At 61.2% G+C, this 40,890-nt stretch carries 23 protein-coding genes and 3 pseudogenes; 10 read left to right on the top strand and 16 right to left on the bottom strand.

All coding sequences use genetic code 11. From position 1 onward, the window contains the following. Positions 1 to 77: 77 nt before the first annotated feature. Positions 78 to 490: pseudogene (locus tag KAK03_RS24095) on the bottom strand (transposase); the annotation flags it as partial. Between the two features lie 66 nt (positions 491 to 556). Between KAK03_RS24095 and KAK03_RS24090 the strand changes: the two are divergent. The 8 genes and pseudogenes from KAK03_RS24090 to KAK03_RS24055 all read left to right on the top strand — a co-directional run. Continuing rightward, positions 557 to 1,414 (top strand): annotated as a pseudogene (locus KAK03_RS24090) (IS3 family transposase); the annotation flags it as partial. 466 nt (positions 1,415 to 1,880) lie between these two features. After that, positions 1,881 to 4,076 (top strand): TonB-dependent receptor plug domain-containing protein, encoded by a 2,196-nt coding sequence (locus tag KAK03_RS24085; RefSeq protein WP_210857231.1) that lies wholly within the window; start codon positions 1,881 to 1,883, stop codon positions 4,074 to 4,076. A 57-nt stretch (positions 4,077 to 4,133) separates the two neighbouring features. Continuing rightward, positions 4,134 to 9,176 (top strand): non-ribosomal peptide synthetase, encoded by a 5,043-nt coding sequence (locus tag KAK03_RS24080; RefSeq protein WP_210857230.1) that lies wholly within the window; start codon positions 4,134 to 4,136, stop codon positions 9,174 to 9,176. 53 nt (positions 9,177 to 9,229) lie between these two features. Next, complete coding sequence (locus tag KAK03_RS24075; protein WP_210857229.1) at positions 9,230 to 11,767, top strand: lantibiotic dehydratase; 2,538 nt, start codon at positions 9,230 to 9,232, stop codon at positions 11,765 to 11,767. Then, positions 11,764 to 12,567 (top strand): 4'-phosphopantetheinyl transferase family protein, encoded by an 804-nt coding sequence (locus tag KAK03_RS25550; protein ID WP_210857228.1) that lies wholly within the window; start codon positions 11,764 to 11,766, stop codon positions 12,565 to 12,567. Before KAK03_RS24075 ends, KAK03_RS25550 begins: the two co-directional genes overlap by 4 nt. Then, positions 12,564 to 13,871, top strand: coding sequence for an MFS transporter (locus KAK03_RS24065; protein WP_210857227.1), 1,308 nt, complete (start codon positions 12,564 to 12,566; stop codon positions 13,869 to 13,871). Before KAK03_RS25550 ends, KAK03_RS24065 begins: the two co-directional genes overlap by 4 nt. A gap of 10 nt (positions 13,872 to 13,881) precedes the next feature. Beyond that, on the top strand, positions 13,882 to 17,109 hold the full coding sequence (locus tag KAK03_RS24060; RefSeq protein WP_210857226.1) for a non-ribosomal peptide synthetase: 3,228 nt from the start codon (positions 13,882 to 13,884) through the stop codon (positions 17,107 to 17,109). A gap of 19 nt (positions 17,110 to 17,128) precedes the next feature. Further along, positions 17,129 to 17,311 carry an MbtH family protein gene (locus tag KAK03_RS24055; RefSeq protein WP_210857225.1) on the top strand — a complete coding sequence of 61 codons (183 nt, stop codon included), beginning with the start codon at positions 17,129 to 17,131 and terminating at the stop codon, positions 17,309 to 17,311. Between the two features lie 174 nt (positions 17,312 to 17,485). On the opposite strand, the gene KAK03_RS24050 is transcribed toward KAK03_RS24055, so the two are convergent. Next, a complete protein-coding gene (locus KAK03_RS24050; RefSeq protein ID WP_210857224.1) occupies positions 17,486 to 17,689 on the bottom strand; it encodes an integrase core domain-containing protein in 204 nt (67 codons plus the stop codon). 96 nt (positions 17,690 to 17,785) lie between these two features. Between KAK03_RS24050 and KAK03_RS24045 the strand changes: the two genes are divergently transcribed. Next, the gene (locus tag KAK03_RS24045) at positions 17,786 to 17,974 is read left to right on the top strand and encodes a hypothetical protein (RefSeq protein WP_210857223.1); all 189 of its coding nucleotides are present in this window, start codon (positions 17,786 to 17,788) and stop codon (positions 17,972 to 17,974) included. 105 nt (positions 17,975 to 18,079) lie between these two features. On the opposite strand, the pseudogene KAK03_RS24040 reads toward KAK03_RS24045, so the two are convergent. From KAK03_RS24040 to KAK03_RS23975, 14 genes and pseudogenes are all read right to left on the bottom strand, one after another. Further along, a pseudogene (locus KAK03_RS24040) lies at positions 18,080 to 18,891 on the bottom strand (transposase). Between the two features lie 100 nt (positions 18,892 to 18,991). Further along, the gene (locus KAK03_RS24035) at positions 18,992 to 19,999 is read right to left on the bottom strand and encodes an N-acetylmuramoyl-L-alanine amidase-like domain-containing protein (protein WP_210857222.1); all 1,008 of its coding nucleotides are present in this window, start codon (positions 19,997 to 19,999) and stop codon (positions 18,992 to 18,994) included. Between the two features lie 16 nt (positions 20,000 to 20,015). Continuing rightward, positions 20,016 to 20,960 (bottom strand): phytanoyl-CoA dioxygenase family protein, encoded by a 945-nt coding sequence (locus KAK03_RS24030; protein WP_210857221.1) that lies wholly within the window; start codon positions 20,958 to 20,960, stop codon positions 20,016 to 20,018. Positions 20,961 to 21,004: 44 nt separating this feature from the next. Then, positions 21,005 to 22,450 carry a condensation domain-containing protein gene (locus tag KAK03_RS24025; RefSeq protein ID WP_210857220.1) on the bottom strand — a complete coding sequence of 482 codons (1,446 nt, stop codon included), beginning with the start codon at positions 22,448 to 22,450 and terminating at the stop codon, positions 21,005 to 21,007. Continuing rightward, positions 22,405 to 23,049, bottom strand: coding sequence for a methyltransferase family protein (locus tag KAK03_RS24020; RefSeq protein WP_210857219.1), 645 nt, complete (start codon positions 23,047 to 23,049; stop codon positions 22,405 to 22,407). Before KAK03_RS24020 ends, KAK03_RS24025 begins: the two co-directional genes overlap by 46 nt. Before the next feature lie 11 nt (positions 23,050 to 23,060). Further along, complete coding sequence (locus KAK03_RS24015) at positions 23,061 to 24,161, bottom strand: hypothetical protein (RefSeq protein WP_210857218.1); 1,101 nt, start codon at positions 24,159 to 24,161, stop codon at positions 23,061 to 23,063. Between the two features lie 149 nt (positions 24,162 to 24,310). Beyond that, positions 24,311 to 26,929 (bottom strand): pyridoxal-phosphate dependent enzyme, encoded by a 2,619-nt coding sequence (locus KAK03_RS24010; RefSeq protein ID WP_210857217.1) that lies wholly within the window; start codon positions 26,927 to 26,929, stop codon positions 24,311 to 24,313. Further along, on the bottom strand, positions 26,923 to 28,650 hold the full coding sequence (locus KAK03_RS24005; protein WP_210857216.1) for a carbamoyltransferase family protein: 1,728 nt from the start codon (positions 28,648 to 28,650) through the stop codon (positions 26,923 to 26,925). Before KAK03_RS24005 ends, KAK03_RS24010 begins: the two co-directional genes overlap by 7 nt. Next, positions 28,647 to 30,146, bottom strand: coding sequence for a radical SAM/SPASM domain-containing protein (locus KAK03_RS24000; RefSeq protein WP_210857215.1), 1,500 nt, complete (start codon positions 30,144 to 30,146; stop codon positions 28,647 to 28,649). The genes KAK03_RS24005 and KAK03_RS24000 overlap by 4 nt, the downstream gene beginning before the upstream one ends. 42 nt (positions 30,147 to 30,188) lie before the next feature. Beyond that, positions 30,189 to 30,947 carry a class I SAM-dependent methyltransferase gene (locus tag KAK03_RS23995; RefSeq protein ID WP_210857214.1) on the bottom strand — a complete coding sequence of 253 codons (759 nt, stop codon included), beginning with the start codon at positions 30,945 to 30,947 and terminating at the stop codon, positions 30,189 to 30,191. A 57-nt stretch (positions 30,948 to 31,004) separates the two neighbouring features. Continuing rightward, the gene (locus tag KAK03_RS23990) at positions 31,005 to 32,255 is read right to left on the bottom strand and encodes a cytochrome P450 (RefSeq protein WP_247661396.1); all 1,251 of its coding nucleotides are present in this window, start codon (positions 32,253 to 32,255) and stop codon (positions 31,005 to 31,007) included. Positions 32,256 to 32,336: 81 nt separating this feature from the next. Continuing rightward, positions 32,337 to 33,089 (bottom strand): aspartate/glutamate racemase family protein, encoded by a 753-nt coding sequence (locus KAK03_RS23985; RefSeq protein WP_210857213.1) that lies wholly within the window; start codon positions 33,087 to 33,089, stop codon positions 32,337 to 32,339. A gap of 10 nt (positions 33,090 to 33,099) precedes the next feature. Next, entirely contained in the window at positions 33,100 to 34,923 is a 1,824-nt protein-coding gene (locus KAK03_RS23980; RefSeq protein ID WP_210857212.1) for an amino acid adenylation domain-containing protein, read from the bottom strand. 2 nt (positions 34,924 to 34,925) lie between these two features. Further along, positions 34,926 to 38,984, bottom strand: coding sequence for a non-ribosomal peptide synthetase (locus KAK03_RS23975; RefSeq protein WP_210857211.1), 4,059 nt, complete (start codon positions 38,982 to 38,984; stop codon positions 34,926 to 34,928). 501 nt (positions 38,985 to 39,485) lie between these two features. Here KAK03_RS23975 and KAK03_RS23970 point away from each other — a divergent pair. After that, entirely contained in the window at positions 39,486 to 40,520 is a 1,035-nt protein-coding gene (locus tag KAK03_RS23970) for a TauD/TfdA family dioxygenase (RefSeq protein WP_256441172.1), read from the top strand. Positions 40,521 to 40,890: the final 370 nt, after the last annotated feature.

Genomic DNA, 40,890 nt, shown 5'->3' with positions numbered 1-40,890 from the left:
CCGGGCTGAGGACCCTGGTCGCTTGGGTGGGGAAAATTCGTCCGCCCGAAATGGGGAAAAGTACGGCGCCATTGACATTGATCATCCCTGGCCCTTGGGCTTTGCGGATCGGCCTTCCACGCGTAATAGCCGCTGGGGTGCACCTGCATCACCTTGCACATGCGCCGAACACTGTGCTGGGCCTCGTTCGCCTTGATGAACGCGTACCTCACCCGGACTGCTTGGCAAAGTACGCGGCGGCCTTTTTTAGGATGTCGCGCTCCTCGGTCACGCGCCGCAGCTCAGCCTTCAGGCGCCGCAATTCCTCCGTCTGCGACGCCTGGGCCTGGCGGTCCTGCGCAGGCTGACCAAAGAGCTTGATCCACTTGTACAAGCTGTGCTGGCTCACCCCCAGGCGGGTCGCAACCTCGGCCACCTTGTGGCCTCGCTCGGTGATCTGCTTGACCGCCTCGATCTTGAATTCTTCCGGGTAGTGCTGGTTCTTCGTCATGGCACCTCCTATTGGGCTCAGTTTGAGGCTCGAAGGTGTCTACTGAACCCGGGGCGATTCAAGTCGATCTGCCGTGTGCTGCAGATCGCCCCATCCGCCTACCGGCACCACGCCGCGTGTCAGCGCAGGCCTGAGCTGCGGTCCCATCGAGCCCAGCGCGACGCTGTCCTCGTGCCCGAAGTCGAGCGGGTCTGGCGGGCCAACTTTCAGGTCTATGGTGCCGAGAAGGTCTGGCATCAGCTCAACCGCGAGGGCATCGAGGTGGCGCGCTGTACGGTCGAGCGTCTGATGCGGCTGCAGGGCTTGCAGGGCGTTCGCCGAGGCAAGGCGCTGCGCACCACCATCCCTGACCCGAAGTCGCCGTGCCCGCTGGACCGGGTCAATCGGCAGTTCAGAGCCGAGAGGCCGAATCAGCTGTGGGTGTCGGACTTCACCTACGTCTCGACCTGGCAGGGCTGGGTCTACGTGGCCTTTGTGGTGGACGTCTTCAGCCGGCGCATCGTCGGCTGGCGCCAGAGCAGTTCGATGCACACGGAGTTCGTCCTGGATGCACTGGAGCAGGCGCTGTATGACCGCAAGCCCGACGACGACGGCAGCCTGACGCACCACTCCGACAGGGGCTCGCAATACCTGTCGATTCGCTACAGCGAGCGCCTGGCTGAAGCCGGCATTGAGCCCTCCGTGGGCTCCAAGGGCGACAGCTACGACAACGCGCTGGCCGAGACGATCAACGGGCTCTACAAGGCTGAGGTCATCCACCGGCGCGGGCCGTGGAAGACCAAGCAGGCGGTGGAACTGGCCACCCTGGAATGGGTGGCCTGGTTCAACCATCACCGCCTGATGGGTCCGCTGGGTCACGTGCCGCCGGCTGAGTTTGAAGCCAATTACCATCGGCAAAGCGCTGGTCAGGCCGCGATCGTCTGACTTAAACCGACTGGCCTCCGCGGAACCGGGGCCTATTCATACGAACCCTTGCCCGGTAACCCACTGGAAATTCAGTAGAGCCTCTTCATTTCACCTGCGACCGCATGCACCACGTGCCTTCCTGCTGAACTTGATGAAACGAAAGCCGGGGTTCGCACCGAAAAGTTTTCGTGTAGCATCCGAGCCTGCTCCGCAGTGAAATTGTCGACAAAGGCAATCGGGAGCAAAGTAGAACAATCGTTCGGGTGCTTGCGGGGGGCTTAGCCGGCCCCAATGATGGGGCATCCAGGGAGGCGTCATTAGTAGCATTCCAGTGCCTAGTGCTAAGCTAGCGCCCAGCGTCACGGGCGGACAGGTTCTTTGGGGCCCATTAGTTGCATTCCCCAATCTACGGCTAGTAACGGAGGCGTCAGTTCGCTTGTGGCAGCACGTTGGCGCCAGGATCGTGGTTCGCCCGCAGACCGACATGCATCGATTGGCTGTCGCGCACCTGCCCACAACTGCGACGTTGGTGTATTCGGCTCTTGCTTGCCAGTCTGTTTTCGCTGAAGACCCCAGCCGAACCGCAGCCGCGGCGGATAGCGCCGTCCAACAAGTCCAGGTCACCGCGGCTGCTGACGACGGGCTAGCCGATCAGCGGAGTGCTACTACGGCGCGCGTTACGGTGACTCAGGCGGAACTGACAAAATTTGGCGACACGAATCTTGCAGACTCGATGCGGCGCGTTCCCGGCCTTGAGGTCGTTAGTAGGCAGGGCAAGACCGACATCCGCATGCGCGGACTGGGCAATGGCTACACGCAGATTCTGATCAACGGAGATTCTGCTCCGCCTGGGTTCGCGATCGAATCCTTGTCCCCTTCCCTGGTGGAAAGGATCGAGGTCAGCCGGGTCGCAACCGCTGACCAAAGTACCCAGGCAATCGCGGGCACGATTAACATCATCCTGCGCCAGCCCCCCCGGAAAGCCACGCGCTCGATTCGAGTCACTGCTGGAGGTCCGAAGGGCGAGGAAAGCTACGCTATCAACGGCGAGCTCTCTGGCGTCGTCAACGACTTGTCATATTCGCTCTCGCCCTCGGCCAGCGAAACCAACTCGCGCACGCCCACCACCCTCAATCAAAGCGCAACGGATGCAAGCGGCTTCGAGTTCCTGCGGCGGCATACCGACCAGGAGAATTCGCTGCGAATCGACAAGCTTGAGTTTGCATCGGCCCTCAAGTGGAAGCCGGTTGACCGAACTGTCCTCACGCTGGATCCATGGCTGTCGCTGCGTCGAATCGAAGACCGCACCAGCGACGAACGGATTTCCACAACCGGGGTCGTTCCGACTTTCGCCAGCGACACGCAGTTCTCGCGGATCAATGCCCAGCTCGCTCGCTTTCGCCTCGCGTGGCGGCAGCAGCTGTTCGACGAAGCGGACCTCGACCTCAAGCTCGGGATGAGCCGCTTCCGCATCCTCGGCACGTCGCACTTCGAAGGCTTTGACGAAAACGGCCTCCGCACCCTCAATGAAGACATCTTCGCGACCACCTTTACGCGGACGCTCACTGTCAACGGCAAGTTCCGAGCCCCGGTGGTCGAGGGCCACGCGATGGAATTCGGCTGGGATGGTTCGGTGACCAATCTGTCCGAAGACAGGCGGCAGTTTCAGTCGGCGCCGCCGGGCTATCCGGCCGTCGACCTGGTCGAGATCAATGACGTCAGGATCGACAAGCTCGCGCTATTCGCACAAGACGAATGGGCCATAACCAAGGAGTTGTCGGTCTACGCTGGTGTTCGTTGGGAAACGCTGCTGACGCACGCCTCGGGCAACACCATCAGCACCGTCGACAGCCGGTCAGCGGTACTGAGTCCGATCGTCCAGATGGTCTGGCGCCCGCTCGAATACAAAGACGACCAGCTGCGCTTGGGGTTAAGCCGGACCTACAAGGCTCCTACGCCCGACCAGCTCAATCCGCGTCGGCACGTCGCCAACGACAACACGCCGACCACACCGAACACCAGCGGCAACCCGGCGCTAAGCCCGGAGCTGGCATGGGGCCTGGATATTTCACTTGAACACTATTTGCCTGCGCTGGACGGCATGGTCAGCGCCACGGCGTACGCCCGTAGCATCGACGACGTGACCGTCCAGGAACTGAGCTTCGTCGATGGAGCTTGGGTCGTGCGCCCCTTCAACAATGGCAAGGCCATCACGACCGGCCTGGAGCTGAGCGGCAAGCTCAGCCTCCGGAAGCTGGGCGCGGAGTGGCCCCAAGTCGACCTTCGCGGCAACGTGGGGTGGAACTGGTCACACCTGTCGAACTGGCCCGAGCCCGGCAACCGCATGGTTGGGCAGACGCCGTTCACCTCCAGTGTCGGGATCGACTATCAACTGCCGACCCATCATCTCACCGTGGGCACCAGCCTGACGTATTCGTCAATACGTACGGCCCGCGCCTCGAGCTCCCTGCTGGAGCGTCGTCATCGCTCGACGGTCTGGGATGCGTACGCCCTATGGAAGTTGAATCAGGACACACAGCTGCGCATCGCGCTGAGCAATTTGTCGAGACAACCGACGCTCACTGACCAGATGAACTTGGATGCCAGCGGCACCTTCCAGCAGAGGACCCGAGAAGAGCGCGCGGCAACGGTTCGCGCCACCCTGGAATGGAAGCTCTGAGCAGTTAGCGAAGCTCTTCCTGATCCCACCTCCCCACATCGCCGATTTTCTCTGACGATGGACCCAGCTCATACTGACGCGCCGGCGCGATGCGCGGTCCGCGATTCGAATTCGATACAAGAGCGGTTCGAGCACCACGCGCGAACGTCGCCGGATGCTGTCGCGCTTGTCTGCGGAGCTGCACACACGACCTACGGTCAACTGAACCGTAAGGCCAATCAGTTGGCCCACTACCTGCGCGGCCTCGGCATGACGCGAGGTTCGCTGGTGGGTGTCTGGCTGCCGCGCAGCAGCGCTGCGATCGAAGCCCTGCTTGGCATTCTGAAGGCGGGATGCGGCTACGTGCCCATCGAGGCAGACTGCCCTTCGGAACGTCTGGCACACCAGCTGCGCGAAACGGAGGCACGCGTCCTCGTGACGGACGGACATCGAATCGCGCGCCTGCCCCACGGTATTCAAGCGCGGTCCGTGTGCCTTGACGACATCGTGCCGGACCTCGCGACGCAGAGCCCTCGCGATCCGGTGGGCCAGTCCGCGCCCGGCGACGTGGCGTACTGCATGTTCAGCTCGGGGTCCACCGGCGCTCCCAAGGGCATTCTCACTCCGCACGCAGGTGTGCTGCGGCTGGTTTGCGAGCCGGACTACGTGCATCTGGACGCGAAGGAAGTCCTGCTTCACGCCGCGCCATTGGCGTTCGATGCATCCACCTTCGAACTGTGGGGTGCCTTGCTGAATGGGGGCACCGTAGCAATCCTCGAACCCGGCCCGGTGAACCCGGAGACGATCGCCGCCGCGATCGAGCTCCACCGCGTGACCACAGCCTGGCTGACGGCGCCATTGTTCCATCGCATCGGTGCAGGCCATTTCGAGGGCATGTCGAGCTTGCGTCAGCTTCTTGCCGGCGGCGACGTGCTGATGCCCAGTGCCGTCGCACGCGCGCTGAAGGCCCTGCCGGGCTGCCGGCTCGTCAACGGGTACGGGCCCACAGAGACGACCACCTTTGCCATCTGCGGCACTGTGTCGTCGCAGGAGGCCGCGAGCGCTGTCCCGCTCGGAAACCCGATCAACGAGACCTGGATCCACATCCTCGACGAGCAGTTGGAGCCGGTGCAACCCGGCGAGGTGGGCGAGATCCATATCGCCGGCTCAGGCTTGGCGCGGGGGTATCTAAATTGTCCGGATCTCACCGCCGAAAAGTTCATCCCCAATCCGTACGGCCCCCCGGGCAGTCGAATGTACAGGTCGGGCGACCTCGGCGCGCGGCTCGCTGACGGTCGCATCACGTTTGCGGGCCGAATCGACCACCAAGTCAAGATCAACGGACACCGTGTCGAACTCGGTGAAATCGAAGCAGTGGTCGCCCGCGAGCCCGGTGTCCATGAAGCCGTGGTCGTTGCATGGGAACGCGTTCCGGGCGAAAGGCGGCTAGTGTGCTACCTGACCGCGGCGCCGGGCCGGCGCCTGACCGTCGAAGGACTGCGCGACGGGCTGGCTCACAAGCTGCCGCACTACATGATCCCATCCGCCTGGACCGTCCTCGATGCGATGCCGCATGGCCCAAGCGGGAAAATCGACCGACGCTCGCTGCCGCCGCCTGGATCGGGACGCGACGGGATCGCCACCGCGTACGTCGCACCCAAGCCGGGCCTAGAGACTCGCTTGGCCGAACTCTGGGCGGAGGTGCTCCGTCTGGACCGCGTCGGCAGGCTCGACCAGTTCGCGACCTTGGGCGGCAACTCGATTCAGGCGATCGACCTCAGCTTCCGGGCGGGCCGCAAGCTCTTCGGCGGACATCGGGTGCCAGCGCCTCTGGGCAATATGACCCTCTCCGAATTCGCCCAGGCTTGCATCGCCGTGCTTGATCCACACGGGCAGGACGCGTTCGCCGCGGACTCCGCCGGTAGCACACCTTGCGCCTCGCAGGCTCAGCATCAGGTCTGGTTTCTCGAGCAGCTTGGTGAGGGCTGGCGCGCCTATCGCTTCCACGCGCGCTTCAATTTTCGGGGAGCGCTGGACGTGCCGGCGCTGCAAACCGCGCTCGTCCAATTGGTCGACCGCCATGAGATCTTGCGCACCGCGTTCATCCAGCACGACGGTGAACTCTTTCGCCAAGTGTCACAGCGCCTCGAGGTCCCGCTGCCGGTGGTCGACTTGTCCGCGCTTCCGCTGGGTAAACGCGAGCCTGCGCTGCAAGCCCATATCGCCGCCGAACTCGCGCACCGGTTCGACATTTCACAAGCACCGCTGGCACGCTGGCTGCTGCTGCGAATGGCGCAGGACGAGCACGTCCTGTTGCAATCCGAACACCACTTCTTGCACGACGGGCAATCCTTCCGGATCCTGGTGCGTGACCTGTCGACGCTGTACAGCGCCGCCACGACGGGTTCCGCAGCGGGACTGCCGCAGATCGAAGCGCAGTACGGCGACTACTGCTGCGAAGAGCGTGCATGGCTGCAGTCTGCCGAGTTTCGCGCGCAACTTTCGGCCTGGCGCGGGGCGCTAGCGTCGTCTGACCCCCAGGTTCGCCTGTTCTCGAACCGCCCGCGGCCTCCCCGGCGCCAGGGCATCGGTGCCCAGGCGCGCAGGCCTCTCGCGGCTGAACTCGTGCGCGCGGTCGATACAGTCGCGGCCAGTCTGGGGGTAACGCGTTTCGCGCTGATGTTCTCCGCCTTCGGGCTGCTTTGTGGGCGCCACAGCAACGAGCAACGCTTTGTCATCGGGACGGCATTGGCCAACCGCACTGCGGCAAAGCACCAGTGGACCACCGGCATGTTCGTAAACATGCTGCCGTTGCCGTTCGATTGCGCGCCGAGGATGCCCTTCGAGGCATTCGCACACGCTACGTCGGCCGCCATCGACTTCGCGTTGACGCACAGCCGGGTGCCACTCGGCGAGATCGTCAAGGCGTTGAACCTGTCGGCCACTTTGCAAGGGGAACCGCCGTTCAACGTGGGCTTCTCGTTCCACGATTCCCTCGAAGCCCAACCCCGCTTTGGCGAGTTGGTCGTTGACGTCGACGAAGCGATCGCCATCGGATCGGCCAAGTTCGACCTGGATGTGGTGGTGATTGCCGGCAATCCTGGCAAGGGCGAGGGTCTGGAGCTGCTGTTCGAATACAGCACCGACTGCCTCGACGAAGCGAGCGTTGAGCGGTTGCTCGACCACTACGTGACGCTGCTGCACGCCATCTCGGCCGATAGCCGCCGCTGTCTGCAGGACCTCTCAGTCCTTCCGTCCAGCGAACGCCGGCTGCTGTTGAGAGACTTCGTCGACACATCCGAGGGTTGGGACCTGGACCGGTGTGTCCACGAGCTGTTCGAGCTGCAGGCGGATGCCCATCCCGGCGCGACAGCGGTCGTGGCCGGAGCGCACCGGGTCAGCTACGGCGAGCTGGAGCGGCGTGCTAATCGCTTGGCGCACTGCCTCCGTTCGTGCGGCGTGGGGCCGGAAGTCGCCGTCGTCGCCTGCGTCGAGCGCGGCGTCGAATTGATCGTCGCACTGCTGGGCATTCTCAAGGCAGGTGGCGTCTACGTGCCGCTGGATCCGGGCTATCCGGCCGAGCGGCGCGACGGTGTGCTTGCCGATACAGGTGCGCCGGTCCTATTGACGACGGCGCGGCACGCGCCGGCGCTGCGTTCTTCGGCCGCACGCGTCATCGTGCTGGACGGGGGTGATGACAATCTTTCTGGCCAGTCGTCCGAGCGCCCGCTGAACGTTTCCCGGCCTGGCCATCTGGCCTATTGCATCTTCACGTCCGGATCGACCGGGCGCCCTAAGGGCGTTGGCGTCTCGAACCGATCGCTCGTGAACCATGCGTGGTCGCATTGCACAGCGTGCGCGCTGACTGCTTCAGACCGCGTTCTGCAGATCTGCTCATGCGGCTTCGACGCATCGCTGGAGGAGATCGTGCCCACGCTGCTTGTCGGCGCGACGCTCGTCATCGCGCCGCCGGAACTGCGGGCGCCCGACGAAGAGTTCCTCGCGTGGATGGCCGCGGAAGAACTCACAGTGCTGGATCTGCCGACGGCGTTCTGGGCCGCCCTGGTGACGCATGCCGATGACCGAAGCCGGATCCCGCATTCGGTCCGGATCACCGTGATCGGCGGCGAGGCCGCGAAATGGGAGCATGTCGAGCGCTGGCAGCGCTTGACCCGCCATCCGGACTTCACGCTGTTCAACACCTACGGCCCGACTGAAGCCACCATCATTGCCACGCGCGGCCGCGTTGACCCGACCGACCGTCCGCCGTCGGGCACAAGTGTGCCGCTGGGCCGCTCGATTTCGAATGTGCGCGTGTACGTGCTCGACGCCAACCTCGAGCCGACGGCATTCGGCGTTCCGGGCGAGATCTGCATCGGCGGCGCTGGGGTTGCTCGCGGCTACCTGAATCTGCCCGGCCTCACCGCAGAGAAGTTCGTCCCCGATCCTTATGGTGCGCCTGGCGAGCGTCTGTACAGGACCGGCGACCAGGGCTTCTACCGGCCCGACGGCAACATCGAGTTCCTTGGAAGAACGGACAGCCAGGTCAAGATCCGCGGCTTCCGGGTCGAGCCCGGCGAAGTTGAGGCCGTCCTGGTCGGTCTGCCGGGCGTACGCGGGGCGGCGATCTCGGCTCACCCGGGCGGCTCGGGTGACCTCCAGCTCGTGGGCTATCTGGTCACCGCTGATGGCGCGGCGTTGGACCTCGACGCCGTCCGTGCGCAGCTCGCGCAGCGCTTGCCGGAATACATGCTTCCGGGTGCCTGGGTCTTCCTGCAGCACCTGCCGCTCAGCCGCAACGGCAAGGTCGACCGTTTGCAGTTGCCGCCGCCAGAGCCCTCGAGTGCCGACCGGGCGAGCATCGAGTGCCCGGCGGTCGACGCTGAGTGCCCGACGCTGCCGGAGGTCATCGAGATTCTGCGTGAGCTGATGCCTTCTATCGCAATCGAACCAGACGATGACCTGCTGCGCAATGGCATGCATTCGGTGCAGCTGCTGCGCCTGGTCGCGGCCTGCAAAAGCCGACTGGGCGTGCAACTGAAGGTGCGCGACCTCTATCGGCTGGCCACCCCACGCGCCATTGCGCTCCATATAGAAGACATTGGGGTGACGTTGGTATGAGGCGGGCATCTACCGGGCCGGTAGTACATCGCGCCATCGCGATCCCAGCCCACTTGACCCCGGCCAGTCCGCAGGGCTGGTCATACTGGCGCGACATCGAGTTTCGCAGCGCTGGTTTCTCTGCTTCGCTGATCGCCGGTTTCGCTTCTGCGGACGCGGCGCGGACGGCAGACGAAGTCAACGGGGTCGAAACGCGCGTTGCCATTCTGCGCAAAGCCGCGCTCAAGGCGCTCAGAAGCCGGACCGAAGCCTTGCGCGAGCGCATACGGGCTCCGGGTCTGAACGCAGGCGCGCCAGCACAGGATGCCGCGCAGCTGCGCGACCTGCAGCGGGGCCTGCGACAGGCTTACCGCACAGGCCACAATACACCGCTGCTACCTCACCTAAGCACCGTCATGGCCGAGGCGATGATCGAGGCCGAGGACCTCTTGAGAGCAGCTCGCGCACGATACGAACATGTCCATGTGCAAGCAGCCCGGCGATCGCGCGAATGGGCCGCAACGATTGCCCGTCAGGAGCGCTTTCGGGAAGCCGTGGCATGGCAAAACCTGAAGGCGCTGCACCAATGCGTCGACCGACTGCTGGTCGATGTGGTCGATGATTCGGCGAAGTTGCGCCAGGCCGAGACGCTGGTCACCGCTTATGCGCAGCGATATTCAATCAAGAATGACACGATTGGCTTCTTCGGGCCCGAGGCGTGGGCACTCTTCGCTGAATCGCCGGGCCACATCAGCTGCGCCCTGGGGCCTTCTTTCCTCCAGGCGCGGCATGTGTATTTCGAAGACTGGGCGATTCGCGCTTATGCAGAACGTTTGTCCGCAGATTTGCGCTATCGCCATTGGCAGACACCTCGCTTAGCACCGCAGTTGAGATGGGATGGTGCTCGTCTTCAAATGCCGCACGGTCACGCCGTTGAGCTAGACGAGCGGTCTGCATCCGTCGTGGCCTGCTGCGACGGCGTCGCGCTCGCGAGCGACATCGCTGCTGCCCTGTGCGCCAACCCGTTCGGGCCCTTCGAACAAGAATCGGAGGTCTTCGCGACCCTGGAGGCGCTGGCCGGCTCGCGCCGGATCGTCTGGGAGTTCCAGGTCCCTGTGGGCGAACCTCGACCAGAGCAGCCGCTGCGGCGCCAACTGGAGGCAATCGACAACGAATATCTAAAGCAAGAAGCCCTCGCTGGACTTGACACGCTAGAGCAAGGACGTACGGCGCTGGCGGCAGCGGCTGGAGACGCAGATGCGGTTGCCGATGCCGTGGCTGCCTTGAATTCGGCCTTCGAGCGAGTGACTGGCGTTGCCGCGGTGCGAGCGCCCGGGGAGACCTATGGAGCCCGTACGATTGTCTACGAGGATTGCCGGCGCAACCTCAGTATCAGTCTCGGCATCGACGCACGCGCGAAGCTGCAAGCGCCGCTGGACTTAGTGCTCAGTAGCGCGCGCTGGTACTGCCATCAGCTCGCGAAGCTGGCACGCGCGGCGATGCATGATGCCTTCGACCGTTGTGGCGGCGTCGAGGCTGTGCCTCTCGTCAGATTCTGGTATCTCGTTCAGGACTTGTTTCAGGGGCAAGCCCTTGACACATCGTCGCTGCAGCAGGAGCTAGCCGCGCGCTGGGCATCCATCCTTCCTTATGCCGACGGCGACCGACAGCTCGTGTTCCCAGTCTCTCGCGTGCAAGCCGCTGTCGAGCAGAACTTCATTGCCTCTGACTGTGGCTGGCGCAGTGCGTGCCACCAGAGCCCGGACATCCTGGTCGCTGCAACGGATTCAATGGCGGCCAGGCGTGGCGAACTGTCCTTCGTGCTCGGCGAACTCCACATGGGGGTCAACACTCTTATCAACCACTCAGCCTGTCAGCAGCATCCGGATCCATCGTCGCTGTTGGCAGCCTTGCGCGCCGATCTTGGCATGCCGCGTGCACTTCCCCTGTTCTCGCGCGTAGGCTCAGGCCAACCGGTGCGGGTTCAGGTCGTAGCCGAACCGGGCGTCGACCGGGAGATCTGCTTTTCTCACGACGCTTGTCCGCTGGATCCTGCGTCGGCCATTGCCGTAGGCGAGCTGATCGTCGAGCGCGTGGACGGCGAATTGGTAGCGCGGACCCATGACGGCCGGTTTTGTGCCGACATTCTCGACGCATTCGGTGAGTCGATGTCGACGCTGGCGGTAAACCAGTTCCGGATGTTCAGTCCAAGTCCCCACGTGCCGCGGATTGCCATTGGCGACTTGGTCGTGCAGCGCGAATGCTGGCGCGTCGAGTGTCGGCAGCTGGCGGGCGCTTGCCAGGGCGGTGACGCAGAGGCTTTCCGGTTCATGCGCCGTTGGAAATCGCAGAACCGGCTGCCGGAGCAGGTCTTCGTGAAGTCGCCCTGCGAGGTCAAGCCCTTCTACCTGGACTTCTGCAGCCCCGCGCTCGTGCGGCTGCTCATCAAACAGGTGCGCGTCGCTTTGGACAGTAGTGCATGCGCCGACGCATGCCTCGTGTTTTCGGAGATGCTGCCCGGCATGAATGCACTGTGGCTGCAAGACACCCAAGGCGAACCGTACACGAGCGAGTTTCGCGTGGTGGCGGTGCATCAGGATGATCGGGCATGACAGAAGATAATCGCTTCCACCTCTTGCCCAGCGGGGGAGCGGGCTCTGCGGGCGGCTCGAGCTTGGCGGCTACCGCCTCTTGCCTTGCGGAACTGGATTTGGCATGTCAGCGCGTGCCCCATGCTTTGCCAGCGTCGTGCTTCGGCGCGGCGATCCCGATTTCGGTCTGCAGCACCCTGGCGGACGCGTTGCATAGCCTACTTCCGGCGGAGCTGAGGCTGTCCGTGCCTAGTCGACGGGCTTCCTTTCTAGCCGGTCGGCTTTGTGCTGGGCGGGCACTCGCCCAGTTTGGGATTGGCTGGCCTGTGTTGCGAGGCGATACGGGTGAGCCAGTCTGGCCAGACGGCAGTGTCGGGTCGATCTCCCACACTAGTGAGATGGCCTACGCAGTCGCCGCGCCAGCTAGTGTGTGCGCCGGCATTGGGATCGACTCGGAGCTAATCGTCGATCACGCTGGATTCGCTGTCATTCAGGCCTTGTGCTGCACGGATCGCGAACGCCAACAGTTGTTCGACGGCTGCGACGACCAATGGCGGGCCACTGCTCTGTTCTCTGCCAAAGAATCGCTTTACAAGGCGATCCACCGCCATGTCCGTCGTTTCGTCGATTTCGACGAGGTTGAGGTTCTGTCGATTGAGGCACGGCCAGGCCACGCGATCGCCTGGCTTTGCGCCGGTGCCCTTGGCCCGGAGTGGTCCGAGCCGATCGAAGCCAAGATCACGACGATCGAACGCGCAGTTCATACAGTGGTCATGCTCCGGCATGGTCTTCCCCTTCCTCCCCGCCCTCTAACACCATGACCGAAGGCCCCACATCGGCCGTCCCACGATCAGCGTGGGTCTTGGTCGCTACACGCGGCATCAGTACGCTTGGGTCGACCCTGACATCGTTTGGGCTGAACGTCTGGATCTTCCGTCAAACCGGGTCGTTCCCGATCTTTGCTGTGCTCAGCACACTGGCCGCGCTGCCCGAGATCCTCTTCGCCCCATTCGCGGGGCTCATCACAGATCGATGCGACAAGAAACGCCTGCTGCTGATCGCCGACGTTATGTCCTTGGCGATGATCTGCGTCATCTGGCTTGCATCCATCACGGGTGAACTCAGCGTTGTCCTTGTGGCGGTGGCAATGATGTTGCTAAGCCTGACGTCCGAGCTACGCTGGTCCGCCCTCAGCCCAACGATTTCTGAACTGGTGCCAAGAGAGGACTTGGCGAGAGTCAACGGCCTACAGCAGGTGTTTCGCGGTATCAACGTTGTGTTGGGTCCACTGCTGGGCGCCTTTGGCCTGACACTGCTCGGCCTCAACGGGATGCTTGCACTCGACATCCTGTCCTACATTATCGGCATCGCAGGGATCCTGGCCATCCGCCCGTCCTCCCGTCCCGCTGACAAAGCCGCGCGCGGAGACTCGACCGGATTTTGGGGTGAGATGACCTATGGGTTCCGCTGGGTCTTCGCCCGTCCGGGTTTGCGTCGACTGTTGCTGTTCTTCATGTTGATCAACATCGGCCTGACAATTTTTGTGGTCACCATCACGCCCTACCTCCTATCGTTCAGTGACAACCGCAATCTTGGATTCACCTTGGCATTTGAAGGTGCCGGCGCTTTCACGGTGGGTGCCTATTTAGTCAGGCGCCGGGTCGCCATGGATCATGCCAATGCCGTACTTGTCGCCGCGTTCTTCCTCGCGATATGCATGTTCGCATGGGGCATCGCGCGAGACACGCGTCTATTGTGTGTACTCGTCCTGCTTATCGGGGCGGCGACCTCACTGATCTCAGCGTGCAGCCAGACAATCTGGCAATCCAATGTGCCTATCGCTACGCAAGGCAAGGTTTTCGCCGTGCGCACCGTCGTCGCGTATGGTCTGACGCCGCTAGCGACCCTGAGCTCTATTCCGCTCGCAAATACCGTCTTTGGCCCAATCACTCAAACCCTAGCGCCATTGGGAGCCACCTGGGGGGCAGGGCTCACCGGTGCCTTAGGCTCCTTAATCTCGGCGTGCGGGCTGCTGATCGCCTTCTGCACCGCAGGGCTGTGGTGGCAAGGCGGACTGCGCGTTTCGGAGAGTCCCCTGAAGGTCGCCGATGCAACCGCATCGTGAGCTTGTACCTATGAACAAGTCCAAACTCACTATCGCCCAGCAGGGCCTCTGGTACCTGTGCCAAAGCGATGCAGCCACTAGCGCGGCCTACAACATGGTATTTGCCTTTGCAAGCGCTCAGGCGGTCGACACGGCGCTGTTGGAGCGTGCGCTGCTTGTGTTGTGCCGCCGTCATGAGTCGCTGCGCTCGGCGATCACCGCCCAAGCCGGCGTGCCAAGCTTGAGCATCCAAGACGCAGATGACCTGCATGCCGTACCGGTGACTCTCGTACACGCGCCATTGCGCGATCTGGCGCTTGCTGAGACCGAGCGCCCCTTTGACCTCGCGGTACCGCCGCTGTTGCGCGCATTGGTTGCGCAGCCAATCGTTGGAACCGACGGCGGCGTCGTGCTGAGCTTCCCGCACATCGTGTTCGACGGCGCGTCAGCTGAGGTCTTTTTGGACGAACTTGCAGCCGTGTCCAAAGCGCTGGCCGAACATCGCGAACCCGCGTGGCTGACCCAGCCGCTGATCGCCTCTGAGTTGGCACGCGAGGAGGCCCGCTATTGCGAATCGCAGGCCGGACACGCTGCACTTCAGGCAACGCTCAGTCGGCTTGCCGGTATCCCCTCGCGTGTCGCACTGCCGCTACTCAGTGAGTCACGCCACCAGGAGACGGGGAGCGCGATTTCGGGAGTTGCGGAATTCAGCCTCGACGTCGAAGCCGTCAAACGTATCAACGCAGCCGCGCTGCGCCACCGGATCACGCCGACCGCATACCACCTCGCGGCTTTCGCTGCGCTGGTGCACCGCTACTCCGGCCAAGCCGATTTTGCGATCAGCATGCCTGTGAGTAATCGCCAGTCACCAGAGGCTGTTTCCGCAATCGGCTACCTGACCAACCTTGGCATTGTCCGGGCCCGCATCGATACCGGCGACACGGTTCGCGGTCTGCTGGCTGGCGTGCAGGACCAGTTGTTCGACCTCATGGAGAGCGCCGCGTTGCCCTTCCCTCTTGTTGCCAGAGGGATGAAACGAGCCGGCCACAGCATCCAAGGGCCCCTGGTGCAACTTGGCTTTGGTTATGAGGCAAAGCCGGTACCCCCTCTGTGTCTTGCTGACCAAAGCCTCCCCCCTGTCGAATGCGTTCCCAAATTCGTAAAGAACGAGCTTACGTTGGATATTCGGGAGGACTCATGTGGCTTGCGCGGTTGGCTGTTGTACGACCGCGGGCATCTTGATGCTTGGCTTGTTCAGGCCATGGCGCGTTCATACGCCGTGTTGGTCGAAGAGTTGGCGGCCGCCGCACCTGACAGTCCTGTAGCTGCTCTGCGGCTGCTGACTGAGCCGGAGCAGAACCAGATCCTGCTGGGGTGGAATGACACTCGGATTGACTTCCCGAGAGACAAATGCATCCATCAGCTGTTTGAAGAGCAGGTTGAGCGCTCACCAGATGCAACAGCCGTGGCAATGGATGATAAGCAGCTGAGCTACTCGCAGCTCAATGCCAAAGCCAACCAGCTGGCGCACCACCTCAGGTGCCAGGGAGTCAAACCCGACACACTCGTGGGGATCTGCTTGGAGCGCGGCCTAGACATGGTCATCGGGCTGCTTAGTATTCTTAAGGCCGGCGGAGCATACGTACCGCTCGATGCCGACTATCCGGAAGAACGCGTAGCCTACATACTCCAGGACACTGGAGCGCAAATTGTGCTCACGCAGTCATCCCTCAAGGCTCGCCTGCCACGTTCAAGCTACGAGATCGTTTGCCTTGATTCAGACTGGTCCGATATCGGCAGTCATGTACACCTCAACCCACAGACCTTAACGTCTTCGCTGAATTTGGCGTACTGCATCTACACGTCGGGCTCAACAGGAAAGCCAAAGGGAGTCCTGGTTGAGCATGGTGCCGCCGCTTGTCACTTGCTGGAGCGAAGCAAAGCATACCGTTTGAAGCCCGGGACGCGATGCTTGCAGTTGGCATCAATCAACTTTGACGTCTCTGTCGAGCAGTTGTTTTCACCACTGGTATGCGGAGCCACAGTCATACTGCGGGGCCGCGAGATTTGGAGTCCGCAGGAACTGCTTGTTCAGGTTCGCAGGCAGTCGATCGGTGTGGCCGACATCCCGGCAGCCTATTGGCATGAGTATGCCCGGAAAAATCTTGCCGACCTGGAGTCACTGCCGCTAGACACATTGATTGTCGGCGGGGAGGCTGTTCGGGCCCAGGCCTGCCGGGGAATTACCCTCCCGATGAGGGTTATAAATGCCTATGGGCCGACCGAAGCGATCGTGACCGCGACTCAGTACATGCTTAGGCCGTTGCATATGCCGTCCGGCCCACTCATACCAATCGGGCGCCCGACAGCGCAACGGAAGATTTACATTCTTGATGGCAATCTACAACCGGTCCCCATTGGCGTGACCGGAGAACTGCATATCGCTGGCGCTGGATTGGCTCGCGGCTACCTGAACTGTCCAGTGCCGACAGCGGTGAAGTTCATTCCCAATCCCTTCGATGAGCCTGGTAGCCGAATGTACAAGACCGGGGACTTGGCGCGCTATCTGCCCGACGGCAATATCGAGTTTCTCGGCCGAATCGATCAGCAGGTCAAGATCCGTGGCTTCCGAATTGAAGTGGGAGAAGTTGAGGCTGCGCTGCTGGACTGCGCTGGAATTGGTGATGCCGTTGTGACCGCTCGCGAGGACGAGCTTGGAGACAAGCGACTGGTAGCGTATGTCGTACCTCTTTCCGGAATGCTTGATATCGTTGATTTGCGTACCCAGCTTTCGGCTTTCTTGCCCGAGTATATGATCCCGTCAGGCTGGGTGTTCCTGAACAGCTTACCGCTAAACTCAAGCGGCAAGGTCGACCGCAATTCCTTGCCGGCACCCGAGTTGTCGCGTGATTCGCTCGGAACGGGCTATGTCGCGCCGCGTAACACCAGCGAAGAAATGTTGGCAGGAATATGGATCGAAGTGCTTGGTGTCGAGCGCGTCGGCGTGCACGATAACTTCTTTGCCCTCGGTGGCCACTCGCTGCTAGCAACTCAGATTGCCAGTAGGCTCGCCGAAAAAGGGTATGGCGACATCGGGCTGCGCCGCCTGTTCGACCACCCTACGATTGCGGCGCTGGCGGCTAGCATTGACCAAGCGACGGGGGCCATATCCCCTCCGGAAGTTCCTACCATCACCCGCCAAGCGCGTAGGCACGACGCGATGCGCACAGCCGACAGACAATCATCTTCACTGCAGTAGGTAATCGAGGAGTAACCAAATGGAAGCCGACAAGTACGTGGTAGTGATGAACTCGGAAGAACAGTATTCGTTGTGGCCGGCTGATCGCGCCGTGCCCGCTGGCTGGGCGGTCCAGACCGAACCAAACAACAAAGAGGACTGCCTCGACTACATCAACAGGCACTGGACTGACATGACCCCGGCCAGCTTGCGCAAGGGTTAGGTGTGAAGCTTCAATAGGTTGTTGCGGGTGTTCACCCGGGGTGGTTTTGAGAGACTGGGAATCGCCAAACGCCCTGTCAAACTAAAGCTTGAGTCCGGATGAACGCCAATAAGCACGCCCGATTGACGTTTCTGAGGCGACTAGAGATGGTCGAGGACTGAGGTCGGACTAGATTCAGACAGGTTTGAACAGGAGTCGGCCCACCGGTGACGGGTTGTCCTGACCTTGTTCGATGAACTCCCGCTGGGTCAGGTGACCGAGGGAGCTGTGGGGCCGGTGCTCGTTGTAGTCGTGGCCCCATTCGTGGATTTTTCGCCGTTCATTGTCGGTACTGCCTTCAGTGGCCCAGGCGCCCAACGAGCGCTGGGCCACGGACATGTGTCGCGTCTGGGCAGGGCGGGATGAGGCTTATGCAAAAGCGGCTTGAGCTGAGCAGGTTCTACTGGGTCGATACATCACGTTGCTCATCAGCCGATGCTCCAATCGTTCTCCACACGTATGCAGCCGGCAGACAACAACTCGAACTGCGTCAAGTTCAAACCGAATCAAAAAATCCTCCAGTCCTCTCGCAATTCGCGCCGTGCCGACTCTTGGAAGAGGTCGGCCAAGAAAGTCGCCGGTTCTGATTTCTTCATGCAGGCTGCGCGTGAATTCCAGGGCTGACTAAATACCTAAAGCCGATCATTAATTCATTCAACTAGTCGTCGTATACTCTGACCTGCCCCCTTCGGCCGTACCAGTGATTCGGTAGGGGTCCTGGGTTGAAGGTTAATGGATTTCCGTGGGAGTCAGGTGCCGAGCAGCGTCGCCTGCATGCCGGCGACGCTGCTCGGCGAAGCGCGCTGGTGGTGTCCGCCCTATGCTGCTATGGGGCCTTACCTCGTTGTAGTCGCGCTGCCAGTTGGCGATCTCGGTTCTTGCCTGGTGCAGGGTCTGAAACCAGTGCTCGTTCAAGCTCCACACCTCGTTGATACGCTGGGCGATGTTCAGCGGCGTGCGCTCCATCGCCGGTCGCTTGACCTTCTTGCGTTTGCGCACCGCCAGGTTGGCCGCGCTGTAGAGCCGGTACGTCCGCTTGTGGTTGACGCCCGGGTACTCACCCCGCAGCAGGTCGTGCACGCGCCGGTAGCCAAAGCGCCGCCGGACGTGCGCGATCTCGACGATCTTGTCCTTCAGCGCCTGCGTTTGCACGCTGGGCACCGGTGGGTGCCGGTAGCTGTCTCGGCTTAGCCCCACAAGCCTGCACGCGCGACGCTCGGACAACTGGTGCTCCTGCACCAGCCGCGCAATCATCTCGCGCCTGGCCTGTGGGGCTACCTTTTTACCCCGAGCACGCTCTTGAGCGCATGCAGGTCCAGGTGTGCCTCGGCCAGCAGGTGCTTGAGCTTGGCGTTCTCCGCCTCCAGCTCGCGCAGCCGCCGCGCCTCCGAGACGTCCATGCCGCCGAATTTGGCGCGCAACTTGTAGAACGTGGAGTCCGAGAAGCCGCCCTTGCGGCAGATCTCCGCCACCGCCATGCCGGCCTCTGCCTGCTTGAGGAACCCGATGATCTGTTCCTCAGTGAACTTGCTCTTCCTCATGTCCGCGATTCTCCTGAAAGGCGGACCCCTTGCTACTTCTGATTGGTACGGAGGGTGGGGGGCAGGTCAACTCTTCCATCTAATCTGAGGGGTCTACCGCCTACGGGCATGCAGCAGGCAGCCCGCACCGGAGCACCGCAATTCCAGCGAAATTTGACTGAGCATAGTCAACTAGTGATCGCTTCCTGCTGGAATCGTATCCATAGATGCGGTCACCATCGATGTCAATGGCATGCTCCTCGCCTAGAAATAGCCCCGCATACCCGAATCCGATTTGCTCCCGCCTGCATGCGTCATCATAGAAGACGCCGGTCCCCGGACGCGACGGTGCAACCGTGAAGTGACGCGTCGAATGTAGCAGCGCGATCTTGTCTGGCTCGCATGAGGCAATGCCGAGGTGGTTTACGAAATCGAAATTGGGCGAACCGTCCTTGAGGCGTGCGCCGCGTGTGAAGAGCACAATGTCCCCCGTCCGCAACCGACTCCAATCAATGCCGCTAAAGCTCTCGACGCTTATATACAGAAACTCCTGAGAGCCACTGGCATATCGTGGTAGCACGATGGTCTCGTTGGCGTCGAGAAAATGCGGCCTCCTGTGGGGCTGGAGGTTCAGCCGAACTGATTGGAGCTCGACGCCACATGCGACTTCCGCCGTCACATTGGAAACGAATCCCTTGGCGACTGCGCGGCCGAAGAGCACCTCGGAGGCGAATCCGAGAAAGGTGCCAGTCGCCGGGTGGTTCTTCAGCGCGCCGTCGGCATACCGGATGGAGGCCAGAGACTGGCCTAGGACATTGATGTCCCGCGAGTGCACCAATGCGATCAGGTTGTAGATCGCGGTGCAACAGTCCATCGTTTCGAGCCGAAACCTTAGACAACCGTCGGGCAGCAGAGGGAGTTTGGATTCCGCAAGAAAGGGCGTGCCCACTAGTTCACGGCACGCGAGTTCCATTCGTTTGCCGACGTCACGCTCCCTAGCGAGCGTTGCCAGCAGAGCTTCTAGCCGTTCACGGCTCCAGCGTTCCCCTAGCTCCAACACTAAGGTGGGCCGATACGACGCAGCCGCAAGCTCGTCGTGGCCAAGATGGGCGGGGTTATTCAACATCATTGCGCAGCTCCGAGATTCATCCGTACAGCGCGGGATAGTTGGTTCGAGATCGATATCGAAACTCCATCAGTTTTCGCACGTGCGGATGCAGGCTTTCAAAGATATCGTGATCGAGGTTGTACGCAGGGTCGCCAAACGGATATTTTTCTCCCTCTCGGAAGTATCCGATTGTCAACATGATGCGGGGCTCGCGGGTGGGATTTGGCGTGCCGCGATGCAATGCCCCCGGATCGCGCAGCAGCAGATCGCCAGGTTCTAACTCGACTTTCACGGAAGGGAGGCGGCGTGCGAACAGTTCCATTGGCGGGTTGGCCACGTCCTGATCGAAGGCGCGCATGTCGAACATTGCGAAAGTTTCCCGCTTCCACAGGTGGCTTCCACCCGGCCAGATTTCCAGGGGCCCGTTGTGGAGCCCGCAATGCATCAACGGCACGTTGACGATGGTCCCGCGCGTCTGGCCGTTCGGATAAAAACCGATATCGCGATGAGGCGATTGAAAGGACGAACCGGCCAGGCAGGTGTCGCTGGAAACTGAATTGCAAAAAAAGTTAGCGCCAAGCACGTTCTCGAGGATTGCAACCGCGAATGGGTTCGCGACAACAAGATAATTTGAAAATGAGCCCTTCATTCTGATAAACGCTCGTAGCCGTGCGTTGGCAATCCAGAATATCGTATTTCCTACGGACTGCCACGGGATTTTTTCCAGAGATTTTCCTGGAAGACTCGATTCGCAGTCGTGAATGATTGCGTCGTATTCCCGTTTCATATCGTCAACCAGGGCTGATGGCATCGCCCCCCTCAGAATCACGAAGCCGTTACACATCAGCAATAGGGTGGCCAGCTGCAAATGCTCGTCGGAAAGACATTCATTCCGTCTTTCTTCAGGGGTCAAGTGAACCATATTGGTTTGGCTTGCTGACCCAGCCAAGCGATTGCGGGTGTTGCGATCGAAGTTTTCCATGTGTGCATCCATCCCAGGGAGGGCGAGACTTGCGTGCGGCGCTGTCATATCTTGAGTTCCTCAAAGGAAGACATTTCAATGAGTCTTTCTTGCTGGTCCTTCCATTGGACGCGGCCCTCTGCGGCCGTCTCCAACGTGGCAGTACGCTGTGCAACGGACGTGTCGTCATCCGCAGCACAAGCCAAGAGCGCTGCGCAGAACGTCTGCATCAGCCGAGCGACCGAGTCCTCGCTCAGCACGTCTTGATTGAATTGAACAACCAAGTTCCAGTGGTTCTGGTAAACACGTACATACAGGTTCAAGTCCCGCTTCGGGCCGGAATGTGAGCCGTACTCGAGCGCATTGACACGCGCGCCGCCCAAAGAGGACACAGCCCCGCTGAAGTCTTCCAGCGCAAACCTAATCTGGTCCACCGGCTGGCGCGCTGCAAGTTCAAACTCATCGCTCAACCACTCGAACGGGAGATCCTGATAGTCCAGCGTCGCTGCCACGTGGGATGCAAGCGCGCTTAGAAGCGCCCCTGCACTGCAGGTAGGCTCGAAGCGGTACCGAATGACGTGTCCCGTCATCAGCCTGCCGACGACGTCCTGCAGCCCCGGGGCACGCCGCCCGGAGAACGGCGAGATCAGCGCCAGGTCCGTCTCACCGCTGTGAAGATGGACCGTGACGAGATAGGCCGCCAGAGCCACGACATAGTCGGTCACTCCAAACCTCTCTCGTGCAAGTCGGGAGGCGCGATAGCACGCGTCCGGGAGATGCCCCCGCAGTGCCTTCCCCCGGAAGGAAGATGCCCGACAGCCATCGTGCCATCGTAGGTGTGGCCAAGCGGGCCCAGCCAGCACTGGGGTCCAATAGCGAACGAAGGGGGCCGTGAAGTGGGACTGCATGGTCCAGTTGCTCAGCCACTGGGCGAAGTCGCCAAAGGACTTGCGTCTCGATGTGACTGGCAGGCAGGCTCTAGCCAGCAATTCGTTGTAGGCGATGACGACCTCGTGCCACACGATTTCCATCGAAATGCCGTCTGACACGATGTGGTGCGAGCACACGATGAACAAACTTCGGTCCGACCCGAGGTGTAGCAGTTCGAATCGCCACAGCGGACCGCTCGAGAGAAAGAAGGGTCGCTCGATACGGCGTGCGACATATCCGGAGATGCCTCCATGAGCGTCAAGCTCGTGGCGGTCCACCAGAGTTGCGCGAAGAGGTCTGTAGCGCGCCGGATGAACAACCTGCACGAGATCGATCCCGCGCATACGGATCGACGTGCGCAACGCCTCGTGACGCGACCGCACGACATGCAGTGCGCGCTCGAGAAGCACAGTGTCGATCGCGCCTTGGATGTCATAAACCGTGGTCAAGTTGTCCTGCCATTCGCCAGGATTTCGCCCTGACAGACCCCAAAGGCGGCGCTGCCCCCCGGTGCATGGAAAGTGAATCGACCCTTTCACAGCTTGACGTCCTCGCTGCCGAATCGAGGAAACAGCGCCCATGTCCGGCGCCGGTAGTCGACGTAGCGTCCCCCGAATGTGTGCAAAAGCAGGCGCTCTTCTAGGCGGATGCGATACAGCATCCCGGCAAGCGATACCAACGCCACGACAACTCCGACATCGCTCAGGCCGCACACGAACGAAAAGCTGCCATAGATGAGAATCAACCCGAGGTAGCCTGGATGACGCATGCGGCGGTATAGGCCCTCGGTCAACAGTGTGTGATGCGCCTGGCGGGTCAACGCCATTGTGAAGTGCGATCCGAGGCAACGCATTGCCCCGAGCCGGATGCCCAGGCCCAAGGCAAAGGCGAGAAGGCCCACGATCATGGTCGCAGGACGGACAACGGCCGGACCTTGCTGCGTGGCCCACCATACAGGCGCGAGCAAGCTGACGTCGCGGATGACCGTCAGCACCATTCGGGACCCTCGATCCTCTTCCGCGCCACTCGAGGTACCGCTGCGAACTTCCAGCCGCAACTCCGAAAGAAACCAAACGTCGAACAAAGCGAGCGCCAGCCAGCCCTCCGGCGTACCCGCCAGGACAGCTCCGACCATGCCGGCTATGTTGACCAGCCCCAGGCGAACCAGCCACGAAGGCAAGCCAGCAGGCTTCACGAGGCCCTCATCCAGTTGTCTAGCATTCGCCGCAGGTGCAGAACGACCTCCTGCTCGTACTCTTGCGTCGTATCGCGCAGGGCATAGTGAGGCGCAGCAATCTGCCAGCGAAGGTTCGGTTTGGCCCAACTCCCGTAGCACGGCATGCCGCCGCTCGGGGTCGACGCTTCGCCGATGAATGCGCGGGGTGGTCGAACGCAGGTGAGCCGATAGCCCCTTTCGATCAACGCCCGCTGAGCTTCCAGGCTGTCCGGTCGAGAGATATCTAGATGGACCACCGTGCAAGAGGTTTCGGCGATGCTCGCTTCAAGCTGGTCGAGAGTGAAGCCCGTGCTCCCGTCCAACCTGGATGCGACTGAAAACGCCCGATGGTTGTACTGCCTGATGGCCTCTCCCGCCTGGCAGACCAACTCGAAGCGCGCCTCCGTCCCAACGCTTGGAAGCGGGACTTCGAAACCCAGGGCTTTCGCATGCTGAGGAAGGTTCAACATGAAAAGCGATTCGACGAAACGCCGATCGTCAGCGTCAAGCAGATGGATCGTCGGGAAAGCCAACAGGCCCCGAAGCAGGTCATCCCGATCGCGATTCACCTCGCGGTATTCAAGGCACTCAAGAAACCCGCCTTGCATCACATACCAGGGAGCGAAGCCCCAGAAGCGCGAGCGGATGTATTTTCTGTGAATCGTGTTGACCGACTTGCCTCCGCGGATACCATCTCCTGCAGCGCGCACCCGCGGCACGAGAAGCAGAGTATGGAATGCCTCGTGCAACGCAGGAATCTTTTTCGACAAGAAGTCGATGATGCGCTTGACCGCGTACGGCTTCAGGTGAACTGCGGACATGGATCCAGAACGGCAGATTTCGCCCATGCCGGGCCCAAACTCTTCGCTTGAGTCGATGACGCTGACCGTACCCATGTCACAACTCGAAGGAGTGTCGGGGATCCCGTTGCACCACGCTTCCACGATCGCCGAGCGGCCCCAGAACCAAATGAACTCGCGCGACTCCTTGACCCGTTGTGCTAGGCGCGCAATATCGAAGCTGTCCGTGAAATATTCGCCCGCATAGACCCGGCGCAAGATCCCAAGGCGCGTCACGACCGCCCTCTCCGCGTGCTGAACGGTCTGCAATGGCGATAGCTCGCGCGCGTACTCGGTGCTCTGTACACTGTCCTCGAATACCGCCCGAAGATGGGTTAGGTACCTCTCATTGTCCAAAGCTGGATAGCAGAAGAGCGGTTCGGGAGTCATTCGAGCGGGTCGCTGTTCGTGTTCGTGAAACGATTCAGGGCACGAACGAAGGCCACAGCCAATCGATCGACGCCCGCCGCCGGCAGCAGACCGGTGTACACGCGTAGGAATGGACGTTCGGAATCGGCGATCGCTGCCGCAGCTGAAATGCGCGAGGTGGCAAAACCGAAACTCACTCCCTTCACGAGGGGCACGGCGGCTACACGCGCTTCTTCGAGGACCAGCGCGATGAACGCATTGAGTTGGTCGGGTGCATTGAGTCCTTCTTCGCGGAACTGAAGGCAAAGGCAACCGCCAGTGAAGTTGAGGGTGCACGCAGCGGAGCGGTCCACGTGACCGGGCAGTGCAGGAGAATGGACCCTGAGAAGTCGATCGATCAAGGGCATGGAGGCCAAACCGTGCGCAAGTCGCGCGCAATTGGCACCGATGCGAGAAAGCTGGTCCTCGTATGCCCTGGAGTCGTAGTTCGGAAATAGGGCTGCGTCCGGCGAGTAGAGGATCGCGCCGATATTCCTTCGAAGGCGCTCCATGTACGGGCGCAGCGACGCGCGGTGGACGACGACGCCGGCAAGCGTGTATTCAAAGCCCAGTTGCAGGTACTTTGATGCGCTCTCGTAATAAAGGATCTCTAGATTTGCATTGGACAGGATCTCGTCGGTGAACAGGTGCGTCGGGAGCTGCGCCGATGCCATGGTTCCGTCGACGACCAGGAAGAAAGGCCGATCGATGCTCCGAGCGAGCGTTCGTGCAAGCTTCGCGACGTCGCAGACACGCAGCTCAACATTGTTGGCAACCGGATCGATGAACAAGGAGTCGTGTCCGCCAGCCACGACAGCCGCCGCCACTTCATCGGCATCGTATGATCCCAGCCGATCCACCCTGACACAGGGTAAGGACTCCAGTTGCTCAGAAGCTTCGAAGTAGACATAGGGCGCTTTGGCCACCTGGGCGCCGTGCCGCCAGTGTCGGCGAAGCAAATAGGATTCAATGAGCCCGTATGCTGCCATCCCGGATGAGGTCACTGTGCAGGCGACATCCTCCCGCCCGACTCGAAACACCTCGCGCAGTTGTGACTCAATCCTCGTCACCGCAGGGCTGCCGTAGCGGTCGTAGTTGACGTCGCTGTTCTCTTGGCTGCGCAACTCCAGGAATTGCGGAACGAGAGACTGATCGTACGCTGGGGATCGCCAATCAAACATACGCGTGACAGCCGAGCAGAGGATGTTCATCGCCCGAAGGTGAGACTTGGCCGTAAAGTCGTTGCCGGGCGGCTCTTCATGTTGAGGCGAAGCGATCGCCAGAACGTGATCGGCCATTTGGAGCACTCGAGGTGAGAGCGCAATTTCAAGCGACTCACAATACCGGCGGTATTCATCGATAGATTGGCTTGCCTCGCGATGACGGACTGTCCAATCGCGTCGCGCCACATCCAGATGAACGGGGGTCGGCGCATCTACGGAGGGATCGGGCCGCTCGTTTTCTTGAACGAGCGACGGTTTCGGCATTTCGGGACTGTATCCGTCTGATCTGTACTGGAAGCGTCGCGGTTCCTTGCGCTCGTCTGGAGATTCTCCAATGAGGCCCAAGAACCGAGAAAGCGGAGTACGGTTGGTGAACGGGAAGGCCAGCAGGCGGTTGAGCGTCGCCTTCTGGACATTGCCTCCCGTGAGCAGGAGGAGTGCCGGCCCACGCAAACTGGCCCGGTGAGCGTGCTGCACAAGTGCAGCCACCGCAATTGCGCCGGACGGCTCAACGAGCCAACTTTCGTTCTGAAGCAAGCTTACTGTCGCTGCGGCAATCTCTTCTTCGGAGCAAACCAGCATGGCCTCGGGGGCATCGGCGAGGGAAGACAGGGTCGATTCCTCCTCGGACAACTGAACTGCCAGGCCGTCGGCGAACGTCGGCTGGTTGAGAACTCGAACTGGCTTGCCCGAGTGGAGACTGGCTTGCACCGACGCGTAGTTCTCAGGTTCGGCACCGATGATGCTGAAACTCCCTTGGAGGTACCGACGCGCCCACGTACAACCGGACAAGAGCCCGCCCCCGCCCACCGGCACGTAGACCGCCGCCGGTTGCTCCGTAAGTTGGGAGAGCGCTTCGACGAGGACCGTTGCCCCACCGGCAATCACGCGTCGATCTGCAAACGGCGAAATGTAGTCCCATCCATGTCGAATCGATAGATGGCGCGCATGGGCGCCCGCTGCCTCCAGCGAATCGCCGTGCTCGAGGAGTTGCGCCTCCTCGAAGACCAACTTGCTGCGCTTCAACCGGCTGGCTCCCACAGGCAGCACGATACGAGCTGGAAGGTTCATCATGCGCGCTGCCGTAGCTATGGCCAGTCCATGGTTGCCAGCACTCGCCGCCACCACGTCAGGCCGTGTTCGCTGCGTCAAGGCATTCCATGCACCGCGGAACTTGAAGGAGCCTGAGATCTGCTGAAACTCCAGCTTTGCATACACCGGCACACCGACCAAGGGCTCCAACCACATCAGGCGCTTTATCTGAGTGACGAGCGTCGTTCGTCCCAGCGTTGCCAGTGCTCGATCTATCATGCGACCCGCATTGTCGAGATCGTGGAAGGCGGGCACGTTGTCCTCTTCGACCAACTTCAACATTGGCTCTCCAAAGCTGCTGCTTTGCACAGCAGCACGTCTTCCATCAGCAGAAAGTCGATATCCGTCCCGAGATAGCAATTGATCGCATCGGCCGGACTCATCACGATGGGCTCGCCGTTGACATTGAACGACGTGTTGAGAAGCATCGGAACGCCCGTTCTTTCATCGAATCTTCTCAGAAGGTCTCGCAGTACAGAGTCGCTGAGATCGCACACGGTCTGGAAGCGGCAGCTTCCGTCCTCGTGCACGACTGCTGGCACAACCGCGCGCTTGCTTGAAAGTAGGGGCATCACCAGGTTCATATAGTCTGAACGGAAATCATGCCCAGTGTACTCACGTGTTCTCTCACGGAGAATCGCAGCTGCGAATGGCCGGAACTGTTCGCGAAATTTCACCTTCGAATTGACTCGGTCCTTCATGTCCGCACGACGGGCATCGGCTAATATGCTTCTTCCGCCTAGCGCGCGCGGACCGAATTCAAGTGCACCGTAGAACACGGCGCCGACTTTGCCTTGACAGAGCAGGTCGATGACCCTCGCGCGAGGGTCTTTGTTCTGCTCAGGACTTAATCCACGAGCCTGTACCGCATGCTCGACCTCTTCACGCGTGTACCTCGGCCCGACCTGGGCACGCCGGTTGAACTCGACGTGCCTTGCTGTTTCTCGAAACGAGAAACCGCGGAAGGCTGCACCTATCGCGGCGCCCTGGTCTCCCGGAGCGGGCGGTACGAAGAAATCCCGAAATCCCGACTCCCTGAAGATGCGGCCATTGCAGACTGAGTTCATGGCGCAGCCACCCGAGAGTGTTAGCGGCAATCCGGGGTCCTGTCGAGCCAGCCCGGACAGAATCCGGAGGACAACTTCCTCGTATCGCGATTGCAGGGCACGCGCGATGTCTGCGTGTCGAGACTCGATCGGGCCGTCTCGGTGGCGCGGCGGACCGAGGACCGTGTCTACAGCCTCGCTCAACCAGCGCCGGTCGGTCGACTCGGCATGCTGATACCGCGTGTAGTGCAGATTGACCTTGAACCCGTTCGGGGTGATCGGAAGGAGCGCGGCGAAGAATCGATCAAGGGCACTGTCCTGTTGGCCAAAGGACGCCAGCCCCATGACGCGGTACTCGTCGGCTGCGGGATGAAAGCCGAGATGCTGGGTAACGGCACCGTACACGAAGCCCAGCGAGGAGGGCATCGCCACCCGCTGAATACAACTGACGCGGTCTGCATCGCAGCGATAAACGGTCAGACTCGCATACTCACCGCGACCATCGATTACTACAGACAGCGCACGCTCGAAGCCGCTGGAGCGATGCGCATACAGGGCGTGCGCGAGGTGATGGTCGACAAAGTCGATCGGGGGCAGCGCCCCGTTCTTCCATATCTCCTGCAAGGCCTGTCGAACCAGTCGGTTCGATCCCACGGCTTTCCACCTGCGGACTATTCGCGCCAGCGTTGGCCGCCGGACATCCAGCGCGCCGCGCAACTCGGATAGCACTGCAGGAATCAACGCAGCGCGATCGTCCCAGTAGAAGGCGACCCGGTCGATATCTCGAGGTGTAAGCCCGCACATCGCTAGTGCCGCCCTGCAGGATTCAAATGGGAAGCCCCACTGGTTCTTCCTGCGAGTGACGCGTTCCTCTTCCAGCGCGAACCGGACCCTTCCATCTTCCACCACCGCGGCGGCGGCGTCGTGAGCCAAGCCAGCGATACCCAAGGTGATCATGCGGCGACGGTGGAAAGCTCGGAGGGATTCAGCTTCTTGATTTTCTCGTGGAGGATTATGGAGCTCGCGATGAACTGGCGTCGAAGCTGACAGCGGATTCGATCGTTCTGCATGGGATCGTCGTGCTTGTATACGCCGAATGCAGGGCATCCGCCCAGGCAGACAAAGCGGGCCCAGCACTTCGAGCAGTCCGCATCGGGATTGGTGAGTCGCCAGTTGCTGCTCCAATAGTCGATGAACGACTGATCGACCCCGCGCCGGACATCTCCCATCTTGAATCTCGGATTTCCCTCAGTGCGGTGGCACGTATAGATGTCGCCGGCCGCCGAGATCGAGACGACGTTGATTCCCGCCCCGCATTCAACGCCACTGTTTTCGAGGATCGATCCACCCGCGACGAGGTCGCCCTTGTTCTCCTCGAGATATATATTGGTTGCAACGGGCTTCTGCACCAGTCGACCCATGTATTTGGAGTAGGGATTGAATCTCCGCCAATCGAACCCGTTTTCAAGGACCTGTTGCTCGAACCACCGGCTGAGATGGTCGATGCCGTTGAGGGTGAGATCGAGGTTGTCCTGCGTGACTTCGCCGACCGTCCCGTCGATGCCCCAGATGAAGTCCATTTTTATGTTGTCGTAGCCGAGCTCCTCCACCATAGTCTTGGCCTGGTCCGTGAGACGGTCGCCATGCTCGCCGAAGTAGGAGGCGCGGACTTGGAACTTGACCGGACTCTCCTTCAACGCCTTTCCATATTTGAAGTTCACCGCGTCGTACGTGCCCCCGCCCTTGCTGTTGACTCGATAGCGGTCGTTGATGTCCTTGGTACCGTCCATGCTCAGTCGGACGGCGATCTTGTACTTGTCGAAGAAGTCCAACCAATCCTGATTTATGCCGATTCCATTGGTGGTGATAGAGAATTCCACTTCAACGCCCTCGCGTCGACCTCGCTCGGCGGCATAGTGTACTAGGTGCTCGAGGCAAGGACGATTGAGCAACGGTTCTCCGCCGAGAATGGCGAATCCCAGGCTCGACGAGCCACGATGCTCGAACGCAAAGTCGACCACACGCTCGGCGGTCTCCACGCTCATCATGATCTGCTCGCCCCCGCCGTACTCTCCCTCGTCGGCATAGCAGTATGTGCACTTGAGATTGCACCCATAGGCGATCTGGACCACGACATCCTGGAGTCGCATGCGATCGCTCTTGCGGTGAGCCTTGCGATGGGCGTCATTGCCGAACAGCTTGCCTTCGCTGACCAGATGGCTGACCGTGGGGCTGCGCAACAGGTCTGCCGCGTCTCGGGTTTCGGCGTAGCGCTCCACGAGTTCAGCGTCTTCAACCGTGAGTTCGAACGAAGTCGAGGTCGTCACGTCGAACAACAGCTGTCCTTGCGGGTGCCTGATGAGCGCCGCATTGGACTCAAGGTAGGCGATATTGCGAAACGTCACCAGCCTGCGGTTTTCGCTCCTGCGAATGATATTGATCAGCTTGGGCACACGAACTCCTTGTTTTGGGCAGGTTTGTATCGACGTACAGCTTCAGGCCTGCGCCTTCAATAGCCATCGGTGATACTGCGTTCGCTCGGGCTCGATGAGCTCAACTGATCGGAAGCCTGCAGCGCGCGCAATCTGCGCGAGACGGTCGTGCGGCACAGGACGGTAGCGACCCACAAAGTGGAGCGCCGCCCACGTTCCCTCGCTGTCTTGAACATTGAGGTACAAGTGGAAGTCGTAGCAGGACTCGTCCTGCCAGTCCCAGACTTGGTGAACGAATCGTCGCGATGATTCCTCAGCATAGAACGTCGGTACCGTCACTGTCGGCCGCGCGTTCGCGTCGTCGTAGGCGCGGAAGGCAACAAGTGCCACACCGCCCGGCTTCAGGCTGTTTCGTATGCAACGAAGCGCAGTGAACACTTCGTCGTCATCGGCGGCGTGGAAGATGTAGTTGTCCATCAGAAGGGCAACGTCGAATGCCTCACTCGCCCATCGCATGTCATCTGGCTCTTGGACAAAATCACAGTGATGCACATCGGCCCTCAGCTCGCGGGCGCCGAGTTCGCGCCTGCACCTCTGCACACAAAGCGCTGAAGAGTCGATTCCCGAAACAGTGAATCCGGCTTGCGCCAGAGGCACCAGTTGGGTCCCGATGTCGCAGGCGAAATCAATGATTCGTACATCGGGACTGGGCTTCGGCAGATGACTCGACAGCTTCTCCAATTGCCAGGTCTGGAATCGATCCCAGTTGGCGAACAGCAGGTGGCTAAAGGGAGCCATGGCGTCGTAGTAAGCACTTTGCAAAGCTTCACTCCTTAATGTGTAGAGCGATGTGTGATGTGCATGTGGGACGGAATCGGTCTATGACGACGAGTCTCGCGATGGGGTCCTGTTGACCTTCAGCTTCCGAAGCCCTCGATACAGCGGCATGTCAATCCACTGCTGAGGTTCATCGGCCAGACAAGCCTGGGGCCATCGCCGTACCAGCGCGCCGATGGCACACTCCGCCTCCATCAGCGTTAGTGTTGCGCCGATGCACACATGCGGACCCGTGCCAAACGACAGCGGGATTCCGACCGGTCGATTCAGGTCGATCTGCTCTGGATCCGGATAGCGAAGCGGATCGCGATTGGCTGAGCCGATAAGCGGCAGAACGAGGTCGCCGCGCCGGATGTCCTGACCGAATAGTTTGAAGGCACAGTTCGCTCGCCGCCCGGTATATTGGACCGGACTGTCCCACCGGAGCAATTCTCGCACCGCAGCCGGAAGTCGCGCCGGGTCGTCGAGGGATGTCCATCGGCGTCGGTCGGCAAGTAGCCAGTAGACCGCAGTGCCCAGAAGGTGTCGTGTCGTCTCATGTCCGGCAAACAGAACCATCGCGCATTGAGCGAGCATCTCCGCGCCGCCTTCGATCTCGCCACGCCGTTGAGCATGCATCAGTATGCCCAGAAGATCATCATCGTGCACGTCGCCGCTGGACATGCAACGATCGATGTATTCGCTCATAGCGAGCATACTGTCGCGACCGGCCATGATTTCCGAGGCCGTCGGCAAGACGGATCCCAGAAACGCGGCGATGTCCGTGGACCACGCGAGGAACTGCGCCTGATCGACGGTGCGGAACCCGAGAAAGCGGGAGATCACGCGCGCCGGTAGCAAACGGGCAAATCCTTCGATGAAATCGAAAGGCTCAGTGGCCGCGCAACTCGCCTCGATTTCGTCCATCAGTTCGCCCACGGCTTCGACGACGAAGCCCTGCAGCTTCTGGATAGACGCGGGTCGAAAGCCCGCCTGCATCGCCTGCCTCAACCGAGGGTGGGTCGGCTTGTCGACGAAAAGCATGGCCCGCGCGAACAGCCGCTGCATGTCGATCAGGCGGCGCCTTTCCTCGCTGCCGCGCAGAGACTGCCGCATGACCCAGCCGCCTGTGCGATGGGCCGACAGGCGAGGATCCTTAAGGGCAGACTGAACCCCCTCGAAGGTCGTCAGTACCCATGCCCCACCGAACAGTTCGTCCGTCCAGTGGATGGGGCCCTTCCGACGCAGTTGTCGATATCGCGGATACGGGTCGTCACCGCAATACAAGTTGTCCGACGGGGCGAGCAGCGCCATTGCCAATCCTCCCTTGATTTGGTCGCTTAGGTACGCCCATTGGCACGACGCACCGCGAGAATGATAGCGAGACTTCGCCTCTCAGCAGTCCGTCCGTTCCTTCGCAAGACAAGACATTGCAGAAGCCACAAGTCTGGCGTATTCGCGTGAACTGTCGAAGATGGGTACTTCAATTCCAGGAATCTCTCCAAGCAAGGTCAACTCCGAGCATGACAGCAGCACGGCGTCGCAGTCTTGGTTGTGCAATAGATCGCGAAGCCTTGTCGACAGCGAATATTGCGTCGCCGGTTCGTTGACGGTGCACAGCTTCAGACGATCGATTACATCGTAAATCGCTTCACTTAGCTCCGGCGTGGGATAGATGGAGCCCGGTAGATACTCGCTGTACAGCCTCTCGGTTACCGTGATGGGCGCGCCTAGTACCAACGGCCGCGACGCCCGTTGCACAATTGCCTTTCCAACCATTTCGATCATGTTCAGCCACGGCACCGGCAGCTCATGCGCTATTTCGGCTCTGAAGTGATGAGCAGCATTGCAAGGCACCGCTACGGCGATTGCTCCTTGCCGAGCAAGCGCCTCGATGGCGCGGCGAATGGCCGGGGCCGGCGAAACGCCACGACCCCGATACGCGGCCTGCCGATCAGGGATCCGCGGATCGTTGTCCAGCAGTACCCGAATGTGGTCGCGCTCGCACTCTACAGGCGTGGCGTGAAGAAGGTGCTCGAGAAACTTCACGGCTGCAAGCGGCCCCATACCGCCGACCACGCCCAGTGCGGGTCCCCCATGGCCTTCCACTTGCAGCGGAGCGTTCAACGGGAGCGGGTTGCCGAGCATCGCATGTCCATCAAACAAACGCCGGCAAGTCGGGGGGGGCCTGCGTCAGGTCTTCCTTGCGGCACTCGATGCGAGACAGAAGGCCTTCGACCGTGGGATGGGCGAACACCTCTGAAACGCAGACGCGCATCCCGCAAAGCTCCTCGATTCGGGCGCACAGCCGGACTGCGGCAAGCGAATTGCCGCCTAACGAATGGAAGCTCGCCTTCATCGAGCGCGGGCCTGGAAACGCTTCTTGCCATGCCGCGGTGACGGCCTCTGCCAGCGACCGGCCAGCGGCGGACCCAGCGGAGGTAGCCCGCGCCGCGTAATCTGCCAAGTGTTCACGTGCGAGCTTGCCCGACCTTCCGAGTGGCATTTCTTCGACGATCACCACGCGGTGCGGCACTGCGTGCGAGGGAAGCAGGGCCGTGGCGCGCGCCAACAAGCGCGATTCGTCGACCCCTTCAACTGGACGCTCCAGCACGACGCAAGCGACCAGCTTCGCCAAATCCGCATCTGACCGCTCGACGAAGACACCGCAGTCAACGACGCCGTGAACTCCACGGATGCAGGTTTCAATCTCTTCGAGTTCGACGCGATTGCCGTTGACCTTGGCCTGAAGGTCAAAGCGCCCCCGGAACTCGATCTCGCCGCAGGGCAGCACGCAGCCTCGATCGCCGGTCCGATACAGTGTCCCAGGCACTCCCGGCACGTCGTGTATGAACCGCTGCGCCGTCTGTTCCGGCTGCCCAAGGTAGCCTGTCGCCACGGCGACACCGGAAATGCAGATCTCCCCGTCGGTGCCGTCAGCTACTGGCTTCAAAGACGCAGGATCGCGCACGTCCACGCACACGTGCGGAATGGCGCGCCCGATGGGGACGCGATCGCGCATCGCGTCGTCGTGCGTGCATTCATGGGCAGTGACGTCGATAGAGGCTTCTGTCGGGCCGTACAGGTTGTGCAGACGACAAACATCGAACAGCCCGAAGAAGCGTTCAACCGTATCGGGTGGCAGCGACTCTCCGCTGCAGAAGATGTGCCTCAGGCTCTTGCACTCGCTCACGTCCACGTGGGCGAGAAAGGCTCTCAGCATCGTGGGCACGAAGTGAGCGACCGTGACGCCCCGCTCTTTGATGAGCTGCGACAGGTAGCGCGGGTTCCGATGTCCGTTAGGAGCAGCGACGACCAGGTGGCCGCCGACCGAGAAGGGCAAGAAGAACTCCCAGACCGAGACGTCGAAGGTCGCGGGCGTCTTCTGTAAGATGACGTCGCTTCCGGTCACGCCGTAGCTGTCGCGCATCCAGCCGATCCGGTTCTCGAGCCCGGCGCGTGTATTAAGGGCGCCCTTCGGCTCGCCAGTGGACCCCGACGTGTAGATGCAGTATGCGGGCCCATAGGGATCCAGCGAGATATCCGGGAGCTGCGCGACGCATGAGGCGACCGACTCATCCACAATGAGCAACCCGGTCTCATCGGGCACGCAATGACCGAGAACACTTCGTACCGCCTTCGTGGTGATCAGCATCCGACAGCAGCTGTCCTGCAGGATCTTCCTGATGCGAGATTCGGGCAGCGTGTGATCTAGGGGAACGTAGCAGGCATTGCAGCGAGCCACTGCAAGGATGGCCACCACGAGATCGAACGAACGTTCGAGATGAATCGCGACCAATTCGCCTTCGCTGACGCCCTCAGCAGCCAGGCGGCAGGCAATGTTACGTACCTGAAAGGCGAGTTCGGCGTAGGTCCAGGTTTGATCCAAGAACGTCAGCGCCGGGCGGTCCGGAGTGGCACTACCAAAGTGCTCGAACGCCAAATCGATGCGTCGAGAAGGAATGCCGTTGGAAAACGTCATGCTTACTCCCGTTCGAAAGCTGAAGGCGCGACCGAAGCAGCGTTTAGTGCAGCGATGGTGCTTGCGATCTCGTCCGCTCGATTCTCAAGAAAGGAATTGTGGTCACCTTGCACCGTCCTGCGACACACTTCCCGGAACCCCTGCGCCTGCCAGTATTTCTTGTCCAATGCTTCCGCCATCGACTGGTTCGCCTCGATAGACAGGAGTGTGCCGAAGCAGGCTGCGGGCTCGCGGGGCCTTGCCGGCAATTGGCACAACGAACGGACCTGGTTGGCATAGCGCGACGAGGCTCGAAGATGCGCCGCGGTCACTTCCCAGTGCCGTACCAAGAAGTCTCGCCACTGCACACGGTCTTCCAACGAAGCAAAGTTCATCGCCGCGACCGCTTTTTCCGCACACTCGTGATTGTCAAGGCCGTGGAACGCCTTGGCATAGAAGGAATCCGTGCGGCTGGCATAGCGTCGGCACAGCGCGGCATAGTGGCCGCTGCGGTAACGTTGGGTGCGGTCGCTGTCCAGGCCGGTTTCGTCGAAGGAGCAGTCAAGAGCGACTGTCAGTGGCACGCCGATCCCGTGTGTATCGGCCAAGTAGCGGGTCAGCCGTGCCGCCAACATTCCACCTAGACAATAGCCAACCAAGACAAGAGGGCCCGCACCAAGCCTTGCGACCTGGTCGCCGTAGCACTTGCACATCTGCTCGAGGTCGTCTTCGACCGCGTCGCCGACTTCCACGCCGTTGTAGTGCAGATACGCGACCTTAAATTGATGACGCAGCAGTTCCCGCCCAAGAGGGTTCATCGCCATCCCCAGCCCGCCGCCCCCCGGCAGCAACACGGCCGTGGGACCTGCAAGGGGCAGATCTGATTCGAATGAAAGATTCGGCGTGCTCGCCGAGGTGCACCGGAGTCCCTTGCCCTTGCGCAGCGTGTCGTCTAGCAGTGTTCGCGTGGCCATACGCCGGTCGTAGACCAGCAGCAGCAGCGAAGCGAGGCTCGGATGGCGGAAGACGTCCACCGTCTTCACCTCGACTTCGAACGCGCGCGATACCAGCCCGCCCAGTCGGACGGCTTGCATAGAGTTTCCACCGAGTTGGAAGAAGTCGTCCGAGACGTCGACGACGGGCCGCCCGAGAGCAGCTTCCCACAACTGCGCCATCTTGAGCTCGTTGTGGCTCTTCGGGGGCTGGGATGTGCAAACCTGGCTCACCTTGCCCGTTGTTTGCGAAAGCGCCGCCCGGTCGAGCTTGCCGCTCCGGTTCAACGGCAACCGGTCCAACACGACCCACACGCTGGGGACCATGTAGTACGGCAACGCGGCGCGCATGCGGTCGCGTACCGCAACCACCGATCCGTCGCCGGCTCCCTTCTTCGGAACGACGCAAGCCACCAGATGACTACCGTCCTCGCCTTCCTGCAGGAAGACACCTGCCTGAGTTATCAGCGGATCCCGCAGCAAGGCATGCTCGACTTCACCAAGTTCGATGCGAAATCCGCGAAGTTTGACCTGGTCGTCGTTGCGTCCCAGGTATTGAATTTTTCCGTCGCTCCGCCAACGCACGCGATCGCCCGTCTTGTACATCCGGCTTCCCTGTGGTCCGAACGGATCGGGGATGAATCGCTCGGCGGTCAGGTCCGTCCTGCCCAGATAGCCGCGCGCCAGGGAGAGGCCCCCGATGTACAGTTCCCCCGCGACGCCCACCGGCACGGGTGACAAGTTCTCGTCGAGCACGCACACGCGGGTCTGCGCAGTGGGGCCGCCGATCGTAACCGGGCCGGACTTGAGCAGCGGCCCGCCGAGTGACCAGATTGTGGTTTCCGTTGGTCCGTAGAGATTCCAGGCTTGGTCCGCGATGGAGGCGAGATACTGCGCCAGATCGTCATCCAGCGCTTCTCCGCAAGATAGAGCCAACCCGAGCGACAACTTGCGCGGCAGTTGTCTGAGCAGGCGCCACGTCGTTGGCGTCGCAAGCATTGACCGGACGCTGTGGCGCTCGATGAGGTCTGCAAGGCGATTCGGGTCCAGAGCGTCTTCGCGACTGGCAAGTACCACTGTTGCACCGACGCTGAGCGCCCCATGGATCTCGAATCCCGAAAGATCGAAGGTCACCGGAGCAATGGCAGCTACGGTGCTGCCCGGCGGTATCCCGAGCTGTGCCTGCGTGGTGTTGAGGAACGCGGACAGCGCGCCATGAGGAATGCACACGCCCTTCGGCTGCCCCGTCGAGCCGGACGTGTACAGGCAGTAGGCGAGGTCTGCGGGCTTGAGAGGGACCTTCGGCGAAGTTACAGGCATCGCCTCGATGCGCGTTCGGTCGCGACCGAGCAGTATCCAGCGCAGCCCCGGAACCTTACCGATGATCTCGTCGGCAATTGCAACACATGCCCGCGCATCGGACAGCAGCGAAATCTTTCGGGAAATCGGTGCCTCGATGTCGATCGGTAGGTACGCGCCTCCTGCCTTCAGAACAGCCAGGATCGAGACGATGAGCGAGGCGGATCTCTCGAGCAGGATAACAACCACCGCACCACTGCACACGCCGTTTGCGCGCAAATGATGCGCGAGCTGATTGGCGCGCGCATCCAATTCACCATAGCTGAGGCGTTCGTCCTCGAAAAGCAGGGCGGGTTGCGCAGGATATCGAGCCGCCATCTGCCCGAACATTTCATGCGCGTAGGGGTGCCATGACTCCTGTCCGACTTGGCTCCCGACGTTCCACTGATTCATGACCTGCTCACACTCCCGGGCGGTCATCAGCTGGATATCCTTGAGCCGAGAGTCTGGCGCGCGCGTCATCCCTTCGAGCGCCTGGATCCAGTGACCGGCCATCCTCTCTACGGTCCGGCGGTCGAACAGGTGTGCGTCGTACTCAAGGGCGCAGCTCAGGCCGTTCTTCCCCGCCACGATTTCGAGGGTCAGGTCGAACTTCGCGCCGGTGGACTCGACAGGCAGGTTGTGCGCTGAGATACCGACCAAATGGATCCCGCCTCGTGTGGAGTCGGCAGACGGAGCTTGGAAGGTGATCATCACTTGAAAGAGCGGCGTGTGGTCGAGCGCTCGACGAGGCTTCAACTCATCCACTAGCTTCTCGAACGGCAGGTCTTGGTGCGCATCAGCGCCAAGGATTGATTCACGCGTCTGCGCGATAAGGTCGCTGACGGTGGCGCTCAGATCGATCGTGGTACGCAGAACCAACGTGTTGACAAACAGACCCACCACGCCTTCGACCTGTGCCCGCCCCCGATTGGCCACCGGGTACCCGACGCACACGTCGTCTTGTCCCGCGTGGCGCGAGAGGACCAGCGAAAAGGCGGCCGCCAGCACCATGAACGGCGTCGAATTCAGACTTCTCGCCAGCGCGTGGATGTCGTTCGCAAGCGACTGGCCTACCTTGAGATCCACGACACCCACAGCTTGGGTTCTCGTGGCCGGGCGTGGTCGGTCCAGTGGCAATTCGATCAGGCGGGGCGCATCCTTGAGATACCGCTTCCAGTAGTCCATGTGCCGAGAGAGTTCCTCGCGCTGCAGCCATGCACGCTGCCACATCGCGAAGTCCGCATACTGAATCGCGAGATCGCTCAACTCTGCGGGCCGCCCATGCTTGCGGGCTTCGTACCCGAGGCAGAGCTCCTTTAGCACGATCTCCTGAGACCAGCCATCCGCGGCGATATGGTGCAACGTGAGGCAAAGAACATGGTCGTCTTCCGCAATCCGCAGCACCCGCGCACGGATTAGCGTGTCGCGAGTCAGGTCAAATGCAGCTCCGGCTTCTGCTCGGATCCGCGGTGCCAGTGCCGATTCGGTGCAAGCTTCGATCTTGAGCGCTTGACGACTGGCTGGTCGTATGACCTGCAACAACCGGCCATCCTCTTCGACGAACACCGTCCTCAATGCTTCGTGGCGAGCCAAGACATCGTTAAAGGCGTCTTCGAGCGCCGCGATGTCGAGCGCACCCAGCAGGCGCCATACTGTCGGCAAGTTGTACAAGCCAGCCGTTGCTTCGAAGCGGTCTAGGAACCACATGCGGCTTTGACCAAAGGAAGCGGGAAAGGCGTCGCCGTGCACGTTATGTAGTCCTGTTGAAGGGGTCACTGTCAATGCCGAGCCTTGAAACGATTCCCGGAGTTCTCAAGGCCCGCCGCTCCACGTCCATGGACTTACAGTTGGGCAGTCACCTAAGGCGGTCTCGACGCGGATCGGGCACCGGAAGAGCGCGGACTACGGATTCAGCCGAAGACGGCTGTGAAGCCCGATAGGAACACAGAAGATTGGCCAACGCATTGAGCGCGGCGCCCGTAAGACGAACGCAAGGACGCGGTTGGCCCGACGACTAAGGTAATCGCTATCCCAGCGATCGATCGCCCATCGAGTGTGCATCTAGGCTCCCTGAGTTGGTGGCCCTTCGATGAGCCGCCTTATTCACTTTAGTATACGTTGAAGCGCAGATCCCGCACGTTATGCCCTCGCGCCAACGAGCAGCAGCTTTCTGGCACGCTTCAAGTAAAGCGCGTCGCATGAACTAGACTTCCCGCTCTCATATTGAGTGGAACCGAGGGAGCGCCAGCGATGGATATAGGATTGGGATGGAGCAGACCGTACAGTGGCGCGCCGACGGCGCTTTGCGCCAATGAAGGCACACCGCCGCGATGCCATGAAGAGTTCGAAGAATGGCTGTGCGAGAACACCTCTGCGATACTTACTCGGATGCGATCCCATGGAAGCGTGTTGTTACGCGGGTTCGCGGGAACCCTCGGGGCCGAAGCTTTTTCGATCGCCCTGGCTGCAATCGGTACGCCAATGCATGACTACGTTGGCGGCAGCACACCCCGCAGAAGGCTTGGAAGTCGCACGTACTCCGCCACTGAACTCTCTGGCGAGTACAGCATCGCCCTTCACCAGGAAATGTCCTATTTGCCGGTAGCGCCGGAGGGAATCGGCTTTTACTGTGAGCGCGCGGCCGACGCTGGGGGGTGCAGCCTCCTGGCCGACGCGAGAGACGTCGTTCGTCTGCTGCCGCAGCCGGTAATCGAATCGTTTCGAGATCGAAACATAGCCATCACCCGTGCGTTGCCATCCCGGGGTTCCATGTACCTTGCGTCGGGCGTGTCGCGGCCTTGGCAGGACGTCTTCGAGACCGAGGAACGGTCGTCGGCCTTCGACATCGCTAGCCGTCGAGGCTGGAGCGCATCCTGGTGCGACGACGGCACGATGCACTTGCGCCATGGGGTGACTTCGGCCTTCAGGCGTCATCCTGAGACCGGCAGTGAGGTCTGGTTCAACCAGGCTCACTACTATTCCCCCGATTGCATGCTTCAGTGGGCTAAGCACGACCAGCGAAAGCAGCAGGAGCGGTACATTCAAAGGCTGGTCGACCGGGGCGACAAGGATCATCTGAATCGAGTGACATATGCGGACGGTGGTCCCATCCCTCGTGAAGCTCTCCTGTCGATCTGGACAGCCTTGAAGAGGTCGGAGCGCGCCGTCGAGATGCTTCCCGGAGACATCCTTCTCGCAGACAACTATTTCGTCATGCATGGACGAGAGAAGTTCTCAGGGGCGAGGTCGATGCACGCAGGACTGATCGCCAAGCTCCATCAATAGCCCTGCATCTTCGGATCGTGTGAGCCAGATCGATGCGGTTTGCTGCGCGGGAACGTTGGGATGGTCGCAACTCACGGGTCGAGGGAGATGCAACGCAAAGCACGGGTATTGGCAGCAGATGTCCTTCTGCTGCGTCGTTGGCGGCCGGCGCAGTACCTGGCCCAATCCGGTGCGCGTCAAGCTACTTGTCGCCTCAGTCATTCAGCCATTGGCTGAATATCTCGCTGGTGCGCGACCGCTGAGACTAAGCAGTCGCGTTCAGGATTGAGGGCGACCTTTGCGATGTGCGTCCATGTATCGACCCAGCAGAACCTGCTCAGCTCAAGCCGCTATTGCATAAGCCTCAGCGGGGGTCCTCATGTTCAGCGCC

Source organism: Ideonella alba (assembly GCF_018069845.1).
GTDB classification, from domain to species: Bacteria; Pseudomonadota; Gammaproteobacteria; order Burkholderiales; family Burkholderiaceae_C; genus Ideonella; species Ideonella alba.
The sequence above is the reverse complement of the archived record's forward strand: the minus strand, read 5'-3'. Positions and strand labels throughout refer to the sequence as shown.

Excerpts from the sequence above, each read along its gene's own strand:
- KAK03_RS23985 (WP_210857213.1), bottom strand. The coding sequence starts at position 33,089 with ATGCTCGGCAACCCGCTCCCGTTGAACGCTCCGCTGCAAGTGGAAGGC.
- KAK03_RS24005 (WP_210857216.1), bottom strand. The coding sequence starts at position 28,650 with ATGATCACCTTGGGTATCGCTGGCTTGGCTCACGACGCCGCCGCCGCG.
- KAK03_RS24060 (WP_210857226.1), top strand. The coding sequence starts at position 13,882 with ATGAACAAGTCCAAACTCACTATCGCCCAGCAGGGCCTCTGGTACCTG.
- KAK03_RS23980 (WP_210857212.1), bottom strand. The coding sequence starts at position 34,923 with ATGACGTTTTCCAACGGCATTCCTTCTCGACGCATCGATTTGGCGTTC.
- KAK03_RS24045 (WP_210857223.1), top strand. The coding sequence starts at position 17,786 with ATGCTCCAATCGTTCTCCACACGTATGCAGCCGGCAGACAACAACTCG.
- KAK03_RS24035 (WP_210857222.1), bottom strand. The coding sequence starts at position 19,999 with ATGATGTTGAATAACCCCGCCCATCTTGGCCACGACGAGCTTGCGGCT.
- KAK03_RS24085 (WP_210857231.1), top strand. The coding sequence starts at position 1,881 with ATGCATCGATTGGCTGTCGCGCACCTGCCCACAACTGCGACGTTGGTG.
- KAK03_RS24050 (WP_210857224.1), bottom strand. The coding sequence starts at position 17,689 with ATGTCCGTGGCCCAGCGCTCGTTGGGCGCCTGGGCCACTGAAGGCAGT.
- KAK03_RS23970 (WP_256441172.1), top strand. The coding sequence starts at position 39,486 with ATGGATATAGGATTGGGATGGAGCAGACCGTACAGTGGCGCGCCGACG.
- KAK03_RS24025 (WP_210857220.1), bottom strand. The coding sequence starts at position 22,450 with ATGGGCGCTGTTTCCTCGATTCGGCAGCGAGGACGTCAAGCTGTGAAA.
- KAK03_RS25550 (WP_210857228.1), top strand. The coding sequence starts at position 11,764 with ATGACAGAAGATAATCGCTTCCACCTCTTGCCCAGCGGGGGAGCGGGC.
- KAK03_RS24030 (WP_210857221.1), bottom strand. The coding sequence starts at position 20,960 with ATGGAAAACTTCGATCGCAACACCCGCAATCGCTTGGCTGGGTCAGCA.
- KAK03_RS24055 (WP_210857225.1), top strand. The coding sequence starts at position 17,129 with ATGGAAGCCGACAAGTACGTGGTAGTGATGAACTCGGAAGAACAGTAT.
- KAK03_RS24065 (WP_210857227.1), top strand. The coding sequence starts at position 12,564 with ATGACCGAAGGCCCCACATCGGCCGTCCCACGATCAGCGTGGGTCTTG.
- KAK03_RS23990 (WP_247661396.1), bottom strand. The coding sequence starts at position 32,255 with ATGGCGCTGCTCGCCCCGTCGGACAACTTGTATTGCGGTGACGACCCG.
- KAK03_RS24080 (WP_210857230.1), top strand. The coding sequence starts at position 4,134 with ATGGACCCAGCTCATACTGACGCGCCGGCGCGATGCGCGGTCCGCGAT.
- KAK03_RS24010 (WP_210857217.1), bottom strand. The coding sequence starts at position 26,929 with ATGTTGAAGTTGGTCGAAGAGGACAACGTGCCCGCCTTCCACGATCTC.